This window comes from Vibrio sp. TRT 17S01 (assembly GCF_050113695.1).
Lineage (GTDB): Bacteria > Pseudomonadota > Gammaproteobacteria > Enterobacterales > Vibrionaceae > Vibrio.
Genome location: NZ_JBNJOG010000012.1, coordinates 1 through 57,671 on the forward strand (window position 1 = coordinate 1; position 57,671 = coordinate 57,671).

Here is a 57,671-nt window from a genome sequence, read left to right on the forward strand (position 1 = left end):
GCCAAAGTCATCAGCCTCTGCACTACCCGTTTGGCTTGCAAGATTGACCGTGACATCCGTATCTGCCGCTTGTGACAGGCTCACAGTAAAGACTGCGTCATCGCCTTCGCTCACAGAAACGGTTTCCGTGATGCTAATGCTTGGACGGTCATCATTACCGCCGTTCTCACCACCATCAGTGATGGTCGCCATGCCCGTATCACTACCCACCGTGCCGTCGCCCGCTGTTGCGGTAACCGTAAAGTCTTCGTTACCTTCGAATACGGTGTCATCCGTGGTTGGGATAGTGACTGTTAGGTTCGTTTGACCCGCTGGAATGGTGTAGCTGCCATCTGTATTTGGATTCACCACCGTGCCATCAGCGGTAGTCACCACCATGGTGCCAAAGTCGTCGCTGCTTGCTGAGCCAGTCTGGCTTGCCAGGTTGACCGTCACATCGGTATCCGCCGCTTGTGACAAACTCACGGTAAAGACCGCATCATCGCCTTCGCTGACAGATACCGTCTCTGTGATTGAGACAGTTGGGCGATCATCATTACCGCCGTTCTCACCACCATCAGTGATGGTCGCGTCAGCATCAGTATTTTCCGAATTAACAAGTCCATCGACAGCATCAACCGTTAAGATAAAGGACTCATCCCCTTCATATGTATCATCTTGTACGGTTTCTACATTTACATTGAGGTTGGTTACCCCAGCGGGTACAACGACTGTCCCATCGGGTGCTACGGTTAATTGAATACCAGTATCTGTCGTAACAATGATATTGCCAATATCGTCTGACTCAGCAGTTGTTGGCGTAATATCAAGCTTTAAAGTTGTGTCTTGGTTTGATGGTTTATCAAATTCAATCGTGAAGACGGCATCATCGCCTTCACTCACATTGCCACCACCAGTGACAGAAATTTCAGGTATCGGATTTACAACAACGATAACTTCTATTTCGTCGCTGCCTCCTTCACCGTCTGTAACGACAACCGTAAATGAGTCATTGCCATCAAAATCTTCATCTGGTGTATAAGTCCAACTGCCGTCAGGGTTCACTGTCACCTGACCATTAGAGGGAGGCGTAGCCGTGCTAAATGTTAATTCATCATCATTGACATCGGTTGCGATCAATTGACCACTGATAGAAGTATCTTCGTCGGTCGAAACAGTGATGCTTTCCCCTAGCGGAGAGTCATTAATATCAACAAACTCTGGGGGTAATTGCGCTAGACGAAACTGGTCAAGTAAAGTCAGGCTTTGTGTTTCTGATAGGCCTAATGATGCGAAACCTTCGGTAACAAAATTGGTCGATGCAATAGTTTCACTTCCATCACGACTTACTGTCCCTGACAAGGTTAAGCTCGAACCGCTTTGTCCACCTGCAGCTGGAGCTAGCTCTCCATCTAGTAATGTGGAGTCTTGGCCCCGTTCTAATGCCGCGAGTATCACATTCACATCATCAGTAATATTTTGAGGTTCATTAGCATTATCAACACGAGCTACTGACAACACTGATGCTTCTTCAGTTTCTCCATTAGGATATAGAATCACCTCTCCAGGTAAAAGGGAGTCTCCTTCTCTAAAGACTCGTATTTCACCTGTAGCATTTATTATTACTACGTTTATATTCGCCAGGCTTCCCGACAAAACCAAAGTATCAAGTTTCATAACAACCTCTAGATGACCTTATTAACTTCAACTAATTTGATAATAAAGTTTTGGAATAAAACATTTATCCTATTTATAAATTAACACCCTTAACATGACACTCAAAGGTATTTTTTGCATACAGTTAACACTTCCGTGCAATCAATATGATAAAAATACATATTTGAAATACATAACCAACCTTACATTAAAGCTTCCAAAATGAGAACAAATCCCAATAAAATCAACAATAAAGAAAGAAAACTTTCTTAATTCCCTTACATAATAAAGAAGCAAATATAGAAAAAATAAGCATTAATAAAAAACGAAAAGACAAAATAATGTTGATATTTTTAACAATTATTCTCAAATTCAAGAAAATGGGAAATTTATCAACATTTCTAGTTCCCTACCATCAAGACACAAACAAAAGAACCACTCACACAAAATTACAACACTACAATACTCCTCTGAGCGCTATCAATTAGCTGCTTCAAAACACTTAACAATTCTCTCACTGTGGAAAAACAAGACTGACTACGTTGTGTGATCTACTTCGAATGGGTATATAACGCGCACGGACTCAAAACTTTCGATAGGGTTTGACTCATAAGCTTGCTTGATTTGAGACAAACCAAATGTTTAAAAACACTCGCTATAAAAAAGTTCACCTCTACTCATAGTAATTAGCATGACGTACTCAAAACCCATAAAGACAAAACCAAAGCACCACTCTTGAAACCATAAAAAGCTTTTAACTAGTCAAAATTGCATTAAATCAAAAGACCTAACAACGAATGAGATTCCGTAAACCAACAACGCTTGAATAATGTTATTTGAAGCAATTTAATGAACAGATATCACATTCAATTAACACAACGTGAAGTAGTGAACAGTTATTAAACTGGATGAACATCACAAAGTTTAATGATTGATAATCACCGTTAAACAGTAATAAAACCATGAAAATAAATTGGCAAAAGCCAGTTTTAAAAGCGTTACGGATTCAGGAATCATTAAAATCAATAAGACAAACCGTGATTTAAAATAGAATTTATTGATGAAGTTAATGAAAATTCTCAGTAATGAGATGGAATAGGAGGTAGTATTTTCTGTCTTGGAGAATCTCGAGGAGAGACAAAGTGAATTTGAAAAAGCAGATAACGTTAAGCTGCTTAGTTGCTCTTTGCCTGCCGGCATATAGCCAAACTTTAGAACAAGCAGTCGCTTATACAATTAATAGTAACCCTGAGATACGTGCCTCATACAATGAGTTTATAAGTAAAAGGTACGACGCTGATGCGTCAACTGGGGCGTACTTACCTAAGGTTGATTTGGATGCAGGCATTGGTTATGAAGCAATAGATCCAGTTAACGGTTCAGATACTGAACTAACCCGAAAAGAAGCTACCTTGTCACTAACCCAATTGATTTGGGATGGTTCTGCCACATTAAACGATATGGATAGAACCGCCGCAGACGCCGAATCCGTTCGTTACCAACTATTAGCAGATGCTCAAGACATTGCACTTCAAGTTACTAAAATCTATCTCGATGCAACAAAAGCATACGAAGTACTGTCCTTATCGGAGAGTAATCTTGCTGTTCACAAAGAGATATTTAAAGACATTAAAAGACGTGTAGACTCAGGTTTAGGTTCAACCGCTGACCTTTCTCAAGTTGAAGCTCGATTAGCCAAAGCACACGGAAACCTCCTTGCGGCTCAAAATAACCTTTTCGACGTCCATACCCAATTTAAACGTATTGTAGGACAAGCGCCTCAAGGGCTCATTTTCCCTCGAGCTGATCAAAATGCGATTCCATACAGTGTTGACGACGCGCTTACACTAGCCTTTGAACGCCACCCTGTGATCAAAATATCTCACGCAGACGTTGATTCTGCTCGCTTTCAGTATGATCAAAGTAAAGGGGTAAACTACCCTACACTTTCAATTGAAGCCGCTCAAACATGGCGTGATGATGCCACAGGTATTGAAGGTCGCAGTGACGAGTTAACAGCAATGCTACGCATGCGTTATAACTTGTACAATGGTGGATCAGATGCAGATCGTAGTAAGAGTGCTGCATACCAACTTAATAAAGCAAAGGACTTTCGCGACAGAACATTCCGTAGTGTAGAAGAAGGCCTACGTTTATCTTGGAGCGCGTTAGATTTAACTCACCAACAGAAAGAGTTTTTAGCTGACCATGTAGACTCGGCATCTGAGACCGTTATTGCCTATGAAAAGCAATACAAGTTAGGCAAACGAACTCTCCTTGATTTACTCAACACTGAAAATGAGTTGTTCGAAGCTCGCAAAGGCTACCTTGATGCAAAATACGATGAGCAATATGCGAAATATCGTGTTATGAATGCAACTGGTGGTCTGTTAGATGCGTTGCTTGTGGATACCCCTGAAAATTGGTCAAAGCCGGTGGAGTACTAATTAAATGAATAAGAAACTTTTCACTTTTACAACATTAGTATCTTTGCTGTCTGCTCCAGTATTTGCAGATAAATTCGATGATGAATACGAGTATATTGAAACACCAACCTCCAACCAAATAGCGGATCTCCAAGATGATGATCGAGATGGTGTGATTAACGCTCGCGATCTTTGTCCTGAAACGCCATTAAAAGCAGAGATTGATAATGATGGTTGTGGCACCTATATAAAAACCGAAGAAGAAGTCAAACTGCATATTCTATTTGCCAATGACTCTTCAGAAATCCAACCAGTCTTTCTTGGTCAAATCAGAGAAATGGTGGATTTCTTAAAAGAATACCCTTCAACCTCTATTGAAATTCAAGGCTTTGCTAGCAAAGTAGGTACCGCGGAGTACAACCTTGCTCTTTCTAAGCGCCGCGCAAATGCTGTTAAGGCTACGCTCATCGGTAATGGCATCAGTAGCTCTAGAGTTCGAATTGTGGGCTTTGGTGATACCAAGTTATCAGAGCAAGGAGATGACGAAGTCAGCCATGCTATGAACCGCAAGGTTACTGCAACTGTCGTTGGCCACAAAGGCAGCGTAAAAGAAGAATGGACTATCTTTACGAAGAAAGCGAAATAACCGTTATTTAAGAGAAAATAAAGGGGGCATTGCCCCCTTTATTTGTTTCCAGAGAGAAACACTAAGTGTTACTCTATGCCTGATTTAACTTTAGAGACAGAAAACATGAGCAAATTAACTGCTGATTTACAAGCAAACCTAGCATTGTTTGTTGAAGAGACAAAGCAAAACCAATTAGTCTGGGGTTTAAGAAATGAAGAGGGTTGGTTATCTTGCGACTCTACTGAGTTTGAAAATAGCGAAGTTATGCCTTTTTGGTCTTCTAAAGAAGATGCAGAAACACACAATATAGAAGAGTGGGCAGATTTTAACGTACTGGAGATCCCACTGGACATTTTTGTTGAAGACTGGCTTCTAACATTGGATGAAGATGGCGTCTTAGTTGGTACAAACTGGAATGCTCAGCTTGAAGGGAAAGAAGTGGAACCTTCAGATCTTGCAAAAATGTACCTAGACTAATTCATTAACAAGCGCCCTTCTTTAAGGGCGCTTTAGTATTCGCGAAGTAGCTCACATTCAGTACAGCGTACACAATATTCTCTTATTGCTTCCATGCTCTCTCCTTTACAATACATCGCAATATCAGTAAGCACTTCAAATTTATATGTTTCTCCGTTTTACTACTTTATTGGTTTTTAACCTTATCACTATTGGTTTTACCCCGTACATCAGTGCTAGTGGACGAACTCACTGGGAAGAAACTTATGCTGCTGCCTTACGTATTGATGAGCACAACGCTCTCTCACTGCTACAAAGCCATTACGCATCCTTAGCACCAGGCTATGAAAAACTCTACATCAGCTCAAAAATCCATAGCTTTATGTTGGTGAGAGGACAACCTTATTACGGCAATAAGCTAGTTTATGACGAATCATATACCACGCTGGAGCAAAGCTTCATCGAAGCACTGAATAACGAAGAGCAACTGAATATTAGTGAAGCCAAACAAGCGCTCACTGCCTTGTTGCAATCAGCCAGTGACATAGATGGCAAGATTTTATTTGAATACCACTTGTGCCGACTGCTTAATCGACAAGGAAAATCTAAACAAGCTCAGTTTTACTGTAATAATCTGAATCAACACTTAACTCTGGTCAACGACCCTATCGTGCCACGACATTTGGCATTGCGAGTATACGCCAATAACCAAGAGTATATTGGCAACTACCAGCAGGCTATTGAAACGTATCAAACTATTATTAAAAACCTGCCATCTTATGAAGATCCATCAGGTATATACAACGATGCAGGTTTACTGTTAAAGACACTTGGTCGAATAGAGCTTGCTAAAGAATATCTCGCTCATGCGCTAACGCTACGCAGAGCCATCGGTACTCCATTACCTATGGCTCAGTCCCACCACAGCCTTGGTGATATCATGCTCTCGGATGGTCAATATGAGCTGGCTATTTACCACTTCGAACAAGCTAAGGCTATTGTTGAAACGCATAACCACCCTATAGGCCTCACCTATGTATTGTTAGGACTTGGAAAGGCATACATCGCAAATCAACAGTTCAGTCAAGGCGTTGAATACCTGCTAGATGCGCTAGAAAATGCACTAATACAAGACAATGCAGAAGTTAAAGTAGATATCTACATGGCCTTAGCACGCTCATACCAAGCACGTGCTGAGCTAACTACTGCAAGTTCTTATGCGAATCAAGCATACAAAATCGCTCAATCTAATCACATAGAACGGCTGGAAGCACAGACACTGGAATTGCTCTCTAATATTTCGGAACAAAAAGGCGATCATGTACAAGCGCTCAAATATTATAAAGATTTTGCTAAGTCAGAGCTGCTCCGTCGAGACAATCACCATAACCTTGCTTTTCTAGCATTAGAATCAGAACGCACACAATTTACTGAAAACCTTGAAATAAGCCGTTTAGAAGCGCAGAACATCATTCTGGATAATAAATTAGGCAATGCAGACAAGCTAAACAAGTTTTATTTGTTCTTGTTTATTGTCTCATTACTCTGTATCGCAGCTTTGGTGGCGATCCGACGAAGAGAGAATGCACATTTCAAATTGGATGCATTAACACACTCATACAACCGCACAGCGGCAATCAGGCATATAAAGAAACAACAGAAAGTGTCTGACGCAAACCAAACACATCTCTTAGTTTTGTTTGATCTGGATGATTTCAAAAACATTAATGACTTATATGGTCACTCTACTGGAGATAAAGCCCTACAAGTAATATCTGAATCGATCAACACTGAATTGAGCTCACTAGATATGCTTGGCCGCTTCGGTGGTGAAGAGTTTATTGTATTGATACCGGGAATCGATGAAATCGAGGTAGTAGAACGGGTGGAACGTTTGCACCATATCATTGCAAACACATGCTTTACATCAGAGACTGGCAAGTCACTCAATGTCACGGCTAGCTTGTCTTACTTAACAACACCAAGAGCATTGAGTAACTTCGACGTACTCTATTCCATTCTTGATCAAGCACTATGCCAAGCGAAAAAGAATGGGAAAAACACAATTATCGATGCAGATAACAACCCTATTAGTCATTCTGCTTCTGTTTTCTAGTTAGGCTATCCATCAAAGCTTCACGATTATCCAGATAATCTTGAAGACCGTTCGAACGAAGGTCGCACGCAGGGCAATCACCACACCCATCTCCGATGATGCCGTTGTAGCAGGTTAATGTTTCCTCTCTAACCAACTGCAACGCATCATTCTGATCGGCTAAAGCCCAAGTTTCAGCTTTGTTTAACCACATCAATGGTGTTTTAATCGTTAGTTCCCTATCCATCCCTTTAACTAAAGCAGAATTCATCGCTTTAACAAAGTCATCACGACAATCTGGGTATCCTGAAAAGTCAGTTTCACACACACCTGTAATCACAGAGTCGGCACCGATTTGATAGGCGTAAATACCTGCTAAAGTAAGGAATAAAATATTGCGCCCTGGAACAAATGAATTTGGAAGACCATTCTCTTGAAGCTCATGAGATACCGGAATGTCATCTCTCGTCAATGAACTGATAGCAAGCTCGTTTAACAGACCCACATCCATTACTTTGTGTGCCTTTACACCAAGTTTCGTCGCTAACTTTTGTGCAACTTCGATTTCCAACTTATGGCGCTGTCCATAATCAAAAGTAATCGCGTGTACTTCATCATACTGTTTTAAGGCCTGAACCAAGCATGTGGTCGAGTCCTGACCACCGCTGAAAACTACTACCGCCGTTGACATTTTTCTTTCTCCTAAGCGATGCTCAAATACTTGTGAGTTTGGATGGACAAACGCCAGTTTCGCTTTATGCATGTATCAATACACAACTGCGTTGCACGAGGCTTTTGGCTAATAGGTTGTAAAGCGATCGTCGTCTTTTCAGAAACATTAGCACGCTGTATAAGCGCGTCTAACTGCTCGATGTCTTTATCTGTTGCTACTGGGTGTTTTATTTCATTTGCTCGTTGAAGCGCAATATCCAAAACAGGCAACTTACCTTTCATTGCCACCTTAGGTGACACTGTCACCCACGTTGAATCTGTTGCCTGAATTTCATAGGTACCACTGGTTTCGATTTGACAATAGCAACCTATCGCTTCGAATGCGGACGTTAGAGCACGCAAATCGTATATGCAAGGCTCTCCACCTGTAATAACAATGTGATTAGCATTAAAACCGAATTGACGATATTGTTCGACGATATCTTCAGCGCTCATACGACACCATGTAGGTGTATCAGTCGTCTTAGTGAGAACTTCTTCAACGGAACGTTCGTCTTGAGGAGTCGCATCCCATGTTTGCTTGGTGTCACACCATGCGCAGCCCACAGGGCATTCTTGTAAACGGACGAACACAGCCGGCACGCCAGTAAACACCCCTTCTCCCTGAATGGTCTCGAACATTTCATTAATTTTGTACAACGTTGCCCAACCCAAGCTATCTTCAAAATTTGCAGGAACGAGACCTTAAATGACTCCAACTAGAACGTCAAATTTATTGATAGTAAAAACACTGTTCTTCTCGTCAGCTTAGTTAATTACAACGCAGTAACATCTCCCCAAAACAATGAGAACACCGTTCCAATAAATCTATAATAACTACAAACAGATATGGTTACGACAAATGACTTTTGTCGTAAAAACATGTATTTACGTGCAAGATCATAAACATTTAGTACTAATTTCATAGATAATACTTTGGCACCATTGCAATAAATAAAGGTATTAACTAAATGCTTAAAAACATGCCAATCAAATGGAAAATATCGTCACCAATTCTTCTCATCATTTTCCTTTTTTCAGCAAGTTCAATGTTCAATGTATTTCAAACAAACATACAGCGTGAACTAACCCATCAACTGCATCAGGAGATCCAGCCTATCATCTTTAATATTGAAGATGCATACAGGGATTTGTATCAAGCTACGTCTGCGATTCAAGGTCTGGTATTGGCGAGTTCACCAGAAGAGCGCGAACACCACCTTTTTGAATATAAAGACAATGCTTATAAAGCCATTCCACGTATGGAATCTGTAAATTCTCTAATTCAAACTGGCTTACTCAGTAGTCGCTCCCAAGCAGAAGTCGATAAGCTAGTATCACTTGCTAAAACTTGGCTAAATAGCTACGAAACTTTTATCTCTTTACCTAATAGCAATCAGGCGGATTACTACCACGCAAACAAACAGGTATTTGAAGACCAGTTTGGTGCCGTTCGTAAGCAGCTCAACGTCGTCAAGGACATCATTGAAGATAGACAGAGCAAGATGCTTAAAGACATAAACAATGCTTCTGAACGAGCAGAGTTAGCGCTTGAAGGCGGTACAATTTCAGTCGTCGCACTTGCTATTTTTACTGCTTGGTTCCTTGTTAATATCATCGTTAAGCCTATTAAGGATATTGAATCTGCGATGAGTGAAATCGCTTCAGGTGATGGCGACCTAACCCAACGGATCCCAGTAACTTCTCAAGACGAAATTGGCCATTTAGCAAAAGCATTCAACCAATTCGTTCAAAAGATCCAAATGACGATCGAAAGTGTTGTTCTTACCACTCAAACAGTTCGTCAACAAATGGAACAAATGAAAGAGATTTCGGGATCAATCTCTTCTTTTACTGAGCAGCAACAACAAGAGAGTGAGCTCGTTGCAGCAGCAGTGCATGAAATGCAGGTAACCAGCCAAACCGTCAGCAGTAATGCCAATGACGCAGCAGTTGCTAGCCAAAGTGCAAATCATGAAGTTCGAATGACAAGCGAAGTCGTCAACTCGACCGTCTCTTCCATCAGTGCTCTCGCTCAAGACATTGATAATGCGAGTCAAGTAATCCATACGCTGGATCAAGATGTAAACAATATCGCATCTATTCTTGATGTAATCCGCGGTATTGCAGAACAAACCAACCTGCTTGCTTTGAATGCAGCAATTGAAGCAGCCCGTGCTGGTGAGCAGGGCCGCGGTTTTGCCGTGGTTGCTGACGAAGTTCGCTCTTTAGCCAGCCGTACACAGGAAAGTACGGGTGAAATTCAAAATATGATTGAGAAGTTACAACAAGGAGCTCAACAAGCTGTACGTGTAATGGAAGCAAGTAAAGTCAGTGGCGAGCAAACCATCGAACAATCTGGCAGTGCGATGACTTCTCTCAATGAAATCCTTAATGCTATTAGCTTAATGAACGATATGAACTCACAAATAGCAACAGCTGCAACCCAACAAACCAGTGTTAGTGAAGACGTTAATACCAACGTCCAACGCATTGCTGATAACAGCAGCGACATGGTTAATATGGTCAGCCAGAGTGAAAACGTACTTATCGATTTAGCGAAGCAGTGCGAAACACTTGAACATCAAGTATCACAATTTAAAGTCGCTTAAAAAGCCGATAAAAAAACGCCTCTAGATGAGGCGTTTTTTTTAAGCTCGCTGAGACTTCCTAACAATAACTGCAAACGTTAATAATAGTAGTGGGTACCTTAATGCTTCTGCAATCAATGAGTATAAACCACTGTAGCTCACGTACCCCGCACTATATTTGATTAGCTCATTAACGAGTAACAGTACGAGGATAATAAACGTCACATGCCTTGCAGAATGCACGGTGCCGAAATGAGGTACTGCGAACAATAACCCGGCGATCGTAGCCAAAATAGCTAACCAAAGGGTAAATACGGGAATACTCCAAACGGTTACCATGACTGCTGCTGCCACAGTTAACGCAATCCAAATACCTTTAGATGCAAGCAATTTTGAAGCTTCGACCTCTTTTTTACCATCTAACCTAATGACATGCCACGCAACTAAAATACCTAACAATGCACCGACCAACATATCAATTCCAAATGCGCTAGCGCTATAAAACTTAGCACTACACATCCACGCCATCATGATTAAAAAGCCTGTTACGTATCGATTGAATTGAAGCCTTCCCCAGATATTCAATATCAAAAAGCCGCCACAGAACCAAGCTGCAACAGGTAGGCTCGGAAAACTATACCCATAGCTACTGATTAAATCCACGGATGGAAGGTAAACATGAGGCCGAGGAAGATGAAAGCCTTGCTGAGCGACTAACACCAATAATGAAGTCACACTAATTGAGAAAAGCAGAGTATAGAAAAACTCTCTACCAAACCGCCAATACACCAAAGGCAACACGATAAGCAACATCTTAGGCGCAGAAAGAAATTCACCCGCTAATAGAAAGCTACTTAGAACATTCCCTACCTCATTGGGTAAGTTTGACATAAAGTGCTGGAGTTCAATCATCCAACCCAGCTCAACTTGATTGAATGAAGGCGCGGCTTCAACAAGGTTGTTCACAAATGTGACGGATTGGTCTTCCGCTTTTTCAAATAATGACGTAACCGTACTCCACTCTCGTGGGTAGCGGTATAAATCGGCGCTTAGTAAGTCTGGCTCAACCAACATTGCTGACGCAGACTCAACCCCATAATGAGGCGCAAACCAAATAGGTAACTCATAGCCGTCGTAAACATTGTTATATTGATACGCCACCACGTCTGAATCCGATATGCAATCATAAACTATCGCATTTCTGGTATAACCAAGTGGTTCTTTCACTGTTACAACGAGACCCGTCTCCTCCCATGTTTCTCGCTGCGCAGTGAGTTCTGGTTCCTCACCTGTAATGATGGTGCCACCAGGCAGGGATAACTTGCCTGTTAAGATCTCGTTGACCATAACGAGCTTATCATTTGCCTTAACAAGACATAATGCACCTTTAAGTTCGGGGGTATTTGTTGTGTTGGCTATCGCCGGCATTGCACTGCTGATAATGATTGCAGTAACTAGAAAATTAAAAGCTCTAAAAAATAAACTCATTGATACAACTTACTAAATACTTAAATTGGTTTTCTTAACCAATGGATGTGGTGAGCAAAGCCACCTTCCATATAAAAATTCAATGCTCTTTCGTTGAAGTTCCATACCTCAACAAACAATTGAGTTACACCATACTCAGCAAATCTTCGCTCTATCTTCTGGCATAATTCTTTCGCAATACTCTGCTTTCGATACGAAGGTAGAATATACAACTCATCAATACTGCCCATTTGGACAGGTTTACTTACTGTAGAGACCAGTTCACAAAAATGCCCGGTAACAAATCCAACAATGATGCTCTCCACTTCTGCTACAAAGACAACACAGTCGGGACCGTCGATATACCGAGCAATACTCTTCTCCTGTTCGATCTCTTCAGCCGTCTTAAAATGTTCCGGTTCAAATTGATGGTGTTCATCATGAAGCAAGTACATCAACTCATTTAACTGCTCTAAATCTGATGTATTCGCCGCTCTCACTTGGACATTTGGCATATCTATCTTCGTATTACGAATAAAGTTTTCGCTATATTAACAATTGCTATAAAAAAAAGCCCCTTATACTGGGGCTTTTTTGTGTCTAAAGATATAAGAATTCATCGATTTAAATGGCTGTCTCAAATCCAAAGCGCACTTATTTCTTCATTAAAGCTGTAACCACGCGTCTTGCCAATTGGTACCAACTCCCGGCTCATAAGCACTGGGGGTCGAACCACACCACAAGCTATAAGGCCATGGTTTACACTGATAAGTGCTTCCATTATTAGTGACAACATCTCCTTCGGAGTAGCTAGTCCCGGCTTGATAAGCTGTACCATCTGTAGGCGGCGGTGTTGGTGGTTCAGTAGGTGGTGGCGTGGTCGTCGAACTGCAGTCAGATGGACTCACCGCTTGCCAAACACCCCATGGCCCGGATTCTGAAGGATTATCCCCTTGAGTCCACCACTGAGCCTGCCAAGTTTGACCATTCCAGCTAACTTGTTCACCTGTCTGATAAACCTGTGAAGGTAGCCACTCATTCTGGCAACTGCCCGTTGGAGGCAGGTCACTATTTGCGGTAGCTGAAACGTTTGCACGGTAAGTGGTGGTCGTTTTATCAATACCAAAGTTCATTTGTACGTTTGCAGTACCCACTGCACTTGCTCCAAACTCAACTGTAACACCACATTGTGCCCCCGAAGATAGTGTCGTCATGGAACAGCGATCTTGTGCAATCATTGGATTCAACGCAACACCTGATCCTACTAATGAAATATTATCTACCGTAAAATTCGCAGTTCCATTGTTTTTAACCGTAAAGACATGTTGCTTAAGCTCGCCAACTTTAAATGACGTTAAAGTTTGGTTGGCGGTATAACCAACTGAAACGGTCTCTGATGGAGGGTTAGAACCCGTTACTTGATTCACAAAACTACGTAAGGCAGCAATGTCACTGTATACCCCATATTTACCCGGTCGAGCACAACCAATTCCCCAACTGACAATACCGAGTTGAGTGATAACGCCAGAACGGTTGATGACTATCGGACCACCACTGTCACCTTGGCATGAGTCAATTCCGCCTTCAGGGACGCCAGCACAGAATGACACCGCACCTACGTTGTTATAACTACCTCCTGCTTGACGGCAAGTTGCATCAGAGATAAGTGGTACATTGACCTCTTGAAGAACACTCGGAGAGCTTCCACCTTCACTTGTCCTGCCTAAGCCAGCCACAGTCAACCAATCACCCACCATTGCATATTGACTAAGGCTTCCATCTGCAATTTCAACAGGTACAACACCTTGCGGGATCGACGCAAGTTTTAATAAAGCGATATCATTGTCGAGGTTAATGCTGTTGTACGATGGATGAACATGTATTTCACTCACATTCTCACGGACTCCATCCGTTCCATTGTAAATTACGCCACCAATTTTAACGGCTATCTGGCTAGGGGCATCTCCATCTACACAGTGCGCCGCTGTCAAAACATATCCGTTACCGATATAACTAGCACCACAATAGGAACGGTTGCTGCTGCGGCTCACAATCTGGGTGTAAAATTTCCAATCTTGTGCTGCAGCTGGTCCCCCTCCTACAATCCTTGGTTCCACTTCTGTGTATTCGATTTGTGTAATGTCTTCTGCGAAAGCCATGCCTGATGTGACAGAAACAGACAACAGAGAAATAGTCCATTTTGATTTCAATTTATTATCCTCTTTTTTAATAGGTGACCTTTGCGGTCAACTTTTAATCAAGCAGATAACCTGTCTTTTCCAAGCAAAGATTATGAAAATAAACTCATAATGTGAACGCACAAACAAACACACAAGATATTCAGACAACAAATACAAACAGATCTTATATTGCCATCACAGATTTACCAATAAAATCAATAACTAACTTCATCAAAAATTCTGGTTAAGTTTTTTTACAACTTGATATACATCGTTGTGAGCATCATCGTCTTTTAGGATCAAAAAAGCCACTCAGTTTAAGTGGCTTCTTACTAGTATTTATTCACGGTTAAGTGCTTTTTCTATTTCTTCTAAGCTGCTTGGGTCATCAATAGTGGATGGCACCACGTATTGCTCGCCATCGGCTATTTGACGAATGGTTCTTCGCAAGATCTTACCCGAGCGAGTCTTTGGTAAACGGTCAACAACAAGCGCATGTTTAAAGCACGCTACTGCGCCAATCTCGTTGCGTACTTTTCCAACTAGCTCGCCTTCTAGCGTTAGATCGTCAATCTTCACACCATCTTTAAGAACCACGAACCCAAGTGGTAGCTGACCTTTTAATTCGTCGTGGATTCCAACCACCGCACATTCCGCAATCGCTGGGTGACCACCAACGATTTCTTCCATTTCGCCGGTAGACAGACGGTGACCTGCGACGTTAATTACGTCATCAATACGACCCATGATAAACAGGTAACCTTCTTCATCTAGGTAACCGCCATCTCCCGATACGTAGTAACCCGGAAATTGACTTAGATAACCAGTTTCAAAGCGGTCATGGTTGCGCCAGACAGTCGGTAGACAGCTTGGTGGTAATGGGCGCTTCAAAGCCACAAAACCTTGTTGATTTGCGCCTACTGGCATGCCCATTTCGTTCAGAATCTCGACCTGATAGCCAGGAATCGGCTTGGTAGCAGACCCAGCTTTTACCGGCATCATCTCGATACCGGTCGGATTTCCCGCGATGGCCCATCCAGTCTCGGTTTGCCACCAATGGTCAATGACCGGCTTATCTGCTTTGCTTTCGACCCATTCTAGCGTTGGTGGGTCAAGGCGTTCGCCTGCCATAAATATTGAGTCGAGGTTGGACAAATCGTATTGCTTAATGAACTCGCCTTCTGGGTCTTCTTTCTTAATTGCACGGAAAGCGGTTGGCGCGGAGAAAAGCACATCCACTTTGTATTCGTCACAAACACGCCAAAATGCACCCGGATCAGGTGTTCTCACCGGTTTGCCTTCGAATAGAATTGTTGTACAACCATGAATCAGCGGCGCGTACACAATATAAGAGTGACCTACGACCCACCCTACATCCGATGCAGCCCAGAACACACCATCTTGAGGAATGTTATAAATCGACGTCATTGAATATTTCATCGCTACGGCATGACCACCATTGTCACGCACCACGCCTTTTGGTTTCCCTGTTGTGCCAGAGGTATAGAGAATATAAAGAGGATCTGCCGCAAGCACAGGGACACACGCATGAGGCAAAGCTTGCGCGTATTCTTGCTGCCAATCTAAATCACGCTCAAGATTAAGATCTGCTTCGCACTGTGGGCGCTGAAGAACAAAGACTTTCTCTGGCTTCCAACGGCTGTCCATAATGGCTTTATCAACCATGGGTTTGTATGGAATTACCTTATTGATTTCGATGCCACAAGACGCCGTCATGATGACTTTGGGTTCCGCATCTTCAATTCGAACTGCGAGCTCATTCGGGGCAAAACCGCCAAACACCACCGAGTGAATAGCGCCCAATCGAGCACACGCTAGCATTGCCATTGCTGCTTCTGGGATCATCGGCATGTAGATGACCACACGATCGCCTTTGGTTACGCCTTGATTAGAAAGCATGCCCGCAATTTTCGCCACTTGGTCACGCAGAGCTTGATAACTGTAAGTTTGTTTTTGCCCCGTCACTGGCGAATCATAAATCAGTGCGGTTTTGTCGCCTCTTCCTTGCTGGCAATGATAATCCAACGCGAGCCATGACGTGTTCATTACGCCATCAGGAAACCAACGTTCAATCCCATGTTCGTCAGCTTGTAAGATGGTATTTGGCGCTTCAAACCAATCGATGTTTTCAGCTTGAGCACGCCAAAAGTTTTCCGGTTCATTTTGTGCCCAAAGGTATTCTTTTTGATATGCAGACATATTGCTTCCTCCAGTATGTCCTGACATTGCTTTTCTTGAGTATCACTACCATGCAATTGTGTTATTCAAAGACATTGGAGGGAACACGCACAAAGCCCTCCATCAGTATTCTCGCGCTGCGGCTCATGATGGCTTTCTCAACCACCCAACCTTGTTCTGTTTGTTTGGCTTTTGCCCCCACCTTAAGCGTTCCTGATGGATGCCCAAACGTCACAGATTCTTTCTCTCCGCCACCAGCCGCTAAGTTGACTAAAGTCCCCGGGACGCATGCCGCCGAGGCAATGGCGACCGCTGCGGTTCCTATCATGGCGTGGTGAAGCTTGCCCATAGATAAAGCTCGGACGAGAATATCGACCTCACCTGCTTCTACTGTTTTACCACTTGACGATAAATAGGATTTAGGCTGGGAAACAAACGCAATCTTAGGCGTATGTTGACGTGTTTGAGCCTCTTCAAGCGAATCGATAAGCCCCATTTTTAACGCGCCATGAGCACGAATGGACTCAAACCTCGCGAGCGCAAATTCATCGTTATTGATGTCATTTTGAAGCTCAGTGCCTTGGTAGCCAAGTGCTTCTGCATCAATGAAGATCGTCGGTATGCCAGCGTTGATGAAGGTGGCATTAAAAGTCCCAACATCCGGTACGACCAAATCGTCTACTAGATTGCCGGTTGGAAACATGCTGCCTTCGCCATCAGCAGGGTCGACAAAATCAACTTGGATTTCTGCCGCAGGGAACGTCACACCATCAAGCTCAAACTCCCCTGTTTCTTGAACGAAACCATTTACGATTGGCACATGAATCAATATGGTTTTGCCAATATTTACCTGCCATACACGAACGGTAACGATGCCGTTTTGAGGAATACGATCTTCGTCGATCAACCCCGCATGAATGGCGAAAGGGCCGACTGCAGCAGAAAGGTTGCCACAGTTACCACTCCAATCGACAAATGGCTTATCTATTGATACTTGTCCGAACAGGTAATCAACGTCGTGATCGACTCGCTGACTGCGCGACACAATCACAGTTTTACTGGTGCTGGAAGTCGCGCCGCCCATGCCATCAATTTGTTTAGCATACGGGTCTGGGCTACCAATCACACGAAGTAGCAGTTTGTCTCTTGCCTCGCCTGCAACTTGCGCGGGCTGTGGCAAATCTTCAAGGTTGAAGAACACACCTTTACTCGTACCGCCGCGCATGTAAGTCGCCGGGACTTTGATTTGGCTTTGCATCTTGCTATCCATATCTTGCTCCGTTATTGCGCTATCTATTGCGAGAGGAAGTCTTGAGCAAAGCGCTGTAACACACCGCCCGCTTTGTACACGTGAACTTCATCTTCGGTATCGAGTCGACAAGTCACAGGCACATCAACCTTGTCGCCATTTGCACGGGTAATCACCAACGCCAAATCAGCACCTGGAGTGATATCGCCGATAACGTCATACAATTCAGTGCCATCTAATTCGAGCGTCTTTCGGTTCACGCCATCTTTAAATTGCAGAGGAAGTACACCCATGCCAACTAAGTTTGTACGGTGAATACGCTCAAACCCCTCAGCGACAATGGCTTCTACACCCGCCAAGCGAACGCCTTTCGCCGCCCAATCTCGCGACGATCCTTGACCATAATCCGCACCCGCGACCACGATAAGCGGCTGCTTGCGATTCATGTAAGTCTCAATCGCTTCCCACATGCGTGTCACTTTGCCTTCAGGTTCGACTCTCGCCAGCGATCCTTGCACGACTTCGCCATTTTCCTTGACCATTTCGTTGAACAGTTTCGGGTTAGCGAAAGTGGCGCGCTGCGCGGTTAAGTGATCACCTCGGTGCGTCGCGTATGAGTTAAAGTCTTCTTCTGGCACGCCCATCTTCGCGAGGTACTCACCTGCGGCGCTGCTTGCCAAAATTGCGTTCGATGGCGACAAATGGTCGGTTGTAATGTTGTCGCCTAAAACGGCAAGAGGACGCATTGAAGACAGAGTTCGCTCACCAGCCAGTGCTCCCTCCCCCTCTTTTTGCCCCTCTTTTTTCCAGTAAGGAGGTCTTCGGATATACGTACTCATCGGACGCCAATCGTAGAGTGGATTCGGGTGACGAGCCTCATCATTCAGTTTAAACATTTGAATGTAGACTTGATTAAATTGCTCTGGCTTAACGTACTCACCCACCACAGCATCAATTTCTTCATCCGTTGGCCACAAGTCATTGAGATAAACCGGCTTGCCGTCTTTATCTGTACCCAAAGAATCACGTTCGATATCAAAACGAATTGTACCGGCTAACGCGTATGCAACGACCAAAGGTGGCGATGCTAAGAATGCTTGTTTTGCGTAAGGATGAATTCGACCATCAAAGTTGCGGTTCCCAGAAAGTACCGCCGTTGAATACAGATCTCGCTCGATGATTTCTTGTTGGATTTTCGGGTCAAGTGCGCCACTCATGCCGTTACAGGTTGTACACGCATAAGCGACGATACCAAAACCAAGCTTCTCCAATTCAGGGAGTAAGCCAGATTCTTCAAGGTAGAGTCGAGCAACTTTAGAACCCGGAGCAAATGAAGACTTCACCCAAGGTTTGCGCACCAATCCAAGCTCATTCGCTTTCTTCGCGACCAGACCCGCTGCGACAACGTTTCTTGGGTTACTGGTGTTGGTACAAGAAGTAATTGCCGCGATGATCACCGCGCCATCCGGAAGTTCACCTTCTTTCTCTTGCCACTCGCCAGAAACACCACGTTCAGCGAGCTCTGCGGTAGGTAAACGACGATGAGGATTAGATGGACCTGCCAAATTGCGCCCGACTTGGGACAAATCAAACTCAAGTACGCGCTCATAAACTGCCGTGTCTAAATCATCTGCCCAGAGACCAGTTTGCTTGGCGTACTTCTCAACCAAGTCGACCTGTTGATCATCGCGACCTGTCAGTTTGAGGTAATTAATAGTCTGCTCATCAATGTAGAACATCCCAGCGGTTGCGCCGTATTCTGGCGTCATGTTTGAGATGGTCGCGCGGTCGCCAATAATTAGATCTCGCGCCCCTTCGCCAAAGAATTCGAGATAGGATGAAACCACGCGTTCATTTCGCAGAAACTCGGTAATCGCTAGTACGATATCCGTGGCGGTAATACCCGGTTGGCGCTTACCAGTCAGCTTCACGCCAACAATGTCCGGCAGACGCATCATCGACGGGCGACCAAGCATAACCGTCTCCGCCTCTAAACCGCCGACACCAATCGCAATAACGCCAAGAGAATCAACGTGAGGTGTGTGACTGTCCGTGCCGACACAGGTATCTGGGTAAGCAATGCCTTGCTTGGCTTGCACAACTGGAGACATCTTCTCCAAGTTGATTTGGTGCATAATGCCATTACCCGCAGGAATAACACTGACGTTCTCAAACGCCGTCTTACACCACTCGATAAAGTGGAATCGGTCTTCGTTTCTACGCTCTTCTATCGCGCGGTTTTTCTCAAACGCCTTTGGGTCAAAGCCTGCGTGTTCAACCGCCAGTGAATGGTCGACAATCAATTGCGTTTCAACCACAGGGTTTACTTTCGCTGGGTCACCGCCTTGTTCGGCAATCGCATCACGCAAACCTGCGAGGTCGACTAATGCCGTTTGTCCAAGAATGTCATGACAAACTACGCGCGCCGGATACCAAGGAAAATCAAGGTCACGCTTTCGCTCAATCAACTGTTTTAAGCTTTCAGTGAGCGTATTTGGGTCGCAGCGACGAACCAACTGCTCTGCTAAAACGCGGGAGGTGTATGGGAGCTTTTCATAAGCTCCAGGAGAAATATCGTTAACTGCTTCTCGGGTATCAAAATAATCGAGTTGCGTTCCCGGGAGCGGCTTACGATATTGAGTATTTATGTTTGTGGTGATGCTCATGGGCTTGCTTCCGCTTTAGTGTACATCTTGTGCCAGAACGCACCGCGATACTGTTTTTGAAATGAATTCGCGGTGAAAGAGACGCCCCTTGTGAATGCCATGCAAGATGAAACTCACAAAGAGGCGTCACGCGCTAGCGTTGTTCGATTGGCACCCAGCCTTGATGATCCGGTCCAGTATAATCCGCACTTGGGCGAATGATTCGGTTGTTCGCGCGTTGTTCATACACGTGCGCCGCCCAACCTGTCAGTCGGCTCATCACAAAGATTGGCGTAAACAATTTGGTTGGAATATCCATGAAGTGGTAAGCCGAAGCATGGAAGAAGTCGGCATTACAGAACAGACCTTTCTCGCGCTTCATGACGGATTCCACACGCTCAGAGACCGCGTAAAGATGTGTGTCACCCACCTCTTTCGATAACGCTTCTGACCAACGCTTGATCAGTGCATTACGAGGATCACTTTCGCGATAAATCGCATGACCAAAGCCCATGATTTTGTCTTTATTCTCTAGCATCTGCAGAATATTGGCTTCTGCCTCATCTGGCGTTTGCCAGTCTTGGATCATCTCCATCGCCGCTTCGTTTGCACCGCCATGAAGTGGACCACGTAGCGTGCCGATAGCAGCTGTGATACAAGAATGAAGATCAGAAAGCGTAGAAGCACACACACGCGCCGCAAATGTTGAGGCATTAAACTCATGCTCTGCATAAAGGATCAAAGAACAGTGCATCACCTTTTTGTGCGTTTCACTTGGTGCTTTATCAGTAAGCAGTTTCAGGAAGTAGCCGCCAATGCAGTCTTCGCTGTTATCGTGAGTTTTGATTCGTACGCCATCGTGGCTGAAGCGATACCAGTAACAGATGATCGCAGGGAAAAGCGCCAGCATTCGCTCAGTAGCATGGAGCTGTTGTTCAAAGTCCATTTCTTGCTCTAAGTTACCCAGCATAGAGCAACCTGTGCGCATAACATCCATCGGATGTGCGTCAGCAGGAATCAGCTCTAACGCTTGCTTAAGCTCCGCTGGTAAGCCACGCAGGCTCAATAGATGTGTCTTGTAGGCGTCTAGCTCTTGTTGATTAGGTAAGTGACCGCGTAACAGCAAATGCGCCACTTCTTCAAATTGAGCATGATTTGCCAAGTCCGTAATATCGTAACCACGATACGTTAGACCTGTCCCCGTTTTACCGACAGTGCATAAAGCTGTGCTTCCAGCGCTTTGGCCGCGTAGACCTGCGCCACCTATCTCAGCTTTCTTTTCTACAGAATGAGGCATTGTTGAACTCCTTTTCTGTCTGATTTGGCTCTCTTAATGGGCTCTTTTGAATCAGACAATTTTCACGTTATTGGATTAGAGATTCTTAAATAGTATTTGTCTTGGGCTTCCGTTTGTTTCTTAGTTGACCTTATTTACCCTCCGAAAACAGCTTGTCTAACTTATTCTCGTAGTCGTGGTAATTAAGGTGCTCATACAACTCTTTTCGTGTCTGCATTGAATCAAGCAACGCTTCTTGGTTGCCAACTTCAAGCAAGTGTTTGTAAACCATCTCGGCAGCTTTGTTCATCGCACGGAATGCGCTCAATGGGTACAAAACCATGTCCACTTTGGATTGGGCTAACTCTTCACAGCCGTATAGTGGCGTTTGTCCAAACTCAGTAATGTTGGCAAGAATAGGCACGTGCTTCCCTGTTGCTTGCTCTAGCGCTGTTGAGAACTGCTGATATTGGTCTAGCTGATTCATGGCTTCTGGGAAGATCATGTCTGCGCCAGCTTCCACACATGCAATCGCACGTTCAATCGCACTGTCCATGCCTTCCACCGCCAACGCATCAGTGCGAGCCATAATGACAAAGCTCTCGTCATTACGTGCATCCACCGCCGCTTTCACTCGATCGACCATTTCTTGTTGGCTAACAATCGCTTTGTTTGGACGATGACCACAGCGCTTCTGCGCCACTTGGTCTTCCATGTGCACTGCCGCCGCTCCCGCTTTTTCCATCGCTTTAATGGTGCGTGCAATGTTAAAAGCACCACCAAAGCCCGTATCGATATCAACCAATAACGGCAAATCACACGCGTTGGTGATGCGGTCTACATCTACTAAAACATCGTTCAGTGTCGTAATGCCAAGATCTGGCAAACCGTAAGACGCGTTGGCGATGCCGCCACCCGACAAATAGATAGCTTGGTGACCCAAGTTTTTCGCCATCATGGCGCAGTATGGGTTAATGGTGCCGACGATCTGCAGCGGGTTGTTTTGCTCTATGGCGAGTCTCAACTTCGCCCCCGGAGATAAGCGCATGACAATGTCCTTCTAGTCTTGTTTACCCTTCATACTTGAAGCCGCAGTTTTGTTAACTGCGCCAATTCACCCTAATCACATAGAACAGCTATGCTCATAGGGCTGAATTGTCTTGTTGCCGCGCTGCAGCTCCAATTATTTCGGGTAAAGTTTCAGAATGTAGAATCTGTAATTCGATAAGTTTTCGGCTGCCTGAGATGTGCCTTCTCATCAGCATTTCTGCCAACTCTTCATCACGATTGCGAATCGCTTGCAGAATGAATTTGTGTTCGTTGAGTGCTTCATTAGGACGAGATTGCGCACGTGGCGATTGGTAACGATACATGCGCAGCAAGTGATACAACTCGTCACAAAGCAAAGAGATTAGCTTGCTGTTTCGGCTCGCTTGAATGATTCGATAGTGGAAGTCGAAATCACCATGCTGGTGGAAATAAGATGCTCCTTCAACTTCGTCGATGTGTTTGGAATGTGTCGACAATAGCATTTCCAAGCTCAGTAACTCTTCTTGAGTGATATGGCGAGCCGCGAGCCTTGCTGCCATGCCTTCTAATGCCTCGCGGACTGAATATAATTCGATGAGTTTTTCTGGAGAGAAAGTAATAACACGAGCACCAACATGCGGAATGCGCTCAATCAAGCCAAGTCCTTCTAGGCGCATCATGGCTTCACGTAAAGGACCTCTACTTACTTGGTATTTCTTGGCTAATTCAGGTTCTGAGATTTTACTTCCCGGCTTGATATCACCACCCACGATCGCTTCAATTAACGATTCTGTTAGCGTTTCTGACTTTGTATTCTCTTTTTCAGAAACAACTACTTTATGACGAGTTTTTAGTTCCGTATTCATATTCAATGCACTCGCTTAGAAGACACCAAAGTGTCTACAATTTGCTCTACTGAATATAAAATAGGCTATAAAAATGTCGACAATCAAGAATATTGTCGACAATTTAGACTAAGGTATAGTTCACTCTTTCTTATTTCATAAGAAAACATCGAAAACCAATACCCATCACGATTCATATTTGTGACAAATCCCTAAGCAATGTAAACCGTACGACACTACCATTAACGATCAATCATTCAAAAGTTAATTTAAGGGTCAAGATTGAAGAGCAAGCTACTAGGCTTTTTAGCCATAACGACATTGCTTTCTGGTTGTATTGCATTTACTGATAGTACAGAAGAAAACCGTTACCCTTCTCTATCCGATGCCACCTATTCAAAGGAAGAATTAACTGTAAAAGAGACGAATAACGTGCTGCGAAGTGCGATTGTCAACAATCGTCTCGTCTCACTTACTGCCACTGATATGATTAACCAGTCGATGCCCGTCGTCTTTGCTGAGGCTTATGATGATTCATCAAAAATTGCATTGGAAAGCCAAGAGTTTCATCGCTCTTTACAAGAACTTGTGAAAGAGTTTTCGTGTCAACTCTATGCATCACGACAACCAACATACACCATTCAACTTTGTCCTGCGTCCAATCAAGTGGTTTTAAATAATCTTGATTATCTACCATTTACTGAGGGAGTTTGGTTAACACAGCGCTTATCTAGCTACTATGAATCCTCTCAGCAGCCACATATGTTCGAGCTATATTTAAAGTCCGGAATTGAGAAACCATTAACTAGCGTATGGGGAGCAGTACATGAAGCTGGGTACTTCCCTGCTAGCGAGGTTAATCCAAGGGATTTGGTTTTAACCATTTTCTTAGATAGTTATAACAAACCAGAATCTCAGCAACCTTGGAAACGCTTATACCGTGAACCACTGGTTTTCTTTGTATTTTTACCACCAGTGGACCATATTCTTGAACACCAAAATGAAATCAAGGCAATGGATTTTGCCTACAACAACGCAAGACTCTTACTGGTCGATAGTCGTTAAAAAGCACCTAAATAAAGCAGGCGTTTTTAACACGCAAAGAGAAAACCATTTTGAAAACATAAATACAGATTGACTCTGAACCATCAAGCTAGAGTCAATCAAGATCTTTTCTGGTTCATCGTGATAAACACTTGATGATCAACTTTGAGGTTTGTCTTCGTATGTAGTTGTTTCCTTAGTTTTCTTTGTATTTGCGTTCGACATCACACTCTCCTTACTCCATCCCGACACAAAATATTCATACACTAAGAAATAATGATTAATTATTTACAATTAAATAACACATAAGACCTAGTAATTACTGACATAAATAACAATTAGGGACCAATTGCTATTTCACACATGATTAAGGAATAGATATGGCTGGACAGTTTTCTGCTTCTGCAAGCACAATGTCGGCAAAAGATTATAAAAATGAAGAACATACAGTAACTTCTTTTCAAGTCATCGATTCACTCTCGGTACCATTTGAGATTGTAGTGACTCTCATTTCCAATTCGTTTGATCTACAAGACCAGTTAGGGCAATCCTTGACGTTACAGCGTTTTGCCAACCAATCAGGTAACCTAACCAAATCAAAAACATTTAATGGGATTATTACGGAAATCCAGCACCTCTCCATTGATTCAAATCTTCAATATTCGAGTTATCAAATCATTCTACGCCCATGGTTATCCTTGCTTAAATACACACATGGATTTCGTGTTTATCAGAATCAATCAACCAAAGAAATTATTACTGATGTGTTCAACAGTGCGGGTTTTAGTGGCCAGTACCAATTGAACAATTTGCCAGCAACAAAACGAGAGTATTGCTTACAGTATAACGAATCCGATTTCGACTTTGTCTGCCGATTGATGGCGGAAGAAGGGATCCACTTTTTTTTCCAACATTCCGACGGAAAACACACCATGCTTTGCCAAGATGCTCAATCTCCTTTTGATAAAGCAGAAATCAATCAATTTGATATGGTCGAAGTTCCAGAAGGGAAAAATCCTTTAATTGACAGGTGGATGCCCAAGAGCTGTTTTCATGGTTCAAGTATTGAACTTACCAGTTTCGATTACAACCAAACAAAATTGATTTCCAGCAAACCCAAGAAAACCACCCACTCGATAGCAAATGCTTCTAAACTGACGCAGACTCACTACCCACCACTTGGTATTAATGGTGATCGAACCGATCTCGCCAGTAATTTAGCGAAGCGGCGCATCGAATTAATCGAACAACAATACCAACAAATTATTGCAACCGCGAAGCAGGATGCATTTGAGTTGGGTACTTGGTTTTCATTAGCTAATCATTTAGACAAATCCCAGCAAGGAGACTATTCGGTAGTCTCCATTCGAACTCAATACACCGAATCTGTCGAATGCGATGTCGAAATAGAACTCATCCCAAAATCTGTCACTCATTACCCTCAATTAATTGAAAAACAACGAGTTCACGGTTTGCAAAGTGCACTTGTCGCGGGCTCGTCAAGTGGCGAAATTAATCAAGATGAACAAGGAAGAGTCAGGATACAGTTTCATTGGGACACAGAAACAACAGGCGACAAAACCAGTTGTTATGTGCGAGTCGCCCAAATGATGGCAGGCAATAGCTATGGCACCCAGTTTATACCGCGCGTTGGGCAAGAAGTTCTAGTCGCTTTTATCGATGGCGATCCAGATCAACCCATTATTACAGGGAGCGTCTACAACAGTAAGAACCCGCCTCCCTATAAGGAGTCCAATAGTACTAAGACAGGTATTAAAACCAAGCTTTATGGGCAAAGTAACGAGCTTTATTTTGATGATAAGAAAGATAATGAACTGCTCTACTTACATGCCGCAAAAGACCTTACACAAGAGGTGGAAAATAACCACACTGAAACGGTTAAAGGTGAACTGTCTCAGTCTGTGACTAAAGCTATAAACGTATCAACAGAAGATAACTACACCCTAACTGTTACAAAAGAGCTCTCTGAAAAAGCAAAATCAATAACATTAGAAGCAGATAGCAGTATTGAACTTAAGGTGGGTTCGAGCAAAATCACCCTTTCAAGTTCATCCATTTCTATCGAGGCCAGCAATATTGATATCAAGGCCAGCAGCTCGCTTAACCTCGAAGGTACCAACGTAACCAGTAAGGCTACGTCTGCCAATAAGGTCTCAGGAACAACCACGGCTATCGAGGCGACAAGTTCAAATAGCATCAAAGGAATGAGTGTCTCAGTCAAAGCAGACACAACATTATCTGCTGAAGGCTCCTTGAGTGCTGAGTTTAAATCTGGACTCAAAGCCACATTTGATGGCGGAGTGATGGGTGAAGTTAAGGGTGCAATTGTAAAGGTAAACTAATGACATACAAGAAAATCCCCTATCAATATGCCGCTCAGGTGTTGGATCGATTTCCGGCGTCTGATGAAGCTACATCATTAATCAGCCAAGAAATGCGTATTGATGAAGCCATCTCCACAATGCAGGATGGCCATTATTACAATGACTTAATTCAGTTTTTTGCACACGCGCTACCAGTAAGAGAATCAATTTGGTGGGCTATAGGGTGTCTCAGCAGCAGAGCTGACGTATGGTCTTCTCAGCAAAAACAATGCATCGAAAACGCACATCAATGGGTTTTGCAACCATCCGAAGAGTCACGCCGTAAAAGCGAATTATTTGCTCAACGACTCAACTTAAACTGTGGACCATCATGGTTGTCACAAGCGGTGTTTTGGAATGGCTCAGGCAGTATTGTGGCACCAGACTTACCTGTAGTACTCCCAGACCCATTTCTCTATGCTAAAGCCGTTGCTGGTGCAATTAATCATGCAGCCGTTTTACCTGCGTGGAGCGAAACAGATACATATTACGAACATGCGATCACCACGGCATTAAACATCGCTAATGGTGGTAATGGTAAGGAGACTTAAATGACATTACCTGCAGCTAGACTCACTGATATGCATGTGTGCCCTATGCAGACCCCAGCGGTTCCCCCAGTTCCTCACGTAGGTGGCCCTATAACTGGCCCGGGAACCCCCACTGTTTTAATCGGAAATATGCCTGCAGCAACAATGGGCGACATGTGCGTTTGTGTCGGCCCGCCCGACAGTATTGTTAAAGGTAGTGCAACAGTACTGATAGGAAACAAACCTGCTGCGAGAATGGGAGATACAACTGCACATGGCGGCAGCATTGTACTAGGAATGCCCACAGTACTTATCGGGGGATAAGCCCCTATTTTTAAATAGGTTATTTATAATTTTATACCGTCATCCGTCCAGTTTTCTGGAGGCGCTTCAAACTTTAGGTCAAATAATTAATTTGTTTGAGACTTTTTACAAAAACACCCTACCATTAACAATTAACAAGAGTAATTAATAATACTTAACAAACAAGATACGAATAATTCGTAAGTTCTATAAGATGGATTTATATTAGCAACGGATTGCTTATGATTGATGTTGAAGGTTTGCTCTCTCCTATCTCTGAGCAAGCACCTTGTGGTGCATATTTAAAGCTAGACCGAACGACATATCGTAGTTTAAGGAATGCCTATAACACTGCCCAGTCATCCTTTAGGCAGCTGGTAGAAACACCAGATGCTTCAAAGAATGAGGATCTACTAGAAGCCAATTACAATAACTGGCAGGCACTCAATAACACGACATATGAAACGCTTCGCCAGTCAACCAAAGACTTAGAAATCCTTGGATGGTATATAGCAAGCCAGCTTTTTACCGATGCACCCTTTTTGCATTTAAGCCAGTCTTTAGATGTGCTCAAGCAATACGTTGAATTATACTGGCCAACACTCAACCCTATGCCCCCAAGAGAAAAACTCAAAGCAACTGATGATGAGTCTGCGGCAAGAGAATGGGCGGAGTTTAGGATAAAACCGCTGCTACAATTGGTCGGTGAAAGCGATGATAGCACTGCCATTTACGTCCCATTGCAACTCACCCCGCTAATCAGCACTATTACATACGGAGATTTTCTCCTAGCTGAGCGTGATGGCTCACTAGCGGTATTGAAAGAGAGCAGTCAGAAAGCTTTTAACGAGCAAGAGCTTCAAGATACGTTACAGAATCTCGCCCAATCTCTTGAATCACTAACAACAACCGAAACTCTAATTGCAGCAAAATGCAAAGAAGTTGGCGCTTCCACCGTAAGTTTCAAGTTCATTAAATCCAATTTAGTTAACTTGCTAAAAGCCATTGAATACCTAGTACGCGATATAAGCGCTCACTGGCCCCTCGATAGCAATTATCAATTGATCACAGAAACAGAATCAGATAATCAAACATCAACAAATAATATCGTACCCGATCCTGTAGCCCAAACTGAGTCGACTACCCCACTTCAAGCACAGATAAGCACCACAACGCAGGACGTAATACATACGGCAACAAATGGTATGGATTTATCGAATTCAGCGCAACAAACAGTCACAAGTTCTGCCATTTCCAATCGAGATCAGGCATTTGGAGAGTTACGTAAACTCGCAGAGTTTTTTAAACAAACGGAACCACATAGCCCTATCTCTTTTCTTCTGGAAAGAGCCATTCGTTGGGGATACATGAGTCTTCCTGAACTGTTAGAAGAAATGATCGGCAATGAAAAGCATGTTCTAAGTTATATCAACCAATTAACAGGAATGGATAACTTAGAGCAAGCTGATTTAAGTGACAAGCAAGTTCCAATTCCTGTTCCAACGGCAGTTTCTGCTCCCCCGGTTGAAAATCAGCCTAAACACACAGAATCACCGGTAACTTCACCCATAACAGAAACCACTCAATCATCTGGCAGTATTCAAGATTTCGAGTGGTAACCATACAGAGCGATCAAACCAAGGAGAGTTAAATGGCTTCTATATTTATGAGAATTGACGGCACAAAACCAAAGGGTGCCGCTACTGTTGAAAAAATTGGCGGTAAGGACGGCTTTTTTGCGGTAGACAGCGTTAACTGGAGTGCTGTACGTGGCGTTGGCATTGATGTCGGCAATGCGAATAATGCAGACCAAGGTATGGTCGCTCTAGGCGAAGTTAACATCTCACGCGGATGTGATGGTGCGACACCCTACCTAACCACTTTCCTATATGCACCTGGCGGCGAAGGTAAGACAGTCGAAATCGTTATGACAAAACCAAACCGCGAGGGCTCTGGCGCTGATCCATATCTCATTCTTACTCTGAAAGCAGCGCGTATGTCGAGTTACAACATGGGCGTAAGCGATGGCACATTGCCAAATGAATCATTTAGCCTCACTTACACAGAAATATCTAAGGCTTACTACATCGAAGGCGAAGGCGGCAAGATCGAAAAAGGCCCTGAAGTAGGATTTGACGCAACAACTGCGAAGGTTACGTCTACTGCGTCATAACGTTTAAGGAGATAGATTGTGGCACTAAATTCACAGCATAAGCGCGTAAGTAAAAACAGAGTAAGTATTACTTATGACGTTGAAACAAACGGCGCAGTCGAAACCAAAGAGTTACCGTTTGTTGTTGGCGTAATTGGCGATTACTCAGGACATAAACAAGACAAAGAAGATGTGGAAGATCGTACATTCTACAACATCGACAAAGACAACTTTGACAACGTGATGAAACGCGTTGGTCCTGAACTTTCAATGAAAGTTGATAACGTTCTTGCCGATGATGACAGCCAATTTGAAGCAAATCTAACCTTCTCTTCAATGAAAGACTTTGAGCCAGAGGCCATCGTTGAGCAAGTAGAGCCTTTGAAAAAATTGGTCGAAACGCGTAACCAGCTCAAAGTTCTTCTTTCAAAAGCGGATCGTTCTCGTGATCTGGAGAAATTACTCAAAGAAGTTCTACAAAGCGCAGACACCATTAACGCCCTTTCTGAAGAGCTTGGAATTAATCAAGAAGGAGCTGAGTAATGAGCACTGAAACCGATACTCAAACCCAGACTGAAGCCGCGGAAGGAACACTGAGTTTTCTTGACCGAGCAATAGAAGCAACAACACAAACACCCGCAGACACAACGAAAGAACTCTTTTCAGTGCTTGCCGAGCAGGCACTTTCTGGCACTGTTGCATGGGATAAAAACGTCACTAAGACAATAGAAAGTGCCATCGCTGAAATCGATAAAAAACTATCGAAGCAGCTTTCTGAAGTGATGCAACAAAATGAGTTTCAGAAACTCGAAGGCTCATGGCGAGGTTTACAAAAACTGGTAAAAGAAAGTGAATTAGGCCGTGATCTAAAAATCAAAATGGTCGACTTCAGCCAAGAAGAGTTACTTGAGCAGTTTGAAGATGCACCTGCAATCGATCGCAGCCCCTTGTTCAATGCTGTATACCAAGGTGAGTACGGCACAGCAGGTGGCGAACCGTATGGGACGTTTATTGGCGACTATGAATTTAGTGCCAAAGATGAAGATGTCGCACTACTACGCTACATGGGCGAAGTTGCCGCAGCATGCCATGCTCCATTTATCGCAGCAGCCAATGCTGAAATGTTTGAGTTTAATGACTTCACTACTTTCGATGAAGGTAAACCAGTCGCGGCTGGATTTGACTCCCCTGCTTATGCTGCATGGAACTCTTTCCGTGAAAGTGATGATGCGCGTTACGTGACCTTAACCTTGCCACGCACACTTGCCCGTCTACCATACGGAGATAAAGGTTTGGGTACCAACTTGTTTAACTTTGAAGAGTTAGACACTGATATGGATGGCAACCCTAATCCAAGCAGTAACGATGAGCTTGTTTGGTCTAATGCGGCATATGAGTTAGGACTGAAAATGACCCAAGCCTATACTGCCTACGGTTGGTGTACCGCGATTCGCGGGTTAGACAATGGCGGTAAAGTCGAAAACTTACCAAACCTCACCTACAAAACCGAAGCCGGTGATCTTGTTCAACAATGCCCAACGGAAGTCAATCTAACTGATGAACGTGAAAAAGAGTTGAGTGATCTTGGTTTCCTACCACTAGTTCACTACAAAAACTCAAATTACGGCGTGTTCATTGGTGGACAAACAACGCAAAAACCAAAGACATATACCGATCCTGATGCCACGGCTAATGCTGCAATCTCAGCACGCCTACCGTATATCATGGCAAGCAGTCGCATCGCCCATTATTTGAAAGTGATGGGACGTGACAAGCTGGGTTCGAACTTAGAAGCACCAGATATTCAAAGAGAATTACAGCTATGGATCGATCAATACACCAATGCTGGTGCAATTGGTAATGATCAACGAGCAAAGACGCCTTTAGCAGAATCCAGAATCGAGGTTGTGGAGCAGCCAGGCCGCCCTGGCTCATACTCCGCTGTTGCTCATTTACGCCCTTGGTTGCAATTGGAAGAGCTGACAACTTCAGTTCGAATGGTTGCAAAAATCCCAGGTTAAGCATGAGAGTAGCCGGAGCAATCCGGCTACTAAATTCGTATGATGTTAAACACGAATTGGCAAGAAAAATTCAATCAGTTAGACAGTAAAGACAATGCTTTTTTAGCAGAAGCATTGTCTTTACTCGCCTGTATTCCCAATCTAGACCTAACTAACAAACAACAACTTATTGCAGCTGTTTCTAGGTTAATTACGGAACTCGACAACGCGCTTTCTAAGCAGCTCGATAACATCATGCATCATCGTGATTTTGTACATATGGAAAGCAACTGGCGTGGTATTCAGGGGCTTGCATTACTCCCAATCAACGCTCAAAGAACGCAGCTTAAGATACTTGATATGTCGTGGAACGAAGTCTCATCAGACATGAATCAAGCGTACAACATACGTGCTTGCGAGCTTTACAATAAAATCGGAAATCAAGAGCTCAACACCCTTGGGGGGCATCCCTTTGGCTGCATCATGTTCACCCACGCTGTATCTATGGATATTGACGTCGACGCCGACTTCGATGATCTCTTTACTCTCGAGCTTCTCGGAAAACTGGGAGAGTCAATACTATGTCCAATGGTGCTTTCACCTGACGAGCACTTTTTCGTGAACAATGGAGCTGACTGGATTTCTGATATCACACGGATTGAAAAAATCCTTTCAGGTCCGGATTACCAAGCTTGGGAAGCATTAAGGGCGAAAGCCAGCTCTCGATTTACCGCATTGGTCATGCCTAGGATACGGATGCGCTCTATTCACCACAACGCTCAAGTCGGCTTTTTGTATAACGAAAGTGGTAACGGATTATGGGGAAATGCATGTTTTGCATTTATTGCAACCATCATGCGTGAACATCACCGAGTTAACTGGTTTGGCTTTCTCAAATCTCGCTGGAACGACAAGTTCCAAGGTGCATTGATAAACCTTCCCAATTCAAAACAACAAAGTGAATACCTGTCAAAGCCAGTCACTGACATCACGTTATTTGGCCAAGTATCAACCTTTTACGCCCAGTGTGGCTTCATTCCACTCACCAAAAGCCAGCAAACTAATACGTATTATTTTAATGGTAACAACTCGGTGTGGCGAAATGGTAATAACGACAACGATAAAGTACTGAACCAAGTTCAAACCACGCTCATGTCTTGTCGAATTGCACATTATTTGAAAGTTCAAGTCCGAGAAATGATCGGTAGCTTTAATACAGCAGCAGAATGTGAACTATTTCTAACTCAATGGATTGAGAAATTCTCTAGCAATGTAACCAACGCGAATGAAGAGACATTAGCAAAGTATCCATTGAGTTTTGCCAAGATCTCTGTGGAGGAATCCCACTCCGCTCCGGGCAGTTTTGCATGCACATTACGAATGGTTCCTCAATATCAATATGACCACTTTAGTGGAGAGGTGGTATTAACAACAGAATTGGACGAGGTAGCCTAATGAGTTTTTGGAGAACGTTTGTTGCCCAGTCTTCCATAACGAGAGATGCGGAAATCGACGATATTAAATATAACCTAACCAAATTGTTTGAATCTGAAGCTCCATTAATGGATATCGATGATCGGTTATCTCAAACACTAAAATCCAACTTAAGATTTGGCATTGAAGACATCCAGCTGCTCAGTGCTAACCTTGACCAAACACAACTTTCTATGCGCATTGCCGACTGGATTAAGCACTTTGAGCCAAGGCTAAGCAGTGTCATGGTCGAACTGATTGAACGAAAGGAAAATGAGAACGCATTGGCATTTCATATCATTGCTCAAGCCAATACTCAAAATGGAAAAAAGGAACTTATCTTCGATTCTAAAATTTCACTCAGTGATCTAACAACCTCGATGGAGGAAGACAGCTATGACTGATCCTCTATTACGATATTTTGAGCAAGAACTGACTTTGGTGCGTCGCTCACTTGGTCAATTTGGAGCTGATTACCCGCAACACGCTGAGAGTCTCAACATTCATCAGGGCAAAATTGAAGACCCAAGCATTGCCCGATTGCTTGATGGCGTTGCACTTTTAAATGCAAAGTTGGAGCAAAAGCTTGCAGAGCAGCAACCAGAAACCATCGAAGGGTTACTCAATGTTCTGTACCCCTCATATACCCAAACAATCCCGAGTGTTGCCTACTTTGAATTAACACCAGAAAAGCCTGAGTCAACCACACTTCCCAATGGTTCCCAACTCAGTGCTATGTCTAATGGTATGGAATGCTTATTCTCTACCGTAGACACATTACAAATATCACCGTATTTATTAAGTGATGTAAATGCTCAAAGTGCGCCATTTAGCTTTAATCGACCAAAATCAGCTGAGTCGACAACAGCGGTAATACAACTGACCTTAACCACAGGTGATCCAGCTCTTCACTTTAGCCATTTATCATTAAGTGATTTCGATTTTTTTGTTCAAGGCTTTGAGAATAATGCGGATTCTCTCGTTGAATTGCTGCTTAGCCAAACAAAGGCCATTTCAATCTCCGATATTGAAGCAAAACAGCATGTCTCACTGGAGCCAAACCGGCTAAAAAGCAGAATTAGTGACCAAGAATTCGCTTTTTTACCTCAACATGGAAACCAGTTTATTGGTTACCAATTGATCAACGAGTTCTTCTTTTTTAAAGAGAAAAGGCAGTTTTTCAGACTGAAAGGCTTTGCAGATGTCGCGTGTCAATTTGAACAATCTGAAATTATCGTCAATCTGTTCATGTCAGCGCTTCCCACAGAATTTATTCGCCTATTTAACACAGATGTATTCAAACTCAACGTCATCCCTGCCATCAACTTATTCGAACAAGCTGGTGAACCTGTCACTTATGATCAAAGGAGCTTAACTCTTCCTGTCAAAGCGGACTCTCACAGTGACAGTAATATTGAAATTATAGAGATAAAACACGTATACGAATTAACATCGACGGGTACAAAACCATTAACACCACTGCTCAAGCAAAAATATCATTCAGATGAACGAGCAGACTATTGGCAAAGTACGCGTGATACCTACGGTGATTTTAAAGTTACGGTATCGTTGCAAGGCAATAGGCAGCCAAGCTTTGGTAAGATCTACAACACCAAGCTGCTTTGTTCGAATGGAAAACAAGCATGTGGTATTGAGGGCGCTATCGAGTGCCTTGCGAACATCGACTTACCGGGTGAATTTGCACTGTTGTATCCCCCTTCCGCACCAATTGAGCGAGAGCGCGATCATAACCTTCATTGGCAGTTTATCGCGTTATTGAACTGCAATTTTGCTTCTATGCTCCAAGTGCCGCACCCAGAACAAGCACTAAAACAAATGCTTAAACTCTGTACACGTGAGCCCGTTTCATCCTCGGAGATACAGATGATTCGTGCAGTAGAGTTTAAGTCTCAAGTCGCGGCAATAAGGGTCATGGGAAATAATATCTTTTCTCCCGGAACAGAAATCGACATCACATTGGATACGACAGGGCCCTTTCATGCGTTTAGTGATGTTCTGAATCGGTTTTTTCAACAATTTTGTAGCTTTGACCGATATATCCAGCTCACTATCCGTATCTATGGTCGCGACGGCATTGCCAAGCAATACCCGAAACTACACGGGAGCCAGTTATGCATGTGATGCAAGATATCGCGGCCAATACGGGGCGATATGATTTTGTTCAAGCGATGCGTTATTTGTTACAGCTACAAAGTCATAGCGAACAAAAGATATCCATTCAACTCAAAGCGGAAGCGATGCCTATTGGCGATGGTGACGAAATTCAACATTTCTCACTGAAAGGGAATAAAGCAAAACTCCGGCTAGCGAAGCAAGCGCTATTTGGCTCTCAAGGCGTTATCCCCAATTACATTTATGAAGAGTTGTTAGCCGCCCTACACAACGAGGATCATGCACTTAAGGACTTTCTCGATGTGTTTAATCAGCGTTACTTTGAAATAGATTATCGTGTGGAATCACAGAAGTGGTTGTTACTGGAAAAAGAACAGAATCATCAGAAATTTGAGCTACTCAATCATCTTTCTGCATTACATACACAGCATAGAGCATATTTTCAATATTCATTTCTGCTTGGGCAGCAGAGTCGCTCTTTAAGCAGCATCAAGCAAATCCTAAATGACTATTTTCCCTACAGCATCGATGTGACATGTCAACTGCATCAACGTAAGAAGTTACCCCATAACTCTTTAACTCGAATTGGAACTAGAGAAGAGTTTAACAGCCGGGCCGGAAAAGGCTTTCTGCTCGGCAAAACATGTCTGGCTCAATTTAATCATTTAAATATATCAATTACCCCTGCCAGTCGTTCGGAATTCAAGCAGATAGAACAAGATGTTTATCTTGGTCAAACAATGATGGACATCATCCAACATTACCTTCGAGATAACACGTCGGTATCCATTTATCTGAATGTGAAACGTGCCTACCTTCAACGCCCTACTTTGTCTTCATCGGCACAAATAGCGGCCAAACTTGGTGAGGTTGACTGCATGGCTCCGGAAAGAAAACCCGAACAATCCGTACGAATTCTACTTAGATAACAACAAAAACAGCTTTCGAGATACAAGGAACTCAGTATGACTCAAGTAACACTAACAAATTTAGTAGGCAAACTCTCAACAGAGCTGAAACGGGCGCTTGAAGTTTCTGCAGGTGCAGCAATGAATCAAGGCGTTCCTGCCATCGAAGTGGAACATTGGTTGTTGCAACTCATCACTCAAAACGACGCGCAACTTCAGCAGCTTATGAATTCTCAAAACTTGCCTCAAGAGCAGTTGATTGCTGAACTGACCGACAAGATCACCCGCTTGCCCAAAGGCAGCGAAGGTCAACCTACACTGAGTCATGAGCTAACTGAGTTAATCAAAGATGCTTGGATGCTGGCATCAGTCAATTATGGACATGCACAAGTTATCAGCCTTCATTTAATGCAGGCACTCTTACAACAAAATGTCATGGGAATAAGCTCTCTTCAACTAAAAACACTGGAGTCACTCTCACTAGAATCCCTGCAAGGATTAATCAACAAAACACCGGTTGCTCGTTCCCAACAAAGCTCAGCGTCAGGAAGTGTCGATGCAACACCCGCTGGCAACGATGCATTGAGTAAATACACCATAAACCTTACTCAACAAGCCCTTGATGGAAAAATTGATCCTATTTCTGGGCGCAACGCCGAAGTACGCAAAGCCATTGATATCTTATGTAGAAAACGCCAGAACAACCCTATTTTAGTTGGAGAGCCAGGGGTCGGGAAAACAGCCGTCGTTGAAGGACTTGCTTTGCGGATCGCAGCTGATGAAGTTCCCGCTGCATTACAAGGCGTTCAGATCCATTCATTAGATCTCGGCCTATTGCAAGCAGGCGCTAGCGTCAAAGGTGAGTTTGAAAATCGCTTAAAAGATGTCATTAATGAGGTGAAAAACTCAGAGCAGCCAATTGTTGTGTTCATTGATGAAGCCCATACGCTTATCGGTGCTGGTGGTGCAGCGGGACAAAATGATGCCGCGAATCTGTTAAAGCCCGCTTTGGCTAGGGGGGAGTTTAAAACTCTTGCTGCTACAACTTGGGCTGAATACAAGAAATATTTCGAGAAAGATCCTGCTCTAACACGCCGCTTTCAAGTCGTTACGATTGAAGAACCAAATGCTGAAGATGCAATGCAAATGCTGAGAGGCATCGCTGCATCTCTACAAAAACACCATGGAGCATTTATTGCGGAATCGGCAATTGATGCCGCAGTTAACCTCTCTATCCGTTACCTTCCTAGCCGTCAGTTACCAGATAAAGCCATCAGCTTGTTAGATACCGCAAGTGCTCGCATCGCACTCACTCAAGGTTCGAAACCTGAAGTCATTGAAACTCTCGAACAGACGATTCGTTACCAGAAAAATGAAAAAGCGGCACTTGAGAAAGAAAATGCCCTATTCGGCATCTCAGAACAGGAAATCCAAACGCTACAGCAGGAAATTGAAGCGAACGAAGCAAAGCTGTGCGACTACCAAGTACGTTGGAAAAAAGAGGTAGATCTTGTTGAAGCGATCAAACTATTGCAACAAGAAATAACGGAACAACAAGAAGCCAATGAGGTGGATGAAGGCAAACAACAGGCATTGAACATTGCTATGCAGGAGTTAAGTGACGTTCAAGGTGAAGAGCCACTTGTGAATGCAATGGTTGATGACAACACCATTGCACAAATTATTGCCAACTGGACCGGTATCCCCGTCGGCAACATGATGAGCGATGAGATTGCCAAACTGCTTACCCTTGAACAAGTGTTAGATAATCGCGTTATCGGTCAGAATGTTGCCAAGCAAGAGCTCGCAAAAGCAATTCGTATTTCCAGAGCAGGCCTAACTGACAACCGAAAACCCATTGGCGTATTCCTTATGTGTGGCCCAAGTGGTGTTGGTAAAACGGAAACCGCAATGGCGCTGGCTGAACAACTCTACGGTGGCAGTAACGATCTTACTGTCATTAACATGACTGAGTTTAAGGAAGAACATAAAATCTCAATGCTACTCGGTTCCCCAGCAGGCTATGTTGGGTTTGGTGAAGGTGGCGTACTAACCGAAGCAATTCGCCGCAATCCATATTCTGTCTTATTGCTGGACGAAATGGAAAAAGCCCATCCGGGTGTCCATGATCTGTTCTATCAAATTTTCGATAAGGGCCATATCAAGGACAGTGAAGGCCGTACCGTTGATTTTAAAAATACCATCATCATCATGACTTCTAACGCTGCCGATCAGGCGATTTGCGATGCTTGTGATGCCACACAAGAGCGCATCGATAATGATGAATTGCTCGAAACCATTCGACCAGAGCTACAGCACTACTTTAAACCTGCATTCCTTGGCCGTACCACCATCATTCCATACTACCCGCTCAATGATGACGAACTAGCAAAGATCACGGAAATTGCCCTTAATCGCATTAAGAAAAAACTGGCAGAGCAATACCAAGCGACTTTTAGCTGGGATGAAAACTTTGTCCAATACGTTGTTGCTAAAAACACAGATCCTACAACAGGTGGACGTGCAGTAGAGCAGATCATTAATCGCTCGTTAATGCCGAAACTGGCAGAAGAGTGCATCGGAAGACTTAGCCGAAAAGAGCCAATTTCACAGGTATCGGTTACCTCTCCAAACTCTCATCAAGGCTTTGAGTTAAAGATCAACTAATCAGGAAGATACGGGCATAATGGAAGCTAAGCTGCAATCAAAACGTGGAATTAATTTGTCTCTCAGAGGCAAGTTGACGCTTGCTATTGTGTCCGTATTGCTATTTTCTGTTACGTTAAATACGGTCTTAAGTTTTCTGAACTTTGAAAAACGGCTCACAACAACAAGTGACTCGATTTACCAAGTTGTCCTACAGGAAACTTATAGCGATATATCACAAGCGTTAAGTTTTGGCCTCCCCCTCGCTTCCATCACCAATATTCAATCCTTGATTGAACGCCGCTCGACTCTTGTCTCAGGCATTAAAGCTATTGAAGTCATTGATATTAATGGCAATGCTCTCTTTGCGATTGGAGAGCAAACACATGAAGCAGAGCGTGTTTTATCAAAACCTATCGTCAACACCTTTAACATCGTGGTTGGAGAATTAAAGCTTCATTATGCCACTTCACAGCTCTCGATACTTACCGATACCTTGTTTCAACACCAGCTGAGTTATGCTGTTTTTTGGATCTTTGCCACAGGGTTTATTGGTTATGTCACTCTTCGGTATTTATTGAACTCATTTTCATCGGTGATTGTTCATGGTCAGCATATTTTAGATAACCACAACATAGCGAAAGAAGATAAGTTGCTTGCAACACAAAAGCTCATTCTACACGCGAACAAAGGCAAGCGCTGGCAATCGGCAAAAACCAAATCCTTTCCTCTGTTGGTTATTTGCTTAGCCATTACATTAACGATATTTGCCAACATTAGTAGTTCATACCAATCAATGCAGTTGTTCTCATCTGTTTATCAACAACAACTAGAACAAAAATCGAGTTTGATAGGCCATACGCTCACCACCATGGTTGAGAGACTGCTAGGACACGGCATTCAATTAAATAAACTCAATGGTCTTGAGCAAGAATTTGCTCAATATATTGAACATCACCCGGAACTGATTGCCATAACCTTGCAACAGAACCACCAAACGCTTTATCACTTTCCAGAGCATATCTCACCTGTAAATCAGGGAGTAAACAATACGCTCAAAAGCACGTCTGATACCCAAATAGAGCTCAATGTCGCCACCGATGACAACCTAATCATCCAGTTAATGAAAGACAGTGCTATGGATATGCTAACTGTGCTGGTTGCCTCTTGCCTCGTTGTTGCCGAAATTATTCTATTCTTCTGTAACTATATGATCCGCATGCCTTGGCATCACATCAAACAGATGCTGGTTAATGCGAACAGAGACATGGTTAGCCACGTCAGTAATATCAGAAGTACTGATGAAATAGGAAGGCTCATTGCCAGTCTGCGTCTATTGATCGTAAGCTTTCACCCAACTCAGAAAAAACATGTATTAGACAGTCAGGACTACCATTTTATTCGTCTGCCAATGTTTATCTTGGTTTTTGCAGAAGCCGCATCCCTCGCCTTTTTCCCCAACTACGTAGCAAGCCTACCTACCAATCAAACTTGGTTACCAGAAAGCTTGATCACGAGCCTCCCTATTTCGCTCTTCATGTTATGTTGGGCTATTTCACTGCCCTTCGCTGGCTATTGGTCAGACAAAGTAGGACGCCGCCGTTCACTGATCACAGGCGGCATCATTACCAGCTTAGGTTTACTCGCAACTTCTCTGTCATCCAATCTTGAGTTATTGTTAGTGACACGGGCAGTTACTGCCATTGGTTACGGTATCGTCTTTATTTCTGCTCAAGGGTATGTTTCCGATACCACCAGCGACCACAATCGAACGAAGGGAATGGCAACATTCTTGTCTGCTTTTTTCTCAGGTTCTCTGTGTGGCGCGGCAATAGGAGGGATACTGGCGGACAAGTTAGGTTACGCAACCACATTTGCTTTAGCCTCAATTCTCGGGTTTATCAGTGTCCTTCTTGTCGCAAGTTTCTTTGAAAAAGGCCAAACCAACCAACAAAGTAGGCCAGTACAACTGAGAGACTTTAAATTGCTGTTCAGCAATAAGTACTTTGCACTCATCACCCTTTTTAGTGCAATACCTGCCAAGGTAGTGTTGACGGGCTTTCTCTATTACATCTGCCCTGTTTACCTTCAGTACCTCGGTGAAAGCAGTGCCGTGTCTGGGCGCGTTATGATGGGATACGGACTCGCTATCATCGTTATCTCCCCACTCAGTGCCATTTTGATCGACAAGTGGGATCGCAAAATCAGTTTTATTGTTCTTGGTGGGGTGATCTCTGCCATCGCTCTGCTCAATATTATTCTCCTCCCCGGAACGGTTGGCTTACTCGCTATCGTTATCATGATTGGTATTGCACATGGGATATGTATATCGCCTCAGGTACCTTTATTGGTCGATTTACTTGCAAATCAAGACATCGATAAAGGAAAGATCATCGGTATTTTCCGCCTAACTGAAAGACTGGGAAATATCGCTGGCCCAATGTTGGCCGGACTGGCTTTAAGTCTCTTCCAGTACGAAAAAACCATCATGATGTTTGGGATTGCACTACTTGTCAGTTCATTAACCCTAATCGCCTTCTATTTACTCTTCACTCGTAGGGATCGTGAACAACTGGAGGCGATAAAATGATAAGACATTTTCTGTTCGCGCTCATTTCATTCAGCACACTATTTTCTTTGCCAATATCAGCCAATGAAGACAGTAAACATGTTGTGATGTTGCTTTGGCGTGGTGTCACTGATGCAGAACGCGGATTCATGGATTATTTGTCGAAACAGCGAGCAGTCACGTACACACAATTAGATGCCCAGAAAGATAAGCAAGCTTTGCTTAAGCATCTCAGCCACATTAATGAGCTCAAACCGGACTTGGTGTATACATTTGGTACAACAACCACACTCGCATTGCTTGGTACCGTAGATAAACCCAGCAAGTTCCGTTTAAAAAAACAAACACCTGTCGTATTCAATATCGTCACCGACCCAGTTGGCTCACAACTGTTAGAAGAAGGTAAACCTCGTCCATTTACTGGCGTAAGCCATATTGTGCCGATATCTGTTCAACTGAATGTTATTGAACAACTGAAAGGTATCCATCGTATTGGTGTACTTTACAATCCATTAGAGAACAACGCCGTATTAACCGCCAACAAGCTACAACAGTTAGCTCAACAACACAATTATACCGTTTCGCTATACCCGCTTCCTATCGTTGAAGATCAGCCAGATTTAGCTGCACTACCTCAAGTCATCACTGCGATGAAAGCGGATCAAATACAAATGGCTTACTTGCCACCAGACTCCTACATCATCTCGAATGGAGAAACTATCGTTCGTCAACTGCATCAAAACCAGTTGCTTACGTTCTCTGCTACCGAGACACCGCTACGAAAGCATCAAGCGCTTTTTGGTGTCGTTAGCCGTTATTACAACGCGGGACAGTTCTCAGCGCATAAAGCCGAACAGATCTTGAGTGGGGAGTCACAACCTTCTGAAGTTCCCGTCGAATCTCTAAGTCAGTACTCATATATCGTCAACATCGATGCGGCAAAACAGCTGGACTACTATCCTCCCGTATCGATTCTTAAAATATCCGAACTAATAGGTAATACACCATGATGTTGTCTTGTAATTGGTTGTCTAAACATCATCAATATCTTCTCATTGCCCTGCTTGGTGCGAACCAATCGGTAAGCGCTCAACAAGCGACTGGGCCTTCACGCCTACTTTTAACTACACAAAACTGGGCCCCTTACCAAACTTATCAAGATGGTGAGATGCAAGGACTCGCTCTAAATGTTGTCAAATGTGCCCTAGGTAACATGGGCCAGCCTTATCAAATCACCATGACAGGTTGGTCAGACGCTCAACTTCATGTTCACAGCGGCACACAACATGGTTTTTTCGTTGCAAGCCAAACACAAGAACGTGATGAATACGCCACCCTTTCAGCGCCAATCGCTGAGCAAAAATTAAACTGGTATTTTGGCCCCGGCGTACAAGCCCAAATCGACGAATTGTCAAAGGTAAATCTTAAGTTTTCTGCCAAGTTTGGGTCGAGTAAATGGTTTTGGCTTAAACGTAATGGTTACAACGTAGTGAAACAACCAAGAGATGCTAGAGTGTTACTAAGGCTTTTAAAACAAAGGGAAATTGATGTTGCCTTGGAGGATGAGTTGGTGTTCAAGACTGAGCTTGAGACCGCTGCTATGCCCAAAGATTACTTTCGAAGTGAACTGGTTGAAGTTAAGCAAATGGGTGTTTATTTCTCTAATCGTTTCCTAAAAAACTACTCTGGCTTTCTAGAAGCCTTCAATTCAGCTGTAACTAAGTGCGAGGGATAGCCGGTGGCAATCAGTATTCATTTGATTTCTGTACCCGCTGAAGAGGTCGTAACCTCACGCGTGATTTATTTACCAGAGCAAGGAGGTGAGCTTGGTCGGGCACCTTCATGTGATATCGTTTTACCCGATCAACACAAGCGGATCTCCCGTGTGCATGGTCAGATTACACGTAATGGTAAAGGGTATACCATTAAAAACATGGGAAAAAACCCTCTTCAGCTTAACGATAAGCCATTAACTTCAAACAAGGATTATCCCCTTAGTGATGGGGATATCATCAAGATCGAAAATTATTCAATGTTGGTATCTACTTTTGCCAATTCAACAAGCACAGAAGAAGAACCACAACATGAAGAACCATCTATGAGCCAACCATTCTCTCTAAATTTAGAAGATGAAGATGCAGACTTTCTTGAAATGGCCTCCCTGTCTCCCGATATCGTGGAAGAAAGTCCCTTTTCACATAAAAATGTACTGAGTGATGACCCATTTTCTAGCGATCCATTTGAAGACATAGACGCAGAAAAAATTGACCCAAACATCGAGTTAAGTGGCGATCCAGTGCCAAGGGAAGATTTTCGCGATCCAAAGCATCACGAATACCTGCCAGTGTCTGAAGGTAAAGACACACAAATCGAAGCATCCATCGATAAACTCATTACCATCACGGAAAAAAACCAACAATACCTTCGTAACCCCATGTTGCAACATGAAGTTCTTTTTCAAGCACTTGAACAAACGATTGATCAATTTCTTGCAGAACTTGAACCCTCGCAACTAGAACACCAATTTAACGAGTATATGTCTGGCGGCTTATTCTCTAGTAAGGAGAAACGTTATTGGCGGATCTACCGAAAACACTTCAAGCGCCGTCAAGACAGCGGAGATTTCAGAAGGCAGTTTAAAGCACTATTTATGGAAAACATGCAAAAAACACGAGAGGAAAAGTAATGGTTCGATTATTACTGTTTCTCACCATCATGATCTCGGGTTGCTCGTCTGACTCGACTCCCGTCGTATCGCAATACCGTTTAAAAATCAGCACGGATGATGCGATAAATCCAACGGGTTATAACGATGCGAATCCAGTTGTCATTCGAGTTTATCAGCTCACTGACCAACAAATGTTTAACCAGCTGCCTTTTATCGATTTGTACAATAACGATGTTCAGCTACTTGCGGCTAACCTTGTCTCTAAACAAGTACTGCCCGTTGCATTACCGAAAACAACCACTGATGTGACATTAGACATCAACAAGAACACTCAATATCTCGCCGTATTGGTCGAGTTTGCCAACTATCAGCAAAGTGAGCCGAAGTCGGTCTCAACACTTCCAGGCAACGATGACCAGTATTTACAACTGTCCGTTTCAGGTTTGAACGCAACATTAGAAATCATCACACCTGATTCCAGTTGGTGGCAGATCTTTTAATCACCGTTAGTAGATAGGGAAATCACGTGGACGCATTTAAGAAAGTAGTATGGCAAGAAGGTATGTTCATTGCCCCACAACATTTTCAACAACAAGACCGATACGTTCAAAATTACATTCGTCAGAACGTAGAAACACTGGCGGGCTTTGCTCCATTCTATGGCATCACCGAACTCACCATTAATCACGATTTACTGAAAATCGGAAAATTATCAGTAACAACGTGTTCAGGAGTATTTCCAGATGGCACGTACTTTGACTTAAAACGAGAAATTGCCATTGATATCCCGCAAGGAACCATCGAGTCAAACGCGTATCTAGCCCTGCCAATTTCACTTCAAGGAAACAACGATTACAGCAATACTGAATCTGCTCAGTCTCGCTATATCACTCAGTCTATCGATGTGTTCGATACTGCCACCACAGATAATGCCAGCGTTGAAATTGATGTAGCCCACTTAAATATCAGTATTAAGTTGGAAGGCGAAGATATGTCAGGCTTTACGCTCATTCCTGTCGCAAAGATTCTTGAAAGTACCGAATCGGGAGACGTCATTCTTGACCGAGCTTTCATTCCGGCTTGCTTACATTATGGCGCATCACAGTTCCTCACTGAGCGAGTGAAAGAGATCCATGCCCTAACCAGCAATCGTGCATCCAATCTACTCAAACGAATTCAGGCAGGACAAGGGCAAAAAAGCGCCCAGTCCATGATGCAAGATTATCTCTGGCTTCAAACTCTAAATACTTGGTTGCCTTGGTTTGACCTAACCATCAGCAATGACAAGCTGCAAACACACCAACTCTATGAAAAGCTGAAACAGTTTGAAGCACAAGTGATGGCGTTAACACCCGCTATTCCTGATGTGTGCCAACCATTGCAATACCACAAGCTGTATCAGAATTTTAATCCGCTGTTTTCTAGCCTTAGAAATTTACTGACATTAGTTCAGCAAGACTCTGTTATCGAATTCCACTGGGACAGTTCATTATTCGAAAAACGCCGCCTATTGCGCACTATGATCAAAGACCCAAGTAGTGTAGCTAATCGTCGCTTTGTGCTGAGTGTTAAATCTAACGTCAGCAGTTCTGAGCTCAACGAGTTGTTTCCGATATCAGCCAAGCTTAGTAACAACAACCGCATCGTTGATATCGTGCGCAACGCCCTATCTGGAATCCAATTGACACCATTACCGTTAGCGCCTAGCGAGCTAAAACCAATGCAGGGAATGGCATATTTTGAAATCGACACCTCCGATCGCATGTGGACGGAAATGCTTGAAAACAGAGATGCAATTGCACTGCATATCGACGCCCGCATAGCAGAATTGGACGTCGTTTTGTACGCGCTGAGGTAGCCAATGGACTATTTAGACGAAGACACATTGGTTTGGGATGGCGGCGAACAAAGCTTCGTTGCCCCTAATAGCACACCAGATCAACCTAAAGATAAGCGCGTACTGGTCGGTAATCAGCAAATCGAATTTCTTCGCCATTTTGATAAGGCTGAGAATCAGCTCATTAATATTAGTAGTGAATTACTATCGATCACATTAAAAATCCAGACACTCCCAGAACCAGAAGACCTATCGACACTAAGACATCAGCTTGTTAAAAGCATTAACGAGATCAAAGCAAAAGGTGCCGAATTAACCTATCCCGTCGCGGTTATCGACAAGCTGTGTTTTCTATATGCCGTAGTATTAGATGAATTCATCATCTATACAGACTGGGGAGAAAAGCGAGGTTGGGAAAACAAAACGCTCTTAAGTGAGCTTTTTGGCATGCGTAACGGTGGTGAATTGTTTTTTACTGTCGCCGACAAAGCACTACGTCAACCCCATAAACTGATCGACCTACTCGAAATCATTTACATTTTTCTTAATGTGGGATTTCGTGGTCAGTATCAAGAAGCTGGTAGTGAACAAAGAAAGTTATTTATCCACCAGCTGGAACAAATCATTAGCCAGTATCGGCAAATCGGTGGAATTTTCTGCCACACTAAAGTCACCTTACCCAAAGTACGTAAACCCTCACGCAAAAAGCGTTACTGGATCACTACCCTATTTTTTGTCTGCCTTATCACAACCACCATTGCACTAACCCAATTTTGGTACAACAAAACGCATGACCAGCGCGCACGTGATTTTAGTTTTTTAACCGATTACAGCCAGCGATATGTGCTCTCTGGTGAAGTAAGTGACATCGTTTTTATTAGTAGCGATAAGGATTTACAAAGCGCACCTCAACGTGGGAGTAAGTTGGAAGCCATCGCATCACCAACTGTTACGGTTGCACCTTCCCAAACAGACTGGTTGGTTCAACTTGCGACTTTTTCAACCGAAAAAAATGCACGTGCGTATGTCAATCAACTCCCCCCATCGAGTTATCACACACAAGTTGATCAGTATCGTGCTTATTTCAGAGTCATCATTAGAACAGAGTCCATACAACAGGCTCGTGAGATAAAAGACTGGTTCAGCGAGAAAGCGAGCATTAAACCCATTATTGTTCAGACCTCTGGTTCAGTAGACAGCAAGGAAGAATCGAATTAACTATGGCTATGGAAGCACCAAACACTCAAAAACCGTCGAAAAGCAAGCTAGTAGTGATTAGCCTGCTTGTTTTCATCCTTCTCTCAGGAATTGTTTTTATCAGCGCTTGGTTTTTGTTTTCTCCCACATATTGGATCCAAAGCTTAATTGCAGCGCTATTTGTCGGTATGCTCAGTTGTGGACTTTGTTTCTGGCTACTTTGGCGGAAGAGAAGTAAGCCAAAGGCAACACAAGAACATTTGCTGATCCAGAAACGCAAGAAGCTACTTGCGCTGCATTTTAAACGTATGCTAAACGCACAAAAACGTAAAAAACGCCTGACCAGTCGGTATGATCAGCCTATTTACTTACTGCTGAGTGAAGAGCCTAATAAAGATCGAAGTATCATGACTCAGATGGGTTATGAAGCCTATAAGGTTGACGATTTTGGGAATGATATTGAGTTCCCGATTCTATTCTGGCTCAGTGAGCACTCGATTCTCATTTCTATCAGTCAGGGAGAGGATCAACACCCTGAATATATCCAAACATTGTGCCGTTGTCTGATTAAATGGCGCCCTCGACAAGCCATTAATGGCTTGTTGCTTTCAACCAAGGTAGATAGCCTACTAAAAAGCAGCGAAGCGATTACCCAACACGCTGATCAGCAAAAATCGCAAATAAAAACCTTCAATCATGTGTTTGGGTTAAATTTGCCGATTTATAACATCATCACAAATATGGGTAATATCGCCGATTTTTGTCAGTTTTTCTCTGCATTTGACGAAGCAAAACGAAATGAAGTCTTTGGAGCCACATCGCCACACCAAAAACATGGCGGTATCGATGCTAACTGGTTTAATGATGAATATGACCATCTTATATCGCAACTCATTGCGAACATGAGCACTGCACTCTCAGGGCAATTAAACCAAGATTATCGAACGGCCATTTCCAGCGCACCTTATCAATTTGGCCTATTGAAACAAAGCTTATGGTTGTTCTTACAACGATTGTATCGAGGAGAACAGCTTAGTGATGGCCTTCAATTTAGAGGTTTTTACTTTACTCACACCGGGCAAGAAGGTGAAACCACCGATTTGCTCGCAAGTGCCGTCAATCTTGCTTTGGGGCATGAACACTACAAACATCACCCACAAATACCAGTCCAACAAACACTGTTTGCACAACACCTCATGAGTCATGTGGTGTTAAATGAACACACATTAGTTGGTGTGAATAAGCGCAAACAGAACTTCCTATTTTTTGCTCAAACCGCCTACACGTTCACGTGGTTAGCGATCCTTGGTTTTGTTTTGGCTGTCATCAAATTCGATTTTGACTACCAAAACCTGCGTGAAGCTCGTGCGGATAACATGCTGGAAAGATATAAAGAAGCCATTGCCGCAGCACCATATGATATTGAAAATATGGCTGACAACATTCCCAATCTCTATTCTCTGCACAAGATATACGCGTTGTACCTCCAACCAGAGCCATGGTATTCCTTGCCTTTCTTCCCCAGCTCTAGCATTAAACAAGAGGTAGAACAGGCATATTTCAATGAGTTAGAGCAAGTGTTGATCCCATCTATGGAAAATACGCTGGAGAAAGATTTATTTGTCTACGTAAACTTAGAAGATCAGGCAAAAACGCTCTCTCTACTTAACAGTTATCGCTTACTCTTCAATAAGGAGAGGACGAATATTGAAGAGCTAAAAAGCTATTTTATCAACAACTTACAAGAACAAGGAGAAGCAGACAGCGTCAACCTTGCCCAATTGCAGGTCCTTTTAGATGATGTGTTTACAAAAGATCTGGTCCCCGTTAAGGCAAATGTCGAGTTAGAGCAGCTCGCAAAGAAAGTAATCAATCAAACGGGTGTTGAGACACTCTTGTATGATCACATTTTGAACTCAGCCAAGTACGCTTCACGCATTGATGTTCGCCATGAACTTGGCAACCAGTTTTCACAAATCTTCCATTTTTCACCCCAGTACGTGGGGTATATGGTTCCCTACCTATACACCCCTTCCGGGTTCAATGAGTTGGATCTGTCTGTCGACTCACCAGTATTAAAAGAAGCCCTTTCTGCCTATGAAGGAGTCGCAGGAACAGCGCCAAGCGCACTCGAGATGTATCGCATCAGTCGAGATCTGAAACAGATGTATCAAAATGACTACATTAACTATTGGCGTGATTTCATTGCGAATATCAGTGTTGTAGAGATCAACGACTCTGCGGCTTTAAATAACACCTTAGACGTTCTCACTGCAGCAAGCGATAACCCGGTATCAAATCTGTACAACATCATCAGTAAATACACAGCAGTCCAGCTCATGACACCAAGTCAGGACCAAAATGAAAGCGCACAGTCACAAGCAGATATTGATAACGACAAAGTCGAATCAGCAAGACAAATTAAGCTGAGTTTTCAAGAATTCCACAAACTTGTTGCCACAGACGAGCAAGGTCAAAAGCCCATTGACACCATCCTAGGCTTGCTCACTAAAACTCAAAGCTGGCTCAGTGACTATTACAGCAGTAATGACCCACAAAAACTGGCTTATCAAACCCTTTCAGCGTCACTGAAAGCCAGTAATCCGATCTCAACCTTATCCTCACTCAATGACAATCGACATATCTTATTGGCACAAATTCTGAAAAACATCACAGTACAAAGCAATGAGATGCTATTAAGCCTTGCCCATCAATATCTCAACACAACTTGGCAAAAAGAGGTCTATCAACCCTATCAACAAACCATTGCAGCATTTTATCCCTTCAGTCGCGGTGCGACATCGGAAGCCAGTATTGCTGATGTAAAAACCTTTTTTAAATCCAGCGGTACATTGGACAGCTACTACAACAGCAAACTAAAGAGTTTTATTAAAGCTGACGATCATAGCCCTTACCTACCGGGCTTATTACCCAACTCAGGCTTAGCACTGGACCCTAGTGTCTGGCAGATGATCGAGAAAGCAAGCGACATACGCAGTGCACTATTTTTAAGTGACCCGAGTAAAGTAACCGTTCAGTTTCAGATCAAAGCCTTGGAGATGAGTGCAGACATCACTGAATTTTCTATCTTTGCCGAAAAACCGATATTCAGCTATCAGCACGGGCCTATGCTATGGAGTAACCAATCTTGGACAGGAGAAAATGAGCTGACAGACAGCCTCACCTTTGAACTGAAAGCCCAACAGCAATCATTAGATAATCAGCAATACAACGGGCATTGGAATTGGTTCAGGTTGGTCGAACCAAGAGTGAAAAATGCAACATCACAAGATACTCATATTGAGTTCAGCCACGAAGGAAGCAAGGTTCGCCTTGCGATTCGAACTCAAGGGCAAAGCAACCCATTTGTACCGGGATTCTTTGCTGGCTTTACGTTACCAAGCAGTATTTGATTTGAGATGACATTGACGATAACGACCAACACTTCTCAACGAGACCGGATCGTCCATTTACTTCGGCGATCCGGTTATCAGCTTCATGAGTTCATTACAAAACATAGCGTCAAAGCCAGCCACCAAAACTACGGTTGTGTGGTAATCAAAATCGCTTTCTCGCAAGCCAAAAAGCAGCAGCTCCTGCAAGAAGCACAATTTCTCACTCAACACCGTGCTGAATCTTGGCCAGAATTGTTGGATTACCACTCTTCACAAGGCATCGATTGGGTAGCATTGCCTTTTTGTGGCGAGCGGCCGACCCAGAAAAATATTTCCAATATTTACCAACTGGAGAAGCAGGTTGCCACCATACTGACGAGCATACACAACATAGGGTATATCCACGGAGACATTAAACCTGAAAACTTGCTCGTAAATGACCAACAACAAGTGACGCTCATCGATTTTGGTAGTTTGGTTCCTATCGGCGCAGCATACCAATCTCATCAAGGTTTAACTGCCAGCCCAAAATACTCGTCACAAGCTCAACTCACCGGAACCGGATTGGCCAAACCCATAGATGACTTTATCGCACTGGCGCGCACACTCGCAACGTTAACCACTCCTTCATTGCTTCCTTCCTGTTATCAAATGTTGCTTCTAAAAGACACAGGCTCTAAATGAGCTGGATAACCATTTGAGAAATCAACCGTCATCCTGTTTTCTCACCAACCGTGAACTTTATGAACAAAACCTTTTTTATGCTCAATATTCTTTTTATATACGCTTTAAAGACAAAGATTTAACACCTTTTTAACCTTAAACACATCTGCAAGGTTGAATCTTCCCTTCCGAGCAGACCAAACATATAACGATAAGTGCATTTCACTAAGAGATGTACGCCTACATAAGGAACGTGAAACATGTTTAAGGTACTCAAACCAACACTGGCCGCTTCGATCATCGCTGCTTCATTTTCTTTCAACGCTTTTGCAGCTGATCTCGACAAAATCCACTTTCTAATTCCTGGTGGCGCTGGCGGTGGCTGGGACATGACCGCTCGTGGTACGGGTGATGTATTGGTCAAAGAAGACATCGTTGAGAATGTCTCATTCCAAAACCTTTCTGGCGGCGGCGGCGGTAAAGCCATCGCACACCTTATTGAAACCGCAAAACGCCAAGAAGACACACTGATGGTGAACTCAACTCCCATCGTCGTTCGTTCACTCACAGGTGTATTCCCTCAGTCTTTCCGTGATTTGACCCCTGTAGCCGCGACCATTGCAGATTATGGTGCAATCGTGACCATCCCTGATTCAAAATACAACACGTGGAAAGACGTCGTGAAGGATTTTGAAAGCAACCCTCGCAAAGTGAAAATTGCAGGTGGCTCAGCGCGTGGCAGCATGGATCACCTTGTGGTTGCAGCCGCCTTTAAAGGCGAAGGTTTTGATGCCAAGAAAGTACGCTACATAGCATACGATGCAGGCGGTAAAGCAATGGCAGCATTGCTCTCTGGTGAAACGCAACTTCTGTCTACCGGACTTGGTGAAGTATTGGAGATGTCAAAATCTGGCCAAGTTAAAATTCTTGCCGTCACTGCACCTGAGCGTTTAGCCGCTGCTCCAGATATCCCAACACTTGCTGAGTATGGTAATGAGACTATATTCGCTAACTGGCGTGGATTCTTCGCCGCTCCTGGGGCAAGCCAAGAAAAAATTGATGAGTGGAATACGGCTCTGAAGAAAATGTACAAGACAGACCAATGGCAAGTGGTACGTGACCGCAATGGCTGGATTGACAACTACAAAGCAGACAAAGATTTCTACGCATTTCTGGAAGATCAAGAGAAGCAGATGGGCGACCTAATGCGTGAACTTGGTTTCTTGAAATAACCCACCAGTGAGGGCTAACTTGCACCAGCCCTCACATTGACCGGTCACTCCGGTTAGTGGTTAACCTTGTTTTTGCCGTACTTAAGATTACATTCAAAACTCCTTTGTTTATTGCGAAATAAACAGGTAAGTAAATTGACTAGCAGCAATCCGCTTACCCTTTGGTTAATGGCCACCCTGAAAACATTTTCATTAACTTCTTAAGTACGGTTTTTCTTTACCCAACCATCTGCACCGCGAATAAGGTCATGCGTTTGTCGCTAATACCAACAACTCAAGCAGCATGGTTCAGAACTTCATATGGAGTTGGATATGTCGGATCTGCCAACGAAATTGATGAGTAAAGAGTACCTACTGTGCCGCGATCGTGTCGGTGCAATGATATTCTTGCTTCTATGCCTATGTTACGGCTACCAAACGTCACAAATTCCTCTTTTCCCCGGAGATGAGTACGAACCTTTTACGGCCAGAACGCTTCCTACCCTGCTTACTTACGTAGGTATTGGGCTCTCACTACTTTTATTGGTCACTGGTCAACCAGACAAACAAAGTGGCGCAGTGGTCGGCTTTAACTGGAAACTGCTTGGTGGTTTTCTTGCTCTGATGGCGCTCTATGGTGTTGGGCTGACTTACCTTGGGTTTGTATTAGCGACAGGTTTCTTTCTTCTTGCCGGTTTCTACTTACTCGGAGAGCGCCGTAAAAGCATTCTTTTTGGGGCGTCATTTCCATTCGTGATCGCCTTCTACCTTCTTCTGACTCAGGGACTGGATATTTATCTGGAACCGGGGCTGATCTTTACCCTTTGGGCATCGTAATTTAAGGACTTGGATTATGTTAGATGGAATCTTACAGGGTCTATCGACCGCAGTGATGCCAATGAACCTGATGATGGTGATCGTCGGTTGTTTCGTCGGCACCTTTATCGGCATGTTGCCGGGGCTTGGACCAATTTCCGCCATAGCGCTAATGATCCCTATCACCTATGGCCTAGACCCTTCTTCTGGCCTTATTTTGATGGCTGGTGTTTATTATGGTGCAGTATTTGGTGGTTCAACTTCTTCGATTTTGATCAACGCGCCGGGCTGCTCATCCACCGTAGTAACCGCATTTGATGGCTATCCAATGGCGCAAAAAGGACAGGCAGGTAAAGCATTAGCACTGGCAGCGTATTCATCATTTACTGGGGGCACTTTGTCCGCCATTATGCTGCTCGTGGCAGCGCCCGCGCTGGCAACTGTATCGCTGAGCTTTCAATCATCTGATTACTTTGCACTGATGCTACTTGGCTTGTCTGCCGTTGCTGCTTTTGCTGGTAAAGGCCAAGTCATCAAAGCATGGATGATGACGGTATTGGGCTTAATGTTGTCTACAGTAGGAATTGATAAAGGCGTCGGTGTGGAACGTTTCACCTTCGGCCTAACCGATTTGATGGATGGTTTTAGTTTCCTACTATTGGCCATGGCGACTTTTGCACTCGGTGAGACCTTAATGGGGATCTTGAAACCCGAAAAAGATACCCGTGACGAAGAACAAAACCGAATGAGCAATATCGGTTCGATGAAGGTCACCAAGGAAGAAATAAAAGATGTTGCGCCGGTCTCGATCCGCTCTTCAATCTTAGGTTTCTTTACTGGCGTCCTTCCGGGTGCAGGTGCAACCATTGCGGCTTTCCTTAGCTACGGTATGGAACGCAACCTTGCTCCGAAAGAGAAAAAAGAAGAGTTTGGTAAAGGCAGTATTCGTGGCCTTGTAGCACCGGAATCAGCCAACAATGCAGCATCAAGTGGTTCGTTTGTCCCTCTGCTTACATTAGGTATTCCGGGTTCGGGCACCACTGCCATTATGCTCGGCGCATTGATCGCATACGGCATTCAGCCTGGGCCACGCTTGTTCGTTGAACACCCAGACGTGTTCTGGTCAGTGATTATTTCCATGTACTTTGGCAACATTGTGCTGGTTATTTTAAACCTGCCGCTGATCCCATATATCTCCAAGTTACTGGCGGTACCTAGAACTGTGCTGCTGCCGATGATCCTGTTCTTTTCCATCACTGGGGTATATCTAGTCTCCTTCAATACCATGGATGTATTTATCATGTTGTTGATTGCGATGGGCGCCATTGCCTTGAGGCTAGCCAACTTCCCACTGGCTCCATTGCTACTTGGCTTTATTTTAGGTGGCTTGATGGAAGAGAACTTACGCCGAGCACTGATGATCAGTGATGGCGAGCTCAGCTTCCTATGGGAACGCCCAATTACACTGATCTTTACTGTTCTTGCTGTCTTAGTTCTATGTAGTCCAGTATTGGTAAAAATTGTCCAGAAACTGCGCCCGGCGCCTGCAAAAATGGAACAACCTCGATAATTACTACCGCATGATTAGGTCTTCAACCTAAATTTAGGAGCTCATTTGAGCTCCTTTTTTTGTTTAAAAATCCCGTCGCTTATAAGGCTGTTCGATAATTGCACCCAAAACAATTAGAGCATATACTCTAAAGTCATTTTTTACATCGAGCCCGGCTATGACGTTACGACCATTATCTGTATTACTTAGCTGCCTGAGTTTATACGCGCCACTTTCTCTAAGTGCCACCATCAGCTTTGATCAAGCTTGGCAGCTACTACAAAAAGACAATAACTCACTAGCTGCTCAACGTGCCAATGTTGAGCGCTATCAGCATATTGAATCGTCTACGTCTAACCTCAATCTACCCTCGGTTTCCATTGGTGCCAACTACACTCGATTAGATTCAGATATTACACTATCTGGTAAAGACTTGTTTGAGAGCACAGGTCAAAGCCTGCATGTGCCGCCAAATCTAGCGCCGATACTTGGCCCTGTGTTAGCTCAAGCTGGTTCGGTCACCTCCACCATCACTGAGCGTGATATTTTCACTTCATCAATTCGTGCCATATGGCCAATTTTTACTGGTGGGCGTATCAGCGCAGCGCAATCCGCAGCTGAAGGCAAAGTGGATGAGGCCAAGAGCCAGCTTGCGATGGAAACTCAGGCACGTTTCGAAGATTTGAGTAAATACTATTTCAGCGTATTGCTCGCTAAAGACGTACTGGAAACACGAACACTCGTTGAGTCAGGTTTAACCAAACATCGCGACAATGCCATTAAGTTAGAGCAACAAGGACAAATAGCTCGTGTTGAGCGCCTTCAGGCTGAAGCGGCACTAGATAAAGCGGTCGTCGAACGTAAAAAAGCCCAGAAAAACCTCGATATCGCTCAAGCAGCGCTAACACAAGTACTCAATCAACAAGCTGTTGTTGAGCCGCGTGATTCATTGTTTATTAATGACACTCTCCCACCACTGGATGCCTTCGTCGACCAAACACTCACTACCTACCCTGGGTTGGATTTGTTGGATGCTAAAGAAAAACAGGCCTCCAGCCTTATCAAAGCGGAACAAGGTAAATACTACCCTGAAGTCTATTTATATGGTGATTACAGCCTTTATGAAGAAGACTCTTTGGCCTCCAAAATGAAGCCTGACTGGCTCGTCGGCATTGGCGTCAATGTCCCTTTGATTGAATCTTCAGGTCGCAGTGACCAAATTAAAGCTGCTCATAGTGCCGTCTCTCAAGTGAAATATCTTAAGGCGCAGGCGAAACAAGACCTCAGCGTTTTAGTACAAAAAACCTATCTTGAAGCCCAACAGGCACAAGAAGAAGTGCAAGGTTTAGACTCAAGCCTCGCACTGGCCAACGAGAACTTAAAATTGCGCGACAAAGCCTTTTCACAAGGGCTATCTACCTCAACAGACGTTGTCGATGCACAGCTTTACCTAGCAAGCATTCAAACACAGCAATCCGCAGCGAAGTTTAACTACCTGCTCTCACTAACCAAGCTGCTCGCCCTGTCCAATGAAATGAACACATTCACTCAATACCAGCAAACCGCCACTAGTGCGGCAACTAAATAAGGATCCATGATGAAAAATACTAAACCCGTTGTGCTTGTCGCTGGTGCCATCGCTTTGAGCTCATGGATTGGATACAGCTTCTATCAAGCTTCTCAACCCGAGCCGCTACGCTTACAAGGTCAAATCGAATCTCAGCAATACAGTATTTCATCTAAAGTTCCGGGGCGAATTGATCAAGTTTTAGTGCGTAAAGGTGATGAAGTTGAAAAAGGCCAACTCATTTTCACACTTCACAGCCCTGAGATTGATGCCAAGCTTGAACAAGCCATTGCTGGTCAAAAAGCAGCAGGAGCACTCGCAGAAGAAGCAGAAAAAGGCGCTCGTGAGCAACAAATTCAAGCGGCCAAAGACCAATGGCAAAAAGCTAAAGCAGCGGCTGAGCTGATGGAAAAAACCTACCTGCGCGTGAACAACCTCTATCAAGATGGTGTTGTCGCTGAGCAAAAACGTGATGAGGCTAAAACCCAATGGGACGCAGCTAAATATACTGAAAGCGCCGCTTTCCAAATGTATCAAATGGCGAAAGAAGGCGCTCGCACTGAAACCAAAGTTGCTGCCGCAGAAAAAGCACGAATGGCCGCTGGTGCGGTGGCAGAAGTTGAAGCCTATGCCGCAGATACCAAAATTGAAAGTTGGTTTAACGGTGAAGTGTCTCAAGTTTTGCTTCAAAGTGGCGAGCTGGCACCACAAGGCTTCCCAGTCGTCACGGTTGTCGACACCAAAGATTCATGGGCAGTATTGAATGTGCGTGAAGATCAGCTTAAACAATTTCAGAAAGGTCACAAATTCACCGCTTACTTACCAGCGCTCGATCAAAGCGTTGAATTTGAAGTGTCACATATTGCCGTAATGGGAGATTTTGCGACTTGGCGTTCCACCGACGCCTCTCAAGGGTTTGACTTGCGTACCTTCGAAGTCGAAGCACGTCCAACTACGCCACGTAACGATCTACGTATGGGCATGAGCTTAGTGGTTGCGTTGTAATATGACACGTGCACCCTACTCTCAATGGCAGATATTAAGACACGATAGATGGTTACTGTCGTGTCTCACTTGGCTACCTCTTGCACTTGCACTGTCTATTTGGGCCATCTTTTCCCAAGGTATCGCGCGTGATTTACCGGTAGCAGTTGTCGATCTCTCCCACAGTCCCATATCTGTGAGTCTGACACG

The 57,671-nt window shown here is 43.8% G+C and carries 45 protein-coding genes (1 of these 45 running past the window's edge); 33 read left to right on the top strand and 12 right to left on the bottom strand.

The window, feature by feature from the left end; translation table 11 throughout:
• Nucleotides 1–1,656, bottom strand: a 1,656-nt coding sequence (locus ACQEXS_RS16800; RefSeq protein ID WP_427014590.1) for an Ig-like domain-containing protein, incomplete at its 3' end; no start/stop codon positions are given.
• Nucleotides 1,657–2,777: 1,121 nt separating this feature from the next.
• Here ACQEXS_RS16800 and ACQEXS_RS16805 point away from each other — a divergent pair.
• The 4 genes from ACQEXS_RS16805 (at nucleotide 2,778) to ACQEXS_RS16820 (ending at nucleotide 7,261) form a co-directional block, all read left to right on the top strand.
• Nucleotides 2,778–4,082, top strand: coding sequence for a TolC family outer membrane protein (locus ACQEXS_RS16805; protein WP_427014591.1), 1,305 nt, complete (start codon nucleotides 2,778–2,780; stop codon nucleotides 4,080–4,082).
• A 4-nt stretch (nucleotides 4,083–4,086) separates the two neighbouring features.
• A complete protein-coding gene (locus ACQEXS_RS16810) occupies nucleotides 4,087–4,707 on the top strand; it encodes an OmpA family protein (protein ID WP_427014592.1) in 621 nt (206 codons plus the stop codon).
• A gap of 105 nt (nucleotides 4,708–4,812) precedes the next feature.
• Complete coding sequence (locus tag ACQEXS_RS16815; RefSeq protein WP_427014593.1) at nucleotides 4,813–5,166, top strand: DUF2750 domain-containing protein; 354 nt, start codon at nucleotides 4,813–4,815, stop codon at nucleotides 5,164–5,166.
• A 145-nt stretch (nucleotides 5,167–5,311) separates the two neighbouring features.
• Nucleotides 5,312–7,261, top strand: coding sequence for a diguanylate cyclase (locus tag ACQEXS_RS16820; protein ID WP_427014594.1), 1,950 nt, complete (start codon nucleotides 5,312–5,314; stop codon nucleotides 7,259–7,261).
• Here ACQEXS_RS16820 and queC read toward each other — a convergent pair.
• Both queC and queE read right to left on the bottom strand, forming a co-directional pair.
• Nucleotides 7,236–7,931: a 7-cyano-7-deazaguanine synthase QueC gene (queC, locus tag ACQEXS_RS16825; RefSeq protein ID WP_427014595.1), complete on the bottom strand. Its 696-nt coding sequence runs from the start codon at nucleotides 7,929–7,931 to the stop codon at nucleotides 7,236–7,238. The two genes, ACQEXS_RS16820 and queC, sit on opposite strands and share 26 nt — an antisense overlap.
• Before the next feature lie 11 nt (nucleotides 7,932–7,942).
• Nucleotides 7,943–8,593: a 7-carboxy-7-deazaguanine synthase QueE gene (queE, locus tag ACQEXS_RS16830; protein ID WP_427014596.1), complete on the bottom strand. Its 651-nt coding sequence runs from the start codon at nucleotides 8,591–8,593 to the stop codon at nucleotides 7,943–7,945.
• Nucleotides 8,594–8,922: 329 nt separating this feature from the next.
• Here queE and ACQEXS_RS16835 point away from each other — a divergent pair, with 329 nt between their 5' ends.
• Nucleotides 8,923–10,563, top strand: coding sequence for a methyl-accepting chemotaxis protein (locus ACQEXS_RS16835; protein ID WP_427014597.1), 1,641 nt, complete (start codon nucleotides 8,923–8,925; stop codon nucleotides 10,561–10,563).
• 39 nt (nucleotides 10,564–10,602) lie between these two features.
• Here ACQEXS_RS16835 and ACQEXS_RS16840 read toward each other — a convergent pair whose 3' ends face one another.
• The 9 genes from ACQEXS_RS16840 to ACQEXS_RS16880 all read right to left on the bottom strand — a co-directional run bounded on the left by ACQEXS_RS16840 (nucleotide 10,603) and on the right by ACQEXS_RS16880 (nucleotide 23,453).
• Nucleotides 10,603–12,030, bottom strand: a complete 1,428-nt coding sequence (locus tag ACQEXS_RS16840; protein WP_427014598.1) for a bifunctional NUDIX hydrolase/phosphatase PAP2 family protein — start codon at nucleotides 12,028–12,030, stop codon at nucleotides 10,603–10,605.
• 20 nt (nucleotides 12,031–12,050) lie between these two features.
• Nucleotides 12,051–12,524 carry an N-acetyltransferase family protein gene (locus tag ACQEXS_RS16845; protein ID WP_427014599.1) on the bottom strand — a complete coding sequence of 158 codons (474 nt, stop codon included), beginning with the start codon at nucleotides 12,522–12,524 and terminating at the stop codon, nucleotides 12,051–12,053.
• Nucleotides 12,525–12,674: 150 nt separating this feature from the next.
• Nucleotides 12,675–14,168 (bottom strand): trypsin-like serine protease, encoded by a 1,494-nt coding sequence (locus tag ACQEXS_RS16850; RefSeq protein WP_427014668.1) that lies wholly within the window; start codon nucleotides 14,166–14,168, stop codon nucleotides 12,675–12,677.
• 360 nt (nucleotides 14,169–14,528) lie between these two features.
• The gene (locus ACQEXS_RS16855) at nucleotides 14,529–16,409 is read right to left on the bottom strand and encodes a propionyl-CoA synthetase (protein ID WP_427014600.1); all 1,881 of its coding nucleotides are present in this window, start codon (nucleotides 16,407–16,409) and stop codon (nucleotides 14,529–14,531) included.
• Between the two features lie 61 nt (nucleotides 16,410–16,470).
• Nucleotides 16,471–17,658, bottom strand: a complete 1,188-nt coding sequence (prpF, locus tag ACQEXS_RS16860) for a 2-methylaconitate cis-trans isomerase PrpF (protein WP_427014601.1) — start codon at nucleotides 17,656–17,658, stop codon at nucleotides 16,471–16,473.
• Nucleotides 17,659–17,681: 23 nt separating this feature from the next.
• Nucleotides 17,682–20,303: a Fe/S-dependent 2-methylisocitrate dehydratase AcnD gene (gene acnD / locus ACQEXS_RS16865; RefSeq protein WP_427014602.1), complete on the bottom strand. Its 2,622-nt coding sequence runs from the start codon at nucleotides 20,301–20,303 to the stop codon at nucleotides 17,682–17,684.
• 133 nt (nucleotides 20,304–20,436) lie between these two features.
• Nucleotides 20,437–21,579 carry a bifunctional 2-methylcitrate synthase/citrate synthase gene (gene prpC / locus ACQEXS_RS16870; protein ID WP_427014603.1) on the bottom strand — a complete coding sequence of 381 codons (1,143 nt, stop codon included), beginning with the start codon at nucleotides 21,577–21,579 and terminating at the stop codon, nucleotides 20,437–20,439.
• Nucleotides 21,580–21,709: 130 nt separating this feature from the next.
• Nucleotides 21,710–22,606, bottom strand: coding sequence for a methylisocitrate lyase (gene prpB, locus ACQEXS_RS16875; RefSeq protein WP_427014604.1), 897 nt, complete (start codon nucleotides 22,604–22,606; stop codon nucleotides 21,710–21,712).
• A gap of 94 nt (nucleotides 22,607–22,700) precedes the next feature.
• The gene (locus ACQEXS_RS16880; RefSeq protein ID WP_427014605.1) at nucleotides 22,701–23,453 is read right to left on the bottom strand and encodes a GntR family transcriptional regulator; all 753 of its coding nucleotides are present in this window, start codon (nucleotides 23,451–23,453) and stop codon (nucleotides 22,701–22,703) included.
• Between the two features lie 261 nt (nucleotides 23,454–23,714).
• Here ACQEXS_RS16880 and ACQEXS_RS16885 point away from each other — a divergent pair, with 261 nt between their 5' ends.
• The 28 genes from ACQEXS_RS16885 to ACQEXS_RS17020 all read left to right on the top strand — a co-directional run.
• A complete protein-coding gene (locus tag ACQEXS_RS16885; RefSeq protein WP_427014606.1) occupies nucleotides 23,715–24,497 on the top strand; it encodes a hypothetical protein in 783 nt (260 codons plus the stop codon).
• A gap of 359 nt (nucleotides 24,498–24,856) precedes the next feature.
• Entirely contained in the window at nucleotides 24,857–26,839 is a 1,983-nt protein-coding gene (locus ACQEXS_RS16890; RefSeq protein ID WP_427014607.1) for a type VI secretion system Vgr family protein, read from the top strand.
• Complete coding sequence (locus ACQEXS_RS16895) at nucleotides 26,839–27,411, top strand: DUF6931 family protein (protein ID WP_427014608.1); 573 nt, start codon at nucleotides 26,839–26,841, stop codon at nucleotides 27,409–27,411. The genes ACQEXS_RS16890 and ACQEXS_RS16895 overlap by 1 nt, the downstream gene beginning before the upstream one ends.
• Nucleotides 27,412–27,714 carry a PAAR domain-containing protein gene (locus tag ACQEXS_RS16900; RefSeq protein WP_367986501.1) on the top strand — a complete coding sequence of 101 codons (303 nt, stop codon included), beginning with the start codon at nucleotides 27,412–27,414 and terminating at the stop codon, nucleotides 27,712–27,714. It abuts the gene before it with no gap.
• 221 nt (nucleotides 27,715–27,935) lie between these two features.
• Entirely contained in the window at nucleotides 27,936–29,312 is a 1,377-nt protein-coding gene (locus ACQEXS_RS16905; protein ID WP_427014609.1) for an ImpA family type VI secretion system protein, read from the top strand.
• Nucleotides 29,313–29,344: 32 nt separating this feature from the next.
• Nucleotides 29,345–29,866, top strand: a complete 522-nt coding sequence (locus ACQEXS_RS16910; RefSeq protein ID WP_367986503.1) for a type VI secretion system tube protein Hcp — start codon at nucleotides 29,345–29,347, stop codon at nucleotides 29,864–29,866.
• A gap of 18 nt (nucleotides 29,867–29,884) precedes the next feature.
• A complete protein-coding gene (gene tssB / locus ACQEXS_RS16915; protein ID WP_367986504.1) occupies nucleotides 29,885–30,388 on the top strand; it encodes a type VI secretion system contractile sheath small subunit in 504 nt (167 codons plus the stop codon).
• Complete coding sequence (tssC, locus tag ACQEXS_RS16920) at nucleotides 30,388–31,866, top strand: type VI secretion system contractile sheath large subunit (RefSeq protein ID WP_427014610.1); 1,479 nt, start codon at nucleotides 30,388–30,390, stop codon at nucleotides 31,864–31,866. Before tssB ends, tssC begins: the two co-directional genes overlap by 1 nt.
• Before the next feature lie 33 nt (nucleotides 31,867–31,899).
• Entirely contained in the window at nucleotides 31,900–33,300 is a 1,401-nt protein-coding gene (locus ACQEXS_RS16925) for a type VI secretion system contractile sheath domain-containing protein (protein ID WP_427014669.1), read from the top strand.
• A complete protein-coding gene (gene tssE, locus ACQEXS_RS16930) occupies nucleotides 33,300–33,722 on the top strand; it encodes a type VI secretion system baseplate subunit TssE (RefSeq protein ID WP_427009469.1) in 423 nt (140 codons plus the stop codon). The genes ACQEXS_RS16925 and tssE overlap by 1 nt, the downstream gene beginning before the upstream one ends.
• Nucleotides 33,715–35,460, top strand: a complete 1,746-nt coding sequence (gene tssF, locus ACQEXS_RS16935) for a type VI secretion system baseplate subunit TssF (protein WP_427014611.1) — start codon at nucleotides 33,715–33,717, stop codon at nucleotides 35,458–35,460. The genes tssE and tssF overlap by 8 nt, the downstream gene beginning before the upstream one ends.
• The gene (locus ACQEXS_RS16940) at nucleotides 35,451–36,380 is read left to right on the top strand and encodes a type VI secretion system baseplate subunit TssG (protein ID WP_427014612.1); all 930 of its coding nucleotides are present in this window, start codon (nucleotides 35,451–35,453) and stop codon (nucleotides 36,378–36,380) included. Before tssF ends, ACQEXS_RS16940 begins: the two co-directional genes overlap by 10 nt.
• Nucleotides 36,381–36,416: 36 nt before the next feature.
• Nucleotides 36,417–39,026: a type VI secretion system ATPase TssH gene (gene tssH / locus ACQEXS_RS16945; RefSeq protein WP_427014613.1), complete on the top strand. Its 2,610-nt coding sequence runs from the start codon at nucleotides 36,417–36,419 to the stop codon at nucleotides 39,024–39,026.
• A gap of 19 nt (nucleotides 39,027–39,045) precedes the next feature.
• A complete protein-coding gene (locus ACQEXS_RS16950; RefSeq protein ID WP_427014614.1) occupies nucleotides 39,046–41,595 on the top strand; it encodes an MFS transporter in 2,550 nt (849 codons plus the stop codon).
• Nucleotides 41,592–42,584: an ABC transporter substrate binding protein gene (locus tag ACQEXS_RS16955; RefSeq protein WP_427014615.1), complete on the top strand. Its 993-nt coding sequence runs from the start codon at nucleotides 41,592–41,594 to the stop codon at nucleotides 42,582–42,584. Before ACQEXS_RS16950 ends, ACQEXS_RS16955 begins: the two co-directional genes overlap by 4 nt.
• Nucleotides 42,581–43,309: an ABC transporter substrate-binding protein gene (locus ACQEXS_RS16960; RefSeq protein ID WP_427014616.1), complete on the top strand. Its 729-nt coding sequence runs from the start codon at nucleotides 42,581–42,583 to the stop codon at nucleotides 43,307–43,309. Before ACQEXS_RS16955 ends, ACQEXS_RS16960 begins: the two co-directional genes overlap by 4 nt.
• A 3-nt stretch (nucleotides 43,310–43,312) precedes the next feature.
• On the top strand, nucleotides 43,313–44,260 hold the full coding sequence (locus ACQEXS_RS16965; RefSeq protein WP_427014617.1) for an FHA domain-containing protein: 948 nt from the start codon (nucleotides 43,313–43,315) through the stop codon (nucleotides 44,258–44,260).
• Complete coding sequence (tssJ, locus tag ACQEXS_RS16970; protein WP_427014618.1) at nucleotides 44,260–44,742, top strand: type VI secretion system lipoprotein TssJ; 483 nt, start codon at nucleotides 44,260–44,262, stop codon at nucleotides 44,740–44,742. Before ACQEXS_RS16965 ends, tssJ begins: the two co-directional genes overlap by 1 nt.
• Before the next feature lie 26 nt (nucleotides 44,743–44,768).
• The gene (tssK, locus tag ACQEXS_RS16975) at nucleotides 44,769–46,100 is read left to right on the top strand and encodes a type VI secretion system baseplate subunit TssK (protein WP_427014619.1); all 1,332 of its coding nucleotides are present in this window, start codon (nucleotides 44,769–44,771) and stop codon (nucleotides 46,098–46,100) included.
• A gap of 3 nt (nucleotides 46,101–46,103) precedes the next feature.
• The gene (gene icmH / locus ACQEXS_RS16980) at nucleotides 46,104–47,297 is read left to right on the top strand and encodes a type IVB secretion system protein IcmH/DotU (protein ID WP_427014620.1); all 1,194 of its coding nucleotides are present in this window, start codon (nucleotides 46,104–46,106) and stop codon (nucleotides 47,295–47,297) included.
• 2 nt (nucleotides 47,298–47,299) lie between these two features.
• Nucleotides 47,300–50,689 carry a type VI secretion system membrane subunit TssM gene (gene tssM / locus ACQEXS_RS16985; RefSeq protein ID WP_427014621.1) on the top strand — a complete coding sequence of 1,130 codons (3,390 nt, stop codon included), beginning with the start codon at nucleotides 47,300–47,302 and terminating at the stop codon, nucleotides 50,687–50,689.
• 6 nt (nucleotides 50,690–50,695) lie between these two features.
• Nucleotides 50,696–51,355, top strand: coding sequence for a protein kinase domain-containing protein (locus ACQEXS_RS16990; RefSeq protein WP_427014622.1), 660 nt, complete (start codon nucleotides 50,696–50,698; stop codon nucleotides 51,353–51,355).
• A 239-nt stretch (nucleotides 51,356–51,594) separates the two neighbouring features.
• Nucleotides 51,595–52,566, top strand: coding sequence for a tripartite tricarboxylate transporter substrate binding protein (locus tag ACQEXS_RS16995; RefSeq protein WP_367986527.1), 972 nt, complete (start codon nucleotides 51,595–51,597; stop codon nucleotides 52,564–52,566).
• 312 nt (nucleotides 52,567–52,878) lie between these two features.
• Complete coding sequence (locus tag ACQEXS_RS17000) at nucleotides 52,879–53,382, top strand: tripartite tricarboxylate transporter TctB family protein (RefSeq protein WP_427014623.1); 504 nt, start codon at nucleotides 52,879–52,881, stop codon at nucleotides 53,380–53,382.
• Nucleotides 53,383–53,398: 16 nt separating this feature from the next.
• On the top strand, nucleotides 53,399–54,931 hold the full coding sequence (locus tag ACQEXS_RS17005; protein WP_427014624.1) for a tripartite tricarboxylate transporter permease: 1,533 nt from the start codon (nucleotides 53,399–53,401) through the stop codon (nucleotides 54,929–54,931).
• 157 nt (nucleotides 54,932–55,088) lie between these two features.
• On the top strand, nucleotides 55,089–56,498 hold the full coding sequence (locus ACQEXS_RS17010; RefSeq protein WP_427014625.1) for a TolC family protein: 1,410 nt from the start codon (nucleotides 55,089–55,091) through the stop codon (nucleotides 56,496–56,498).
• 9 nt (nucleotides 56,499–56,507) lie between these two features.
• Nucleotides 56,508–57,482, top strand: coding sequence for an HlyD family secretion protein (locus ACQEXS_RS17015; protein ID WP_427014626.1), 975 nt, complete (start codon nucleotides 56,508–56,510; stop codon nucleotides 57,480–57,482).
• Nucleotide 57,483: 1 nt separating this feature from the next.
• A protein-coding gene (locus ACQEXS_RS17020; protein WP_427014627.1) for an ABC transporter permease crosses the window boundary here: on the top strand, nucleotides 57,484–57,671 show its start. The gene runs 976 nt beyond the window's last position; the window shows 188 of its 1,164 coding nt (coding positions 1–188); the start codon lies at nucleotides 57,484–57,486; its stop codon lies beyond the right edge, outside the window.

What these genes read in the sequence shown, in the direction of transcription:
- tssE (WP_427009469.1), top strand. Translation starts at nt 33,300, where the DNA reads ATGAGTTTTTGGAGAACGTTTGTTGCCCAGTCTTCCATAACGAGAGAT.
- ACQEXS_RS16990 (WP_427014622.1), top strand. Translation starts at nt 50,696, where the DNA reads ATGACATTGACGATAACGACCAACACTTCTCAACGAGACCGGATCGTC.
- prpC (WP_427014603.1), bottom strand. Translation starts at nt 21,579, where the DNA reads ATGCCTCATTCTGTAGAAAAGAAAGCTGAGATAGGTGGCGCAGGTCTA.
- ACQEXS_RS16940 (WP_427014612.1), top strand. Translation starts at nt 35,451, where the DNA reads ATGCATGTGATGCAAGATATCGCGGCCAATACGGGGCGATATGATTTT.
- prpF (WP_427014601.1), bottom strand. Translation starts at nt 17,658, where the DNA reads ATGGATAGCAAGATGCAAAGCCAAATCAAAGTCCCGGCGACTTACATG.
- queC (WP_427014595.1), bottom strand. Translation starts at nt 7,931, where the DNA reads ATGTCAACGGCGGTAGTAGTTTTCAGCGGTGGTCAGGACTCGACCACA.
- ACQEXS_RS16900 (WP_367986501.1), top strand. Translation starts at nt 27,412, where the DNA reads ATGACATTACCTGCAGCTAGACTCACTGATATGCATGTGTGCCCTATG.
- ACQEXS_RS16895 (WP_427014608.1), top strand. Translation starts at nt 26,839, where the DNA reads ATGACATACAAGAAAATCCCCTATCAATATGCCGCTCAGGTGTTGGAT.
- ACQEXS_RS16815 (WP_427014593.1), top strand. Translation starts at nt 4,813, where the DNA reads ATGAGCAAATTAACTGCTGATTTACAAGCAAACCTAGCATTGTTTGTT.
- tssM (WP_427014621.1), top strand. Translation starts at nt 47,300, where the DNA reads ATGGCTATGGAAGCACCAAACACTCAAAAACCGTCGAAAAGCAAGCTA.
- prpB (WP_427014604.1), bottom strand. Translation starts at nt 22,606, where the DNA reads ATGCGCTTATCTCCGGGGGCGAAGTTGAGACTCGCCATAGAGCAAAAC.
- ACQEXS_RS16855 (WP_427014600.1), bottom strand. Translation starts at nt 16,409, where the DNA reads ATGTCTGCATATCAAAAAGAATACCTTTGGGCACAAAATGAACCGGAA.
- tssF (WP_427014611.1), top strand. Translation starts at nt 33,715, where the DNA reads ATGACTGATCCTCTATTACGATATTTTGAGCAAGAACTGACTTTGGTG.
- ACQEXS_RS16845 (WP_427014599.1), bottom strand. Translation starts at nt 12,524, where the DNA reads ATGCCAAATGTCCAAGTGAGAGCGGCGAATACATCAGATTTAGAGCAG.
- ACQEXS_RS16850 (WP_427014668.1), bottom strand. Translation starts at nt 14,168, where the DNA reads ATGGCTTTCGCAGAAGACATTACACAAATCGAATACACAGAAGTGGAA.
- ACQEXS_RS17015 (WP_427014626.1), top strand. Translation starts at nt 56,508, where the DNA reads ATGAAAAATACTAAACCCGTTGTGCTTGTCGCTGGTGCCATCGCTTTG.
- ACQEXS_RS16950 (WP_427014614.1), top strand. Translation starts at nt 39,046, where the DNA reads ATGGAAGCTAAGCTGCAATCAAAACGTGGAATTAATTTGTCTCTCAGA.
- ACQEXS_RS16995 (WP_367986527.1), top strand. Translation starts at nt 51,595, where the DNA reads ATGTTTAAGGTACTCAAACCAACACTGGCCGCTTCGATCATCGCTGCT.
- ACQEXS_RS16960 (WP_427014616.1), top strand. Translation starts at nt 42,581, where the DNA reads ATGATGTTGTCTTGTAATTGGTTGTCTAAACATCATCAATATCTTCTC.
- ACQEXS_RS17010 (WP_427014625.1), top strand. Translation starts at nt 55,089, where the DNA reads ATGACGTTACGACCATTATCTGTATTACTTAGCTGCCTGAGTTTATAC.
- ACQEXS_RS17005 (WP_427014624.1), top strand. Translation starts at nt 53,399, where the DNA reads ATGTTAGATGGAATCTTACAGGGTCTATCGACCGCAGTGATGCCAATG.
- ACQEXS_RS16890 (WP_427014607.1), top strand. Translation starts at nt 24,857, where the DNA reads ATGGCTGGACAGTTTTCTGCTTCTGCAAGCACAATGTCGGCAAAAGAT.
- ACQEXS_RS16910 (WP_367986503.1), top strand. Translation starts at nt 29,345, where the DNA reads ATGGCTTCTATATTTATGAGAATTGACGGCACAAAACCAAAGGGTGCC.
- ACQEXS_RS16955 (WP_427014615.1), top strand. Translation starts at nt 41,592, where the DNA reads ATGATAAGACATTTTCTGTTCGCGCTCATTTCATTCAGCACACTATTT.
- tssC (WP_427014610.1), top strand. Translation starts at nt 30,388, where the DNA reads ATGAGCACTGAAACCGATACTCAAACCCAGACTGAAGCCGCGGAAGGA.
- ACQEXS_RS16810 (WP_427014592.1), top strand. Translation starts at nt 4,087, where the DNA reads ATGAATAAGAAACTTTTCACTTTTACAACATTAGTATCTTTGCTGTCT.
- tssJ (WP_427014618.1), top strand. Translation starts at nt 44,260, where the DNA reads ATGGTTCGATTATTACTGTTTCTCACCATCATGATCTCGGGTTGCTCG.
- icmH (WP_427014620.1), top strand. Translation starts at nt 46,104, where the DNA reads ATGGACTATTTAGACGAAGACACATTGGTTTGGGATGGCGGCGAACAA.
- queE (WP_427014596.1), bottom strand. Translation starts at nt 8,593, where the DNA reads ATGTTCGAGACCATTCAGGGAGAAGGGGTGTTTACTGGCGTGCCGGCT.
- ACQEXS_RS16820 (WP_427014594.1), top strand. Translation starts at nt 5,312, where the DNA reads ATGTTTCTCCGTTTTACTACTTTATTGGTTTTTAACCTTATCACTATT.
- tssH (WP_427014613.1), top strand. Translation starts at nt 36,417, where the DNA reads ATGACTCAAGTAACACTAACAAATTTAGTAGGCAAACTCTCAACAGAG.
- ACQEXS_RS16835 (WP_427014597.1), top strand. Translation starts at nt 8,923, where the DNA reads ATGCTTAAAAACATGCCAATCAAATGGAAAATATCGTCACCAATTCTT.
- ACQEXS_RS17000 (WP_427014623.1), top strand. Translation starts at nt 52,879, where the DNA reads ATGTCGGATCTGCCAACGAAATTGATGAGTAAAGAGTACCTACTGTGC.
- ACQEXS_RS16905 (WP_427014609.1), top strand. Translation starts at nt 27,936, where the DNA reads ATGATTGATGTTGAAGGTTTGCTCTCTCCTATCTCTGAGCAAGCACCT.
- ACQEXS_RS16840 (WP_427014598.1), bottom strand. Translation starts at nt 12,030, where the DNA reads ATGAGTTTATTTTTTAGAGCTTTTAATTTTCTAGTTACTGCAATCATT.
- ACQEXS_RS16880 (WP_427014605.1), bottom strand. Translation starts at nt 23,453, where the DNA reads ATGAATACGGAACTAAAAACTCGTCATAAAGTAGTTGTTTCTGAAAAA.
- acnD (WP_427014602.1), bottom strand. Translation starts at nt 20,303, where the DNA reads ATGAGCATCACCACAAACATAAATACTCAATATCGTAAGCCGCTCCCG.